This window comes from Brevibacterium sp. FAM 24630, from assembly GCF_049804075.1.
Taxonomy (GTDB): Bacteria; Actinomycetota; Actinomycetes; order Actinomycetales; family Brevibacteriaceae; genus Brevibacterium.
Map to the genome: position 1 here is coordinate 1 of NZ_JBNBZD010000009.1, position 57,671 is coordinate 57,671.

Genomic DNA, 57,671 nt, shown 5'->3' on the forward strand with positions numbered 1-57,671 from the left:
GGCCATGTCGAGGTCTTTCGGATGGACGGTGTAGGAACTTCCATCATCGGAAGACCTCGACGCCTATCTGAGCAGCGACTCGCCGTGTCTGAAAATCCCTGACCCACACTCTCGATTACGAAGAGCCGTGAATGTCCAGTCCGATAAAGGCAGTCCCCGCATGTCGGAACCTCCAAAAGCTCCAATGTAGCTTTACCAGTACACACCTGAATCCGGAATTCCCGGTAGAAGGGTGGCGGTGGCTGGGCAACCCACGGACCCTTTGATGTGCGGAGGCTCCAGCCCCAACATCCTTCCCTCATATTGTTAAAGTTGTGGAACTCAGGTATGACCACCCTGTGGCCGCTCGGGAATCCACTCGGCGCGAACGGCGATCCGTTCAAGTCAGTATGCCCACGGCCCGTTCTATTGCCAATGATGCCATGCGGGCTATATCGCATCGATCTATGTGCAGTCGCCACCATGCAATCTCGTAGTGTCGCCCAGACTTTCCAAATTTGGGATACTGCGCATTCAGACGAGCAGCCATTGCCTCGGCGGCTTGGGTCCTACGACTGACAAGCACTAAAGAGATTCTCGAATTAGCTATTCGTATCTCGAAAGCGAATGGACCTACAGTCTCCGACTCGAACTCCGCTACGTATATATTCTGTTTCCAGAACCAGCTTCTGGTAAAACCGGAGTTCTCCCAGTTCAGAAAGTTGATTTCTAACCCCAGGCCTTCGAGATAGTTCCGAATCCTAGCGCTATCATCTTTGGGGTCAAGTGCATGGGCCTCAACTCCCTCAGGAGCGGAAAACGCCCCTTCCATCAATGAAATCATTTTTCTATCAAGCGCGAAATCGGTAGCTAGTCGATCGGCGTTCCGTGTGCGGTCCCACTTCCAGTTCGTTGTGATTCCCCGGAAATGCCGATGTCGAATCATGGGTAACTTTTCCGCAGACTTTCCTGCTACGCCGTGAGTCTTCCATTGTTCAGCGTCTCGTATATTTTGCGAAAGAGCAGACCACTTGGCGCTGGTTGGGTTGCCGTGGGAGTTAATAAATCCATAGTCAATGAAAGAGGGGCTGCTGGAAACCCTCCGTAGCGGCGCCTCTATCCACACCCCAGTATAGGAAATATAGTCGGAATCGGACTTTCGTAAATGATCTATTAAGCTCGCGTTGTCTTCAATCACCATCAGCTCGTCTATGTCGTGACTAATTAATGCATACGATTCCTTCAGATATTTCTGGCGAGCGTGCTCGAATATCCCGTATTGGCAATAGTCGGAATCCCATGGGCGCTCCTCCGGACCGTTCCACTTTCCCCCCTGAGGACCGAATTTGAATGGCCACTCGACAACAGTTGCTACATCCAGACCCTCAATCTGAAGCGCCTCGCTGATCTCGACGACCGAATAGTCAGTGGATCCATTGTCGTAGAGCAATACTGCGTTTACGCCGTGTATGCGAACATAGTACTGCGCCCAGTCGCGTATCCAATTTAAATCATTATTCTTTGATTTTGTAAAGAGAACTATTTTATCTTCGTATTCATTGGTGAATGACTCTGATATGTCCACGTTGTAGACGCTGTTCCCGAGTTGAAGATTCAGCGAGTTGCCGATGCTGTCAGCATTGGTTATGCAGGTATGGCAGACCCGATCGAGCTCCATGATCTCGATCGCACACTCTGGTGGAACTGCCTTACTGAGGGAGTCTTCAACATCACCGCGAAGATTGCGAAGGGGTGGGCCGGTAAGGATGACATTATTGTCAGATCTGTACGCATCATAAAAAATTGTATCGCTATCGAACTTATCAAGATAAGCGGAATCTTGAAGATGTTTGGGTCGCGGCGGCAGTCGTTTTAACTCGTCATCTTTTGAAATTAGAGGGGATACATTGTGATTGTATACTTCAAAGATTACCTGCGTCATGGATGAAGTCCATTCTGTTGACTTATGAATTATTTCAATTCTATGTCAATTGAGATTATTTGCGTGCAACTGTCTTTATGGTGTCTTAATTCGCTCCCCTAACCGATTCGCCGGGTGCGATTTCCCACCGAGAGTCGGTGACGTTGCCGATCTTCATGGCCGCCCCAGCGCGCGATAAGTCCAGCCCGCTGCGCGCCACAGCTGCGGGGTGAGCACATTCCGACCGTCAACGAGGACCTTGCCGTTTACCGATTCCGCCGTCACGTGCGGGTCGAGGTCCCGGTACTCGTGCCACTCGGTGAGCAGCAGCACCGCATCGGCACCGGTCAGCGCCTCGGTCGTGTCGGTAACGTAGTTAAGCTCGGGGAATGCCGTCGATGCGTTGCCGATCGCTTGCGGGTCGGTCACCGTGACCACCCCGCCCTGCGTGGCGATAAGCCGCGCCACAGCCAGTGCCGGGGAATCCCTGACATCGTCGCTGTTGGGCTTGAAGGCGGCCCCCAGGACAGTGATCTTCTTGCCGATAAAGGATCCGTTCAGAGCGTCGCGGGCGATGTCTACCATGCGGACACGACGGCGCATATTGATCGAGTCGATCTCCTTGAGGAAGGTCACGGCCTGGTCGGCGCCGAGCTCACCCGCACGAGCCATGAATGCCCGGATGTCCTTGGGCAGGCATCCTCCGCCGAACCCAAGCCCGGCGTTGAGGAACTTCCGCCCGATGCGATCGTCTAAGCCGATCGCATCGGCCAGCTGGGTGACATCGGCGCCAGAGGCCTCGCACAGTTCGGCCATCGCGTTGATAAAGGAGATCTTCGTCGCCAGAAACGAATTCGCTGCGGTCTTGACTAGCTCGGCTGTGGCGTAGTCGGTGATAATCCGAGGTGTGTCCTCGGCCAGCATCGAAGCGTATACTTCGTCGAGACGCGTAGCAGCCTCCTGGCCGGCCTCTCCCTCGGCGACACCGTAGACGAGCCGGTTAGGGTGCACGGTGTCCTCGACGGCATGGCCTTCGCGGAGAAACTCAGGGTTCCACACCATGGAGGCACCCGTGCCGGAGATGACCCCAGCCAGTCGCTCGGCCGTGCCGACGGGTACCGTGGACTTACCCACAACCACTGACGTCGAAGTCAGATACGGAAGAAGGGACTCCACAGCCTCGTTGACATAGGTGACATCGGCAGCGAGCTCACCGGGCTTCTGCGGAGTCCCCACGCAGACGAAGTGGAGGATCGAACTCGCGACACGCGTCACTTCGGTGGTGAATTCCAGACTGCCCCTGTCCTGGCCTTTGAGGAGCAGTTCGCTCAGCCCCGGTTCATAGAAGGGCGGGTTGCCGGAGGCCAGCGCATCGACCTTCGCCTCGTCGAGGTCCATGCCGATGACCTCGTGTCCCAATGAGGCCAAGGCCGCCGCATGTACAGCACCCAAATACCCGCATCCGATGACTGAAACCTTCAAACCAAACTCCTTCACTGATGTAAGTATACGAGTGCAACTATATTCCAATCTGTTCCGATAGCGTTTTTCTATGCCACCGGAGTTACGCACTCGGAGATCGCGGAAGTGCTGCGATAGTTTATTCGGAACAGACTACTTAACGCGCATGCAGTGCCCTGCTCCAAGACATTGGCTCCAGCTTGCTGACTCATCGAATGAAAAGTCCGGAAAATCTGCATCTGTCAATGCGGTGGTTGCCTCCCATAGGCAAGTGGAAACAAACACCATCACGCAGCATCGCAAACAACCCGTTGCGACGTCGACGAGCAAGAGTGAACAGAGCTTATTTATGCTTCTTGCTCTGGGCACGCTTAAGGTCGCAATATGACCTTCGAAGGAAGCCTTCAACGCTAAGAAGCCGACGAAACTGTTGCCCGCTTGGGGACCTTCTTTCCTCGATGTGAGGAATGATCGCCATGAATCAAAGTCGCCGATTTCCTCATCACCAGCGCCACCGCAATAGTCAGCGACACTAACACCGCCGGGTACTCATCTATAAGAGTTTTAGACGTTCAGCCGTGACGGGCCGGAACCAAAAGGTGGGTATAATCGGAAAACAGACGATTAGTCGCTTGGCCATCATCGAAAGGGGCGAAGGCATCGACGAATCTTATATATCTCTCCGAATTGTGCCCGCCGGCGTGACCGCCATTTTCGATCCACCGCAATACGGAGGGAGCATCTTTCAAGATCGGCCCGGGTGACACAGTCTCAAAGTCGAAATAAAATCCGCGAATAGAGTCGCGGTATTGTCGCAAATCAGGGGCGATAAATCCTATAGGCTTACCGGTGACAACGTAGTCGAACATTATCGATGAGTAGTCCGTTAACAACATATCGGAGGCCGAGATGAGTTCGTTGACGTCGGGGTGAAGGGACACATCGATTGCTCCCGCCGGAAGTGGCTTCTGATCCGCGAAGACGGAATTAGCGTGCCCACGATACAGAATTGTATAGCTTCCGCCTAGCGCTTTCGCAGTTGAATTAATATCGAGATAGTCAATGCGACTGTACCGCCCAGTATGGTCCTTCAAATTGTCTCGCCACGTTGGGGCGTACAGAATAACAGTTTGGTTTTCATCGATTCCGTAAAGCGACTTAACCCGATGTCGGGCGCTCTCAACTCGGGACGAATCGTTCAGAGAGTCATTTCGAGGGTATCCTTTCGCAAATATAGGGCCGTCGTAACCGAAAGCTTCGGCTAGCTGCTCCGCGGCCCAGGGACTCTGCACCAATAGGAGATCCCATTCGTTTTCGGCTTCCTTCTGCATAAGCGCACGGTAGCGAAGAGAAAGATTAGATCCGGGCACATGGTTGCCAATACGCTTCAAGGGTGTTCCGTGCCATGTTTGAATGTACTTCTGGCCGTTGGCCTTCCTGAAATAATGCGGAAAGTTATTGTTATTTATCAGCACCTCGGATGTGGCTAGACAGCGCATCCATTCTTTCGATCCGACAACCACAGGTCGTGCGCCCTCTGGTACTGGCACTGAAAGGTCGCGAACCGACCAGATTCTTTGTATTGCTGGATAGAGAGACGCTACAGCTCGATCGATCTCCTTGGGGGAACCAGAGATGGTATTACCGCCGAAACTCTCAAAAAACATCGTTCCCGGCGCAATGCTCCGACTGACTTCGCCGAACATCTCGATGGCTGAGCGCCGCACCGAGAGAGCGCTGTTGAACGATCTAGTATTTCCGGCTCCAGTCAAAATAACTTTCAGCGCCCGACTTTTTCCAATACACACTAGTCGAATGCTGTGGACCGACGTCTCTATATCCATTGGCAGGTCGGCTTCAAACTCATTAGCCGCTGACACCCACAACGTTGCAGGCGTGGGCTGCCCGGCCGGAAGAAGGGTCTGCAGAATGAACTCGTCGCTCGCCACCGGCAGTACCTTCGATTCGGTACCCAGAGAGCCCAGATCAAATTCAGCCTCAAACGAGTGGGCCTCTGCGTCCCAAGCGGTTTTCCTTGCGGGGATCGACAATTTCGAGCTCACCAAAGTTAGGGAGGGAGCATGGGTGCGCAGTTGATCTGGGTCTGAATAGTAGTGACCAGCTATCACCAACCTTTCAGTTTCTTTATCCACTCGAACCGTCTTGACTTCAGCGGCAACTCTTCGGATATCTATTTGAAGATATCCATAGCTACTCGAAGAAGGTAACTCCCTGCCGGAATCTCCTGGTTGCTCAAGCCTATTGACGTCAACGGCCAACGGCGCAGAGAATTTTCCTCCACACAGAATGTCCACCCCCAGCGATTCAGTCAGTTTCTTCTTAGAGGGACCGCTCAAATGCGCTATAGAGATTTGCGCCGACACCATATTGCCAACTCGCTGTACAGGCGAAGTTCTGACTACTTTCTGCCCCGACTTCAATCGAATCGTTGCCTGATCAAGGTCGAAGAGTTCGTGTCTAGGAAGGCCATTTCCAATTTGTAGGTGAGCTTCCAGATAGAGGTCATCACCAACTTGCGAGAGTTCGCTGATACGAAAACGTGGTTTTAGGAACTTCAATCCTGTCGAGGTTCCTGGGTCCCCAATAGCGACAAACCGATTGCCACCGGGAGTCAAATCGCCCGGCCTCGGCCAAGCGGCTGCGCCGTCGCCGACGCGCTTGGGATTTCGTATTTCCCAGGTGAATCCGTCGAACTCGACCACTAGGACGATGTCATACTGCTCGCTCTCCGTTGCCGCCAACTCGGCCATCGCATCGTCTATAACACGAGCAGAGAAGGTCAGTTCGAAATGAGAGTTTGAATGCTTGTTATACGGGTCTGCGGTCCGATGTCCAACATTCCCTGGAATATTCCTAGAATCTGAGGCTGTAATGACATGACCCTCTTGAGACTCGAGGTGAGCCCTGCAGGAGATATTTTCGGCGAGGTTGGGAACGTATGCGTACGCGTCGACAATAAGTGCGCCGTCGGGTCCGCTTCGAATTGAAGAGATCAGTGCTTGGGCGCTCAGTTGCCAAGGATATACGGCCTTAAGGGGGTCGGGAATCTTTTCGAATAGAGACTCGAGCCCCGGCACAGTCCCTGTCAATCGTCCGCCATCAGAATATGCAGTGTAATAGGTTCTATAAGAGTCGAAGGCCACCAGGAGATCCGTGAGCTGCTGCCGTGTCCCATAAGCCGCGAAATACGCCAACCACCGCCTCTCGGGAGCAACATCTTCAAGAGCTTGTGCGGGGGAATATTCATAGAATCGCCGGATACCACTTTGCAAAACTTCGAAGAACTGGTTATCTGCTCGGGGAACTTCGCGATAGTAATAGAAGAAGTCCTCACCAAGACACTTCGTATACCAGTAGTCGACGAACGATTGTGGTGCCCTTTCAACGACCTGGCGGACCTTCTCTGCTACGACAAGACGCTGTTCTAGGTCTCGAGTCTCCGCCTTGTTCTGAGTAATGGACTGGCCGTCGTCGCGAAGCCTCCAGTGGTAGACGATATCAGTGAGAATATCGAACCTAGCGCCGCCCACGAATAGTTTCGCTGTGCATTCCTGATCTTCGTAGAGTGTTCCAACTGGGAATTCTCCAACAAGCTCGTTCCAGACTGATCGCTTGAACACCTTGTTGCACGCGAACACGTCCCACATGACCGGGGGGTGTTCAAGCGCTGTAATACCAATACGGTTCTCGTCGTGCACCAAGTCTACCCAGAAAGGGGTCCACCTCCGAGTGGAGTTGAAGCGATCCATCGAACCAATGGCGACGTCAGAGCCCGACGCCTCCAAGGAACTCATCATGTAGGAAAACGCTTCCGGGGGAATGACATCATCAGAGTCAATGAATGTGAGATAAGGAGCAGTTGATTCTCTAATGCCCGTATTGCGTGCGGCTCCTAGCCCCTGGTTTTCCTGGTGGACAACGGTAATTCTCGGGTCCTGGTCAGCTAGAGAGTCTGCGATTTCGCCTGTACGCCCGGGAGACCCATCATCGATGATGAACATTTCCCAGTTCTTGTAGGTTTGCACAATGATCGATTGAACGCACTCTTCGAGAAAGTCGTCTACGTTATACGCAGGAACGATCACCGCGAGTTGAGGATCGTTGGGTTTGCAAGTGAGCTGTCGAGATGTGGCGGGAACGGCTGCTGATTCAGCGGTCTTCGCCGGAAGCCTGCGCTTCCCTACCATTGCAACCGTTGATCGCCTCGCTCGAGCTGCTGCGGAACGAGACTTCCGATAGGCCGACTTTGCCAATGATTCGATGCGGTTCACTTTATCAATCCTCTATCTTTTGCGAAGGCTGTTGAAAACTCAAAAGTACGTTGGTGCATACTTCTACCGTCCAGTTGCATTCAAAAGCCATGCAAGCGGGCACGACGTCATCAGAGCTTCTTTGCTTCGTGTATATTTCGTTGATTGCCTTGGCACATAGCCTGCTCAATTCGTCAACGCTTCGGCAATCTGCATGCGGCGGATACCCCTCGACTTCATCATAGAGTCCACGCTGTTTGGAATAGTCTTCAATATCTGGAGTGAAGAGAATCAGGGGGCGGCCTGTCAGGCGGTAATCGAATGCTAGCGAGGAGTAGTCGGTGACCAAAACATCGGAAATGGCTAATAGATCCTCGATATGTGGCTCTGCAGTAACGTCCAACGTTCCGGCTTTTTGAAAGGGCTGTCCAGACGACACATGATGGGCACGTATAAGTACTATTGCGCCCGTTTTTGCGGCCAGTTCACGGGGGTCGAGGTATTCCAGCCAGTTCAACTTTGATCCCAGGCGATGCCTTTCACGCCATGTCGGAGCGTACAGGATCAGCGGAACATTGGAACTCACCCCTAACCGTTGTCGTATGAGATCCGGCTCGGCGAGACTTTCGATGAGTCTCAGATTCCGCGGGTACTCGCCTACCAGGACTTCGCCCTCGTATCTGAGCCCACTACGCAGATGGTTCGCCGCTTCTTCGGTTTGTGCCAGTAGGAGGTCCCACTGTGGAACCTCCGTTGTCATGATCCTGCGATAGGTCAGAGGGACTTTCCGGCGAGAAATGTCCCATAGCAGCTTCTTGATCGGAGTTCCATGCCAGGTCTGAAGGTAGAACTGACCTGGTCGCTTGCGAATGTAATGCGGGAAGTTGTTGTTGTTGACCCATACCCTGCTAGTTGCAATCACCTTATGCCATGCGGCAGTGCCTTCGACGACGGGAATGCCGCCTTCCGGTACATCGACCCTGCGGTCACGCACCGACCAGTACAGCGGGATATCGTCTCTTTCGTCTCGTATAGCTTCAAATAGCGCCCGGGGATTGTCATTTGCTGATTTTCCGTTGTAGGACTCGAAGACGATCCCGTTCGTGAGAGACCCCCACTCCCGCTCGCGTAATTTGAAACGTCCGTACTTGGTCCTTTCCTGGGCCGACCATGGCGGCGAAGCAGTAACTGCCACGGAACCGGCGTTGCGACCTTCCAGGCGAAGCGTGGTCCACTCCGTGAAGCAGTCCACTGGTCGTATCGCCAGCTTGTCTGCGACTCTCGCCCAGCCGTGTGCGATGTCTGGCGAGTCTCCATACCGCACGTAGTATCCACCGGAGAGTGCAGCGACTCGACCGCCTTCGGGCCCCACTGTCGTCAGGTCATACACCGCGGTGAATGTGCCATCGGCATGGACATCGTTTTCGACCGGCACGATCGTCTGTTCGGATGATTTGAGCACCACAGTGAGCTTCTGCGCGGGATCGACTCTTCCCGTGATCAAGAGGCGGTCTCGGTCGTTTGTCGCGCCTGTGACGGTCACCCGTTGGTATCTCTGGGCCAGCTGAACTTCTCCATTCGGATGTGGTTCAAGTCTCAGACTGGATGTGCTAGGCAATAGATAGTCAACTGCTTCGTGGTAGACAGCTACGTGCCGATTCTCAGCAGTTTTAGCAGACATCGTCCACAGCCGCTCACCTCCCGAACGATACCGATCAGGTAGTTCAGGAAGCGCAGCTGTATAGATCGATCGACCTTGTGCCGCCAAAAGGATCGTTTGACCTGCTGTGTTCAAAGTCAGTTCGCGGACGTCGGATTCACTGTTCAATGTGACGGTGACGTTCCGGCCCTGCAGTTCGACGTGCTTGACGAGAACCGGTGACTCTGGTAGTTCTACGGGGCGGATAGACAGTTCGTCATGGTAGTCAGCAACGACTGTCACTCGTTCGTCGTCTCGTATCGGGCTGGGTGCGATCATTCCGACTGTCGTCGTTGACTTAGCGGGCGAGTGCAGTTGAGTGCCCCGTATTTCGAATGCCCCGACAAGGTCGATGCCTCTTGGGGAGACGTCATCGATTCGAGAGATATCCACACGTGCCCGGAAGCCACCCGCTGCGTAGCTTCGCCATGGGTCTCCGAGTTCCAAGTCAATTCGGTTGTCCTCCCGCGGCTCAACACCCACATCGAATACAGTCGCACCGTCCATGACGCCTTGGATTTTGAACTCTGTATCTTCCGGCTCCACTCCTGGAACATAGGCACAACCGTGGATTTCGATCTCTCGATCGCCGACCCAACGGACGTTTCTCACCACCACAAAGGGATTGAAGTCCACGGCCCGTGCTTTGAGCAGTCGAGGGGGGATCTCCGTCTTCAGACGCTTCAGATAGGTAGGAGCCACATGCCAGCGTCCGTCGACGAGCTCGAGTGGTACGGCTGTTGTCTCTTCGGCCCGTGTGCCGAGTATCTCTTCGATTTCGTCGAGGTCGCCTGTGGCGACGGTCCACATGAACAACCGATCTTGAGCCGGGATAAGTTTCCAGGCATCCCGCGGCATCGATTTTTTGAGTTCCTTCGTCGCCTTGCACAGGGTTTTTCGGAATCGCTTGCGTGCCGTATCCAAGAACTCAGCATGCATGGCAAGATCAGTGCCCATCCAAATTGCACAGGCCTGTCTGAGAACGTGGTCGGAGACGTGCTCCAAGGTGCTCCGGAGGATCTCAATGACCTCAAGCTTGGCGTGCAGATCCGTCAGTTTGGCCTTGCGGCGCGAGCGTGTGTTTCGGCCTTCGGCAAGGCGCCAAGCATAGACGTCAGTGGTGAGAACATCGATCGCTGCAGCCGCCACTAGCGCGCGGTAAACGGGCGGCTGGTCTTCGTAGTTGGCGAATCCATGCATTCGACCGACGTGACGGTTCCAAAAGTCACGTCGGTAGACCTTATTCCACAGGACTGGTTCTTCCAACAGCTCCGGCATGTCGTCAAGGCGGACAGCCAATCGCTGTCGAGCGTGAACGCGAGCAGTGAGTTTCGGCCGTGAGCGCCCGAGCTTGCCAATACGGATATAGGAGCCGGTGGCGATATCAGAGCCTGTGCGCTCCAGGGAGTCAACCAATGTCGAATAGGCGCCCGGAAGCACTTCGTCATCAGCGTCGGCAAAGGTAAGGTATCGGCCCTTGGCGGACTCGACACCTCTGTTGCGAGCGCCTGCGGGGCCCTGATTGGGTCCGGTCAATACCGTCACTCGCTCATCGCCTTTGGCAGCGTCAGCGATGGCCTGTACGGTGTCGTCGTTCGACCCGTCGTCGACGACAAGAACTTCGAGATCAACATCGGTCTGGTCGAGAATGCTGCGCAGGCACCGCTCAATGAAGTCACTTGCGTTGAAGGACGGAACAACAACGCTCAGAGTCGGGTGGTCGACACGATTGATCGAATGCGATGCAGCCTCGGCACCGTTGGCAATATCGGCCGAGGCATCCGATCTGCGACGGAATTCTTTGAATCCTTCGATCCCGCCGTGCCGCAGATGCCACATTGCCTTGCGCCACTGGTGTCTGCTCACGGGGCCTCACCACCGTTTTTCTTCACGCACGACCGAATGCTGTCGACGATCGACCGATAGTCAGCTTCTCGGTAGTGGAAAGGCTGTGGCCCCCACTTATGATCCTTGTCAATTCGGACTTCACTGCTTGCCCTCATCACCGACGACGCCGTCAGCGATCGTGCCTCTTCACGATACCGAATGTAGTCTGCGTTCGCGGACTGGGCGCGATCCGCATAGTCTTCGGCCTCCGTCGGTTTGACCGTGCGCAGGCTCTGCCATGCCTGAGCGATACCATGCCCTTTGGTCAGCCCTCTGCCGGCTTCTCGAGTCCCCCTCTGCAGCCTTCGCCATTGGCGGCCCAGTTTTGAGAGCCCATCGTTCTGAGGATGGCGAGCACCGTCGACGGCGCCTGCCCATTCGATATCGAGCAGGATGGTCCTTTCCCAAATGCCGGCTTCCTTGAGCCCCGCGATGAGCGTGTCGAATCCGGATTTCCACATCCTGAAGTGTTCGTCAGTCCCGAATTCGATCAGACGAGCACCTGAGCGGCGTGCGTTTCGCGCCGCACCACAAGATTCGACCTCGATGGAGTTCGTCATCGTCGTACCGTCAGGGTAGAGCCAGAACCCGCGACGCTCGTCGACGAGGTCGATGAGGACAGCATCGAGCTCGACTGCCTTCTTGACGATTCTGGCGGTCCCGGTACCTTTGAGGTCACTGGTGACCATGCGCTTCTGGAACGCGGAAGTCAGTTCGCTGAGGTCAGTACCTTTGGTCCCGTGGGGCGACTCGAGGCTGACGACTGAATGGCGCGCAACATAGGCCACGACCTCTGCCTCGGGGATGAATTCGGCAGTATCGCGGCTGACGCAGGATCCGAATATCGCAATCTTCATCGCCAGCTGTCCTCGTGAGCGGCAGACGAACTCTCCGCCTGCCGGATCCGCTCGCGATTCTCATATCGTTCATCGGCGATCTTCCGCGCACGAGAGGCGAGTCTACGCCCCGTGAAGTCGTCGGAGGCCGCGACGGAGGACGCCCGATCATCAGGATTGGCCGCACGCAGAACGACTCGGTTCTTGCTCGGGCGCAACCGCAGCGGCGGCGGTTCATCGTGAATGCGGGGAGCACTCACTGCTTGCGACGCGGGTTTCGGCAGGGAGGGGAACTTCGCCTTCGGCAGTTCGGCATCGAAGTCCTTCGGCCATACCTGTGATTCGGCAGCGGCGAGCATCGGCGCTGGAGTCTCTTCGACCTCTTCGATCTCCCTCTGCTGTTTCATATGCCGTGCACCCTTCCTGGTCTCCTTGACCGGACGTGCGGCGTGGCGAGGAATCGGATTCCTGATGAGCTCAGGCTCGAGGATGTTGATCTCCTCTTTGACCGCGTTGCTCACGACATCCTGGAGGAGTTTGTCAGCAATGTCTTCCTTGCCCTTGGCGACGTTCCACGCCCACCAACGGTATTTCTCCGCGACAGCTTCTGCGGGGCCATTCATGAGGATCTCACCCTTGTGCATCCACACCGCTCGGGTGCACAGTTCCTGAATCACTTTTGCTGCGTGGTTAACCAAGAGAACGGTGCCCGCCTCGGCCAACAGTTCGTCCATTGCGCGTTCGCTGCGCTCGGCGAAAGTCGCATCTCCGGTCGACAAGGCTTCGTCGATGAGCATGATCTTCGGTCGTGCAGCCAATGCGATTGCGAACCTCAGCCGCGCGCCCATTCCAGAGGAATAAGTCCCCATCGGGCGATGGATGGCCGCTCCCAGGGCGGAGAGCTCGACGACATAGTCGAACGCTTCGGCCGCCTCTTCGGGCGACAGTCCCATGGCCAAGCACCCCAGGCGGACGTTCTCACTGCCGGACAACGCTGGTTGCAGAGCTGCACTCACACCGAGGAGCAGAGGCTGATAGCGAACGAGAATGCGACCGCGGTCAGGCTGTTCGACTCCCGCGACATTGCGCAGGAATGTCGACTTGCCGGAGCCGTTGGCACCCACGATGCCGACCATTTCTCCTTCTCGAGCGACGAAGTTGACTCCACGCAGTGCACGTACGGTCGTCTGACCTTGGCGCCCGCGCAGGACATGACCGATGCGGCGGAGGCCTATGGCCCGCTGGCTCGGATCGTTCGTAGTGACGGTATAACGAACCTGGACGTTCTCCGCGATGATGTTGGGCTCTTCAAGTTCAAAGTCGGCCATAGCTTTCCTCCCCTCGCCAGAAGAACAGGAACCCGACAATGAGTAGCCCGAAGGCCCAGACGATCGCCATGAACCACAGCCACGGCGCAGAGTCGGCCGCATAGAGCAGGGAATTCCTCACCAGAGTCAAGTACGCATGCATGGGGTTGAACTGCATAGCAGCGAGAATCGCAGGGTGGTCTTCCAAACGATCTTCAATGGAGAAGAAGACGCCTGAACCGTAGAGCCAGAAGCGACTGACAATTGACATGAAGTTCGTCAGGTCCGGAATCTTATGGCCGACTCTGGCTAAGAAGCAGGCGAGGCCGACGTTAAAGATGGTCTGGAGAATGATCACGGGGATCACCAAGACAACTCTCCAAGTGACTACTTCGGGAGGAGTGATGACCGCTATGAGGAGAACCATAACGACGACAGTCGGAATGAAATCGAGGAAGTTCCGCACGACGACGGAGATCGGCAACGCAGCACGCGGGAACTGAAAGCCTTTGATCATCGATGCTCCCGAGCGGATCGCTCCGGTTCCACCTGTCATCGACTTTCCGGTGAACTGGAAGAAGAACACTCCGATAACCAGATATCCGAGGAAGTTGTCGATACCGCGGGAGGACTGGAGGATGAATCCGAAGATGAACCAGAACGCGAGCACCGAAAGCAGCGGATTGAGGAAGAGCCAGCCGTAGCCGAGGAGGTTCTTCCTCGTCGACCCGCTCATCTTGGCCCGTGATTCGGCGATGATGAAGTGCCGGCGGTTCCAAAGCGCGGCGAGGTAACTTCTCAGGCTCGTTCGTCGTCCGACGGGCACAAGGCCTTCGCTCGAGACCGAGGGGATGCTGCTGAGGCCGAGGGGGTTCTTCGTCTCACTCATCGCGCATCAGCCCCCGTGAGTTGAGAGTAGACCTGCCCATATCGTCGACCGATTTCCTTCCACCTGCGTGTTGCCAGGACGTGTGCGCGCCCGTTCTGTCCGTAATTCTCCCTTGCACTGTCATCGTCGGCCAAGTCCGTGAGGAGTTCGGCCAGAGCCTGAGGATCCTCGGGCCTGACACTCAGACCCGCCGTTTCGGGCACGAGCTCACGCAGGGCGGGCAGATCTGAGACGACGACCGGTCGCGCCAGGCCCATCGCCTCGATCGGTTTGATCGGGGTGACCAAGCGGCACACGGGTTCGTCCTTGCGCGGAACGACGATGGCATCCAGTGCCAGCTGGTAGTCGATCGCCTGCGCCTGTGAGACTCGTCCGGTGAAGACCGCGTTCTCGCCGAGCGGAGCCGCTCGTTCGCGCAGTTCGGGCAGAGCGACACCGTCGCCGGCGATGAGCAGGCGCAGATCCGTGCCCTCGGCTCGGGCAAGGATGACGGCATCGATGAGGTCATCGAGGCCTTCGTAGCCGACGATCGAGGCCGCAGTTCCCACCCAGATACCGGCCCCAGGCAGACTGAGCTGAGACCTCACTTCCGCGGGAGTGCGTGAGGTGTCGGCATCGACCACGGATTCGGACACCGAGTTCGGGATGAGGGTGATCGTCTCCGCGGGCACGCCTCCGGCGATGAGGTGCTCACGCATTGTCTCGCCCAGGGTGATGACGGCATCAGCAGCTGTGGCAACCTCGATCTCCTTCGCCCGCATGAGCGCGAAGCGTTGGCTCGCCCGGCGTGCCTGACGGTCGTCCGGGGTAGCACCGGCGGCGGCCCAGGTCTCTTCGAGCACCCCGCGGACCTCATAGACCCAGGGCAGGCCGATGCTGCCGGCGGCGGCACCGGTGGCCAGCCCGTTGACGTAGTGCGTGGTCGTGTGGAGGATCTGGGCCTCACGCTCCTGCGCTCGGGCAGCGATCCAACTCGCCTGGTCGCCCAGCCGAGCCGTCGGTGTCGGCAACGGCCGCAGCGGGATCTGTCGCAGGTAGTCGACTCCGTCGACGGTCTCGACTGGACCTGAGCTCACTCGCCCGATTGTCACGGGATAGGACGGCCGGGTCACCGCGGCCACGCGATGACCGGCGCCCTGCAGCGTCGTGAGAATGGCGTGCGAACGATAGGCGTAACCGGAGCGGGTGTGCGGCAGGGAATTCGTCAACACATGCAGAGCCGCAGGATGCTGGGTCGGTCCCGCAGCGGCCCGGGTCGGGCGGGCCGTGATCCGGTCGGTCACCTGCGGCCACCAGCCCGGTTGCAGGCAGAGGTGCTCATCGTTCAGCCGATTCCGGCGCGCTCCCGCGGGGAGCACGTCGATGGCGCGGTCGAGCTGTCCTCTGGTCCACCAGATGCGTGAACTCAGTCCGGCGGCCTCGGGCACTGCTTCAGCGATGGTCTCGGCCTCATCGAGCAGGCCGAGGTTGAGGGCGATCTCGCCGAGCAGACGCGATGGGTGGACTGAGTTCGCCACGAGGGTCTTCGCCCTCGACTCTCGGCCCAACAACCAGGCCGATGCCGCCTGGGCGGCGTCGCCGCGGGCTCGGCCGAGGGCCCGACCGACGAGTCGTGAGGCAGGAGCGGGCAGGCGCCTGGCCAACTGCATACCGAAGAAGATGCGGTCGTCATTGATATGGGTGGCGGTCGTGGCGACCACATTCGTGATCTGACGAGCGAGGAAGCTCAAGTTCATGACACCACCTGCTCAAGGATTCGCTCGTAGGCATGTCCCATGGCAGCCGCAGAGGCATGACGGATGACCCAGTCGCGGGGTTCCTCTCCCGCAGTGGACTCGAGGCTGAAGGTCTGGCCTCCTTCGACGCGATGGCGCATCGACGTCATCGCTGCTGCCACCGAGTCGATGTCTCCCGGGCTCGCCACATCACCGGCAGAGGTGCTGGAGATGATGTCGGCTGCTTCGCCGGCGACAACCCCGAGGACCGGAATCTGCCTGGCCATGAGCGAGTAGAGCTTCGACGGGACCGTGTACTCGTAGGATTCGAGTGGACTGAGGCTGACCAGGCCCGCATCGGCCCATGCCCAGTGGGCGGCGAGCTCGGCACCGGCATGCTGGGCGAAGAATTCGACGGGGACGTCCTCTTCTGCCGCCACCGCCTTGAGGGCTTCCGTGTCGACGCCGTCGCCGACGATGCGCAGGCGCACCCCCTCGGTGCGGGCCAGGGCACGGATCGAGGTGCTGAGGTCCTGCGACCGGCCCACGGTGCCGACATAGAGCAGGTTGAGTCCATGTCGGTCATCCGCGCTCGTCGCTGATGCAGATTCGTTGAGGTTCTCCACGGACGGGGCGATGACCGGAAGAGCACCGGTGGCCGTCAGCCCGGAGGCGCCTTCGAGTTCTGCCGGGGAGACTCCGCTGCGCACCACCTCGGCGGTCACGCCCCGCTGCTCGAGGCGTCGCCGGAAACCGTCGGTGGTGACGACCACGACTGCGGCGCGACGTTGCGCTCGAGTGAACAAGTCCGGCAGCAGTCGGTGTTCGACTGTGCTCGTCAGCCTATTCGGCAGATACTTGCCCAGCGCACCGGTGACGAGACTCATCTCCGAGATGAGATCGGGCCAAGCGTCGCGCACCTCGGCGACATGGGGCACCTTGAGCAGCCTCGAGAGGGTGTCGCCTGCCAGCAGGAACGGCAGGGCCGGGGTCGTCGAGATGACGACATCGGGGCGCATCCTCCCCCGCAGGCGATCGATGACGGCGGACATGGCTCCGGCCGCAGACACCGCCTGGTCGAGCATCTGCCGTGCCATCGACGAACCACTGTGCAGATAGGGCACTCGCAGGATCCGCTCGCCATCGACTCCGGTGTCCCAGGTGCCGCCGAGCCTGACATCGACCCGTCGCCGGCTGCGGCCGACGCCGGAGGAGAAGAAGCGGTCCCGATCGGGGTACGGGTAGTGCGGGTGTGGTGCGACGGTGATGACCTGATGGCCGGCCGCGCGCAGGTGGTCGACGAGGATCCGCCATCGACGCTGCGGTGCTCCGACCTCCGGGTAGTAATAATGGCTGAGCAGGACGATCCTCATGCCGGCACCGCCTCCTGTTCCGCACGTCGCTTCAGCCACAGCGGGAGAAGCGCATAGAGAGCGACGAGGAGGACCCAGAACACATGAGCGGGGTATGTCGTCGCAGTGTTGCCGCTCAGCAGCGTCGGGATAGCCAGGATGCAGGCGAGGACGCTCAGCGCGGCGTGGAAGAGGGAGACCGAGCTGTGCGGCCAACCGGCCTGCTGGATGCGCTGATAGATGTGTTCCCTGTGCGGCAGGAAGATGTTCTCACCACGGAACAGACGGAGGACCAGGGTGAGGCCGACATCGAAGAAGACGAAGATCATCGGGGCGACGATGACGACGATCGGCACTCCCTGTACGAAGAGCCACACGGCCAGTGCGAAGACGGCCGCGCCGATGCCGTAGCTTCCGGTGTCGCCGAGGAAGGCCCTGGCCCGACCGAGGTTGAAGGGCAGGAACCCGACGGCAGCGCCGGCCAGCGTCAGAGCCAGGAGCGCAACATCCTTCTCCCCGATCCACGCACTGACGAAGGCGAACCAGCCCCCGGTGACGACGGCCCATTCCGTGACATAGCCGTTGAGTCCATCGACGAAATTCACCGCATTGACGGTGGCGACACCGATGACGGCGAAGGCCAGCACGTGCGCGATTCCCTGGGTGGAGAACATCGCAATGGTTGCGCTGAACAGCAGCGCCAGCACAACCTGGCCGATCAACCGTCCGACGGGCCTGAGCGAGTCGAGGTCGTCGCTCATCCCGATCGCCGAATAGCACCAGGTGAGCACCAGGAAGCCGATGGGCAGCACGATGCCGCCGAGTCCGAAGACCCCATGCTCGGCGATGTTCCAGACCATAGCCAGCACGGTTGCAACGGTGATGCCGCAGCCGATGGCGACTCCCCCACCGCGGACTGTCGCCTGCGTATGTGAGGACCGATGCGAGGGGACGTCGACGATCCCCGCTTGGCGTAGCAGCGGGAAGGCGATGAGTGCGCTGAAGGCCGTGACCACAGCGGCCACGACGAGGATCACGAGCAGTTGCACGTCCATCAGTCGTCGACTCCGGCGCCCTGCGGTTCTGAGTCGAGAAGGCTCGTCAGTCGCGCTTCGAGCACCTCGCGGTGGGTGAATACCTGGGGATCACGGGATTCGGCCACGAGGGCCTTGAGCGCCTCGAGATCGATCGGGATGATCGGGACCTGGGTGATCAGCGGGTGGTTGGGGCGATCGTCGACCTCACCCGGCGACAGGAGCGCTTCTGTGAGCTTCTCCCCGGGCCGCAGACCCGTGTAGACGATCTGTGCATCCGATCGGCCGGACAGCACGATGACCCGTCGGGCGAGATCATCGATCCTGATCGGTTCGCCCATGTCGAGGACCAGCGTCTCCCCCGGACCACCGATGGCGGCCGCCTGCAGGACGAGTTCGCAGGCTTCGTCGGCGGTCATGAAGTACCGAGTCACTTCGGGATCAGTGACCGTCACGGGGTCTCCAGCCGCAACTTGTGCCACAAAAGTCTCGAGCACCGAACCGCGTGAGCCCAGTACGTTGCCGAACCGCACGGACATGTACCGGCGCCCGGTCTCTTCGGCCACGGAGGCGATAGCGCGTTCGATCGAGAACTTCGTGCGCCCGAGCACAGAGGTCGCTCCGGCCGCCTTGTCCGTGGAGATGTGGACGAAGGATTCGACGTCGTGGGCCACCGCGGCTTCGAGCAGATCGAGGCTGGCGCCGACATTCGTGCGCACGGCCTGTTCTGGGAAGCGTTCCAAGAAAGTCAGATGTTTGAGCGCAGCAGCATGGAAGATGATGTCCGGCTGAGCTTCGGCCACAAGGGCGTCGATGAACGCGGGATCGCGCAGATCGCCGAGGACGAGGTCGTCGCTGGTCAGCAGCGCGGATCCTTCGAGTCCGAGTTCAGTGGCGTGCAGACCGGATTCGTCCCGGTCGGTCATGACGAGTCGGGCAGGGTCGAAGCGGAAGACCTGGCGGCACAGCTGCGAGCCGATGGATCCGCCGGCGCCGGTGACGAGGACGACCTTTCCCGTGATCGCCGAGGCGATGTCGTCGATATTGGTCGAGATCGGTTGGCGGCCGATGAGGTCTTCGAGGCTGACATCGCGGAAGCCGCGGTGACGCAGGTCGGCGACATCGTGGGAATCGGGTTCGGGCCGAGTGTAGTCGGAATCCGAGAGCTTCGGCATGATCTTGATCTCGACCGGCCGGGATTCGAGGTTCGAGGCGATCCGGGAGAGTTCTTCGGGCCGCAGGTCGGCGATGGCGATGATGACGACACCGGCACCGGTGCGGTCGACCTGGGCCGCGATATCGCTGATCGGCCCGAGCACCCGAGTTCCGTTGTAGCGCAGGTGCCGCTTGGCCGGATCGTCGTCGAGGATGCCGACGGCGACGAACTCGTTGCGGGTGTCCTGGGCGATCATGTCGAGGGCGAGGGTCCCCTGATTGCCGGCGCCGACGATCAGGGTCGGCCGTGATGAGCCCGAGGTTGTGAGTCTGCGTTGGCGCAGATTGCGACGCACCCAGTTCTCCAGGCTCTTGACCACGATCATCAGGGCGCCCGCGGCGATGGGGACGCTGGTCGGGATGAGCAGACGTGTGGAGAAGGCGAATTCGGCGACCCACATGAGGCCGACGCCCAGAGCGACGGTGCCGACGACGGCGGCGAACTGATCGGTCGATCCGCGACGATAGCGTCCGCGATAGATCGCCAGTGGTCCGCCGATGAGGAAGACGAGCAGAGCGATCGCCGAGCAGACGAGCATGCCTGGGGCGTTGACGCGATACGTGTGGAAGTCATATCGCACGAGGGTCATCGCCATGACGAGGAACGCGAAGACGAGGCCATCGATGAGGGAGAGCGCCATGGCTCTGCCGTTGCGCCTCATTGGGGTCCGTGAGGGAATGGGCCCAGAATTGCTTCCCACTGTCCTCATTTCATCCGGTTCCTTGGCCGGGCTCTGCTCCTTCCTCCCCGGTGACATGCACCGTATCGAGGCTCGCGGAGTCCCTGTCGACTTACCGATTGTACTATTGGAGTTAACAGGATTCGTGCAGAATTAACCCTGCGTACATTAAGAATTGGTTGCATTCCACACCTCCTGACACAGGGTCTCTTGCCGTCATCATCGGGGCGGGAACAAGGACTCTTGACTTGATCTGCTTCCCGTTCCGCACTCCCTGGCCGCCGCTGAGAGGACTCACCCCGTGCCCCGAACACCGCTTCGCACTCTGAGAACCGCCCTGTGGCATCTGCGCAAAGGCGGGGTGTCCCAGGTGTCGATGTGGAGACGGCGACGGTCGATCACTCAGGGAGCAGCCGAGGCATCGCCCGAGGTCGCGACCGGAAGCCTTTCCGCCGAGGTGCTCGCCGAGCTGTGTCCCGCATTCCCTCTGCCGCAGAGGTCTCCGGTGTTCCCCGACCTCCGTGTCGGAGTCATCCTCGATGAGTTCTCGGCCGAGAGCTTCGGGTTCGAGTGGTCACTGCACCCGCTCTCGTTCACGAAGTGGTCGGCCGAGCTCGACGGCCTCGACTTCGTCTTCATCGAGTCGGCGTGGAACGGCAACGACGGAGCATGGAAGTTCAAGCTCACGGGCCCGTCCGGGCCGAGCCCCGAAGTCACCGACCTCCTCGCCGAGTGCCGCCGCCTGGGCATTCCGACGGTCTTCTGGAATAAGGAGGATCCGCCTCACTTCGAGGATTTCCTGCCGCTGGCCGGACTCTGCGACTTCGTCTTCACCAGTGATGTCAGGCTGGTGCCCGAGTATCGGTCTCGGCTAGGTCATGAGCGTGTCGCAGTGCTGCCGTTCGCGGCGCAGCCGGCGATCCACAATCCATCCCGGCCGGCCCGCAACGTCGCGGCTCGCGACATCGCCTTCGCCGGTATGTACTTCGCGCACAAGTACCCCGAGCGCAGGGAGCAGATGGATCTGCTGCTCGGAGCCGCCGACGCTGTATCCGGTCGTATGCGGCACGGCTTGGAGATCTTCTCCCGCTTTCTCGGCAACGACGAGCGCTACCAGTTCCCTGGTTCGCTGGCACAGCGGGTGGTCGGTTCACTGCCTTATCGCAACCTGCTCACTGCGTACAAGCACTATAAGGTCTTCCTCAACGTCAATTCCGTCACCGACTCTCCGAGCATGTGCGCTCGGAGGATCTTCGAGATCAGCGCCGCCGGCACGCCCGTGGTCACCACTCCGAGCGCGGCGACCCGCGAGTTCTTCCCCACCGACGAGGTGCCTCAGCCGGAGTCGAAAGAGGACGCCGAATGGACTCTGCGTGCCTATGTGCGCAGTCCTGAGCTGCGCGACCGCAGCGTCCACCTGGCGCAGCGGCGGATCTGGGCCGAGCACACCTACACCCATCGGGCGATGACGGTGATGGATTCCCTCGGGATCGACCACGGGCAGCCGTTTCCCACCTCGGTATCGGCGGTGGTGTCGACGAATCGGCCGGGCCACCTCGGCGAGGTGCTCACCACTCATGCCGCCCAGCTGCACGCGGACAAGGAGCTCGTCCTCGTCGCCCACGGATTTCCTGCTCCTGCCGATCTGCGAACACGCGCTGCGAACCTCGGGATCGACCGCCTGGAGATCGTCGAAGTCAGCGCCGACGAGCCCCTCGGAACGTGCCTCAATCGGGGCGTCGAAGCGGCCTCGGGCGACGTCATCGCGAAAATGGATGACGATGACATCTACGGTGCCCACTACCTCGGCGACCAGCTCGCCGCGCTGCGGTACTCGGATGCCGATCTCGTCGGCAAACAGGCGCACTACCTCCACATGCGCGGTTCCGATATCGTCATCTGCCGCTTCCCCGAACGGGAGCACCGCTTCACCGACCTCGTCATGGGGCCGACCCTGATGACGCGACGCTCGACGCTGCTTGAGATTCCCTTCGCCGAACGCACGCTCGGTGAGGACACCGAACTGCAGCAGCGTCTCGTCACTGCGGGTGCGCGGATCTATTCAGCCGATCGGTTCAACTTCGTCCAGGTGAGAGGCGACCATGCCCACACCTGGACCGTCGAGGACAGCCATCTGCTGGCCAACGGCGACGTCCACGCCTTCGGTTTCGCCCCGGGCCACTACTGCTTCTGAGCGCTGCGCCAAGGCGAGCGCTCGGGGGCGAACTCGTCGATGCGTTCACCGACTCCGAGCAGCTCCTCGATAGCGGCGAGAGATCTCTGTGCCGCTCGACCGTCACCGTAGGGGTTGATCGCTCGGGCCATGGATTCGTAACCTCGAGCATCGTCGAAGAGTCGGGACACCTCGGCGACGATGGTCTTCCGGTCGGTACCGACGAGTGCAACGGAACCGGCGGTGACCGCCTCGGGGCGTTCGGTGTTCTCACGCATGACGAGCACCGGCTTGCCGAGGCTCGGTGCCTCTTCCTGGATTCCTCCGGAGTCCGTGAGGATCACGTCGGAGGCGGCCATGACCGTGGTGAATTCGCCGTAGGACAACGGTTCGGTGACCAGTACGTTCTCAAGTGACTCGACTCTGGGCAGGACGGCTTCGCGGACGAGTGGGTTGCGATGGGCCGGGAGGAGGATGAGGAGGTCCGGGCGGGCGGCAGCGAGTTCTGCCAGCGCGTCGCCGATATTCTCCATCGCCGACCCGAGATTCTCTCGCCGGTGCGTGGTGACCAACAGCTTCGGCCGGTCGGTGGCCAAATAGTCAGCGACCGTGGGATCGACCGGCGTCACCTCCATGGCAACGGCGAGGTGGAGGGCATCGATGACGGTGTTGCCGGTGACGGCCACGTCTGCGGGGCTGATGCCTTCAGCGAGCAGATTGTCACGCGAGCGGGAGGTCGGGGCGAGGTGGAGGGCGGCGACCTGGCTCGTCAGCTTGCGGTTGGCCTCCTCGGGGAAGGGACTGGCGATATCACCCGAGCGCAGCCCCGCCTCGAGGTGAATGACGGGGATGCCGCGGTTGAAGGCGGCGATCGCAGCCCCCATGACCGTGGTGGTATCCCCTTGGACGAGCACGGCGTCGGGGGTCTGATCGGCAAGGACGGAATCGAGTTCGCCGATGACGCGGGAGGCGATGCCGTTGAGCGTCTGTCCCGCGGACATGATGTTGAGATCGACATCGGGCACGATGCCGAAGAGATCGTTGACCTGATCGAGCATCTCCCGGTGCTGGGCCGTGACCAGCGTGCGGGAGGCGAGCGTCCCACTGGATTCGATGGCACGGATGAGCGGGGCCACCTTGATGGCTTCCGGACGCGTGCCGAAAACGGTGAGGACTGTGGGGGTCACGGACGAACTCCTGATCGGGAGAACCCGGCGGCCGCCTCGGCGGTCAGGGCTCTCGCAGTGATGGTTGGCGCTTGAACCAATGGTATGCCTGGTCATCCACTGTTCATGCGCAGTTGGCCTGGCCGTCACTCGGGTAACATCGGAATCTGTTCAGCAGGAGTTTGGAGAACCCCACGCATGCCGCCCATCACCGCCACCCCACGCCCATCGGTCGCCGTCATCGGCCTCGGCTATATCGGACTGCCGACCGCAGCCGTCCTGGCCAGTTCTGGAGCGGAGGTGGTCGGAGTCGACGTCAATGCCGATGCCGTGACCACGATCAACGCCGGCAACGTGCCGTTCGTCGAACCCGATATGGCAACGACGGTCGCCGGTGTCGTCTCTCAGGGATATTTGCGTGCGACGACCGAGACTCCGCACGCGGACAATTACATCGTCGCGGTGCCCACCCCGTTCAAGGACTGCCATAAGCCGGACCTGTCGTACATCGAAACCGCCGGCAAGCAGATCGCTCCGCTGCTCGAGGGCAATGAGCTCATCATCCTCGAATCGACCTCGCCTCCCGGGGCCACGGAGTTCCTCGCCGAGACGGTCATCAAGGCACGCCCCGATCTGACGCTCAAGCCCGGCAGCGCCCAGACGGTCTACTTCGCTCACTGCCCGGAGAGGGTTCTACCCGGTCGGATCATGATCGAGCTGCGCACGAACGACCGCATCATCGGCACGCTCAACGGTGAGGCCGGGGAGCGCGCCCGCGACCTCTACGAGCTGTTCTGCGAAGGTCAGTTCCTCATGACTGATGCGCGCACCGCAGAAATGGCGAAGCTGACCGAGAACGCCTACCGCGACGTCAACATCGCCTTTGCCAACGAGCTGTCAATGATTTCCGACGGCCTCGACATCAACGTGTGGGAGCTCATCAAGCTCGCCAACCATCACCCTCGCGTGAACATCCTGCAACCTGGGCCCGGAGTCGGCGGCCACTGCATCGCCGTCGACCCATGGTTCATCGTTGCCACCGCACCCGAGCGGTCCTCGCTGATCAGGACCGCGCGTGAGGTCAACGATGCCAAGCCCGGGTATGTCCTCGACAAGCTCCTCCCCCAGGCTCGACGCATTCAGGATGTGCGGATCGCCGCCCTCGGGCTGGCGTTCAAACCGAACATCGACGACCTGCGCGAAAGCCCCGCCCGACAGATCGTCAATCGCCTCGCCGACGCACTCCCCCAAGCCAACATCATGGCGGTCGAACCGAACATCGACCGCCTGCCCGACGAGCTCGAAGCGCGCGACAACGTCACTCTCACAGAGGTGAATGAAGCCGTACACGCCGCTGACATCGTGTTGCTACTCGTCGACCACACCGAGTTCACACGGCTCGACCGGACCTTGCTCACGCAGAAAATCGTCCACGATACGCGTGGGGTGTGGGGCTGAGTCTGCACCGCCAGCGAAATCCGGCGGGCGTAAGGTGGACTCAACGTCTCCACTGCAGAATGAGTGAGCCTCGTTCCGGCTGGTGAAGACCGCGTTCGCTGCTGCCCACCGACGTGCTGAACCGAGGAGAAGAATTGACCGCTGAACCGATCTGGCGTCCGAACCCCGACCAGACCCCGCGCTCGCAGATCCTTGATTTCACCGAATTCGCGAACCAGCGTTCTGGGCAGGACATGGTCAGCTACGACGATCTGTGGCGCTGGTCGGTGGACGACCTCGACGGCTTCTGGGGTGCGGTCTGGGACTTCTTCAACGTCATCTCCGATAAGCCCTACACCGAAGCCCTCGCCGATCGGTCCATGCCCGGCGCCACCTGGTTCCCCGGCACCCGCCTCAACTACGCCGAACACGCACTGCGCGCCGCACTCGACGACGACCTCGCCGACGAACCGGCCACCATCACCATCACCGAAGACGGCAACCGAACCGAGGTCACATGGCGTGAGCTGCGCCGCCAGGTCGGCTCCGTCGCCGCATGGCTGCGCGACCGGGGCGTCGGGCAGGGTGACCGAGTTGTCGGCTACCTCCCGAACACCCACCACACCCTCGTCGCTTTCCTCGCTTCCGCCTCGCTCGGTGCCATCTGGTCGGCCTGCGCCCAGGACTATGCCGCCGAGGGAGCCGCGGCGAAACTCGGCCAACTCGAACCGAAGGTTCTCTTCGCCGCCGACGGCTACCTCTGGAACGGCCAGGCCTTCGACCGCCGTGACCAGGTTGCGGACTTGGCGACACGGATCCCGTCGCTGCGGGCAGTCGTCGGGGTCGGCAACCTCGGTGTGGGTGCCATCGATGAGGACAACGAGGTCACGAATCTTGCCGACTGGGACGAGATCTCCTCCGGCGATACTCCGCCGGAGTTCGTTCGCGTCGATTTCGATACCCCGCTGTGGGTGCTCTACTCCTCCGGGACCACAGGCATTCCCAAGGGGATCGTGCACAGCCACGGAGGGGTCGTCATCGACCATCTCCGCCTGTTCGGTCTCCACCTCGATCTGCGACCGGGTGACCGGTTCTTCTGGTACACGAACACAAACTGGATGATGTGGAACCTCGTCGCCTCAGCACTGTTGGCGGGCATCACCACCGTCTGCTTCGACGGCAGCCCCCTCTACCCCGGACCGGGCCGGCTGTGGGAGATCGCAGCGGACACGCACGTCAATGTCCTCGGGGTCAGCCCGGGGATCTTCCTCGCCGGGATGAAAGCCGGACTCGAACCCGGTAAGGAACTGGACCTGAGCTCACTGCGGACCATCGGCGCCACCGGTGCTCCTGTTCCCGCCCACTGCTTCCCCTGGGTCCGCGACGCCGTCGGCGAGCGCGTGCAGCTGGCCTCGACGAGCGGAGGCACGGACGTGGTCAGCGGATTCGCCGGGTCCGCGCCGAACCTCGAGGTATGGGAGGGCGAGCTGTCCGCCCCGCTGCTGGGAGTGGCCCTGGAGTCCTGGGACGATGACGGCAACCCGCTCACCGGCGAGGTCGGGGAGATGGTCATCACCGCCCCGATGCCGTCGATGCCGGTGAAGTTCTGGAATGACCCCGACGGGCAGCGCTACCGCGACACCTACTTCTCGATGTTCCCCGGAGTATGGCGCCACGGCGACTGGATCACGATCACCGAACGCGGCAGCGTCATCATCTCCGGACGCTCGGACGCCACCCTCAACCGGCACGGTGTCCGCCTGGGCAGCGCCGACATCTACGACATCGTCGACGGCATCCCCGAGGTGGCCGAATCCCTGGTCATCGGTGCCGAACAGCCGGGCGGCGGATACTGGATGCCGCTGTTCGTCGTGCTGGCTTCCGGCGTTGTTCTTGATGATGCGCTGCGGTCGCGGATCGCTGGAGATCTGCGAGAGAAGGCCTCGCCGCGGCATGTGCCCGATGACATCATCGCCGTGCCCGCGATCCCCCACACCCGCACGGGCAAGAAGCTCGAGGTGCCGGTCAAACGGCTCATCCAGGGGCATGCCCTCGAGAAGGTGGCGAATCCCGATGCCGTGGATTCGTTCGAAGCGCTGACGTACTTTGTGCGGTTCGCGGAGGGGGCGGAAGACTAAGTCAAAGTAGCGACCATGGCCGGGTCGGCTCGACGGATGCAGTCGGGACGCCTCGGCAAACTCCTGGGCCAGACGCATCCTCGCGCAGATCACGGCGCGGTATCAGCAGAAACCCATCCGCGTGAACTTTTGACGCTTCTCGGTGGCCCGTTCCTGTCTGAGTCTTGTTTAGGATAGGTAGATCAGGGGTGGTTCACAGACGATCGGGTGTAAATGACTGCTGCATGGGAACGATTCCTCTCATCACTGCTGGCTGCGAACACCCTGGCGCAGGCAATGCAGAGCGCGGTCGGCTATGTCAGCGAAGCACTGTGCTGTGACATCTCGTGGACTGGCCTGGTCGAAGCAGACGATCAGCTTCATATGGGTGCCCATCATGGGTTGACGACTCCGGAGATGTCGACCGTCTGGCGTCTTGCTGTCGGCGACGGAATCGGCGGTCGGGCAGTCTCCCTGGCCCGAACGCAGAGGAGCAGCAACTACCTCCACGATTCTCGTCGCGTGCCGGCGAAACGACTCATCGACAACGAGAGGATCGCTACGGTCCTGGTCACTCCGCTCACGGCCGCCGGTCAGCCGACAGGAGTCATCTATGCAGCACACCGAGAGTTGCGAGAGTGGACTCCCCGAGATGTCGACCATCTTGAAACTACAGCCCGCCGGCTATCGATGCGACTGCATCAGCTGACTCTGCTCCGTGAGGCGGAACGAACCGTGCGCAGCCTGCAGAGGAAGGCAATCGGCGCGGAATCCGCTCTGCAATCGTCATCGGAATTCATCGGGGCGCTGACCAATACGGGAGAGATCGACTCCGCTCTCGAGGTCGCTGCTGTCTTCCTCAACGCCAACATCCAGATCAACGATGGTCGCGGACGCACGCTTCATACGGCCGGCCCAGATGAAATCGGCTGTGCCGGAACACGACTTACCTGTGAGCTCGGGAATCGGAGTGACCTGTCGCTTCGCATCCACCAAATAGATATGGATCCCTCCCCCGCAGACACACCGATCAGCCTGGCAATCGGTGCCCTCCGCCTGCAGTTGCTCAGACTGGGCGAAAGAGCCGAGGCGAGGGAGGAGCTGCGTGGCGAGCTTCTCGAAAGCCTGCTCACAGGGAGGTTCAACGACAGCGAACACCTCCGCCGGCGTCTCTCCCTCATCGGCCGCCCGCATCTAGCCGACAGCGCGCGGGTGATCGTCGTCGAATCGCTCGCTGCCTCCAATCGCCTGTCCGCCCGATTCCATACCGACTTGCGTACGACTTTCCCTCAGCTGCTCATCGACCACCGTGATTCCTCTCTCGTCATTGTGGTCGAGGACCATCGCCCGGAAGAGTATCTGATCAGGCAGTTTAAGGAGCTGCTTATTCGCGAGGAGGAACGACACAGACGCCCCGGGACCGATGGTGCAGAACACGGAGGACCGAGATTTGTCGCTGGCGTCGGCCGTCGCTCGCGCCGCCCGCACGAGATCTCAGTTTCTTACGATGAAGCGGCTGCGGCCTGCGCCATCGGCATCTCGGACCCCCGTGCCGCGGACAAAGGGATATTCAGTGCCCGCAAGCTCGGTTTGCAGGGCCTGGCGAGCATGCCCCAGGAGCAGCTCGCTGCGATGGTCAACGACACTTTCGGCCCGATCATCGACCATGATCAGCGTCGCGGTACCGACTTCATGCGCACCGTGCGGACTTATCTGGCCAACGATCGTCACCTCGGGGACACCGCGAGTGAGCTGCACTTGCACTACAACACTGTGCGCAATCGCATCGCCCGGATCGAAGAGCTTCTCGACCTCAAGTTCGACCAGGCGGACGGCCGTTACCGCGCGGAGACAGCGATTCGCATGGTCGCGGTCCTCAGAACGCTTACGGAGCAGAAATTGCTGAGTGTCAGACGCTGACAGCGCCATGGCCGGAAACTGTCAGATCCTCACATAGCCCCAATCGCTCGGATCCGGAAGACTGCCGGAGTGCGTGATCAACATCACTCACGACTCAGCGAAGAGGAAGAGGATTCGAACAATGCCGCTCGCTACCACTCGCGACCTAGTTCTCCCTGCCATTCGGAAGCACGGAAACCGCAGCGCCGTCATCGCGGACGGCAGAACATGGACCTACAGAGAACTTCACGAGGCAGCACTTGTTGTCGCCGATGCGCTCATCGATCGCGGCATCAGACCATCAGATCCTGTTGCGATCCTGCTTCCCAACAGCGCTGAATATCTCATCGCCGACCTGGCGATCATTGCCGTCGGCGCAGCTAAGGTGCCGATCAATCTGATGCTCTCGGAAGCCGAGGTCGAGTTCATTCTCGCCGACTCTGGAGCGGAAGTCGTGCTCACCACCCCGGCTCATCTCCGGGAGGCGACATCGTCTCAGGACGGAAGCGGGCCGGAGGCCATCGTGCTCGAAGCCACCGACGATAAGAAGGTTGAGGCCGCACCTTCCGACATTGATCACGGGCCCTCCGATCGACTGACAACTGCGACCACAGCGGACGATCTTTCGCTCATCATGTACACCGGCGGTACCACGGGGCGACCGAAGGGTGTGGTCCACCTCCAGCGGGGAGTCGTCGCAAATATGCTCGCCCACGTCATCGAAACCGAGATCACCGCCGATGACCATCTGCTCCTGTCCTCTCCGCTGCCCCACAGCGCCGGTGTCCTCGCGATGACTGCTCTGCTCCAGGGGGCGATCGTCGAGGTCATGTCGCAGTTCGACCTCGCCACCACTCTGGAAAAGGTCGAGTCTGCTGGAGTCACCTACCTCTTCTTGGTGCCGACCATGATCAACAGGCTCCTTGATGCCGTCGCAGAGCGCGGCGACTTCAATTCTCGGTCTCTGAGAACAATCCTCTATGGTGCCTCCCCCATCTCAGAAGAACGACTGCGGCAGGGACTGACCATGTTCGGTCCAGTATTCATGCAGCTGTATGGTCAGACAGAAGCTCCCAACTTCCTGACCCGACTGCGGCGCCACGACCACGATGTCGATCGGTTCCCGCATCGGCTGCGCAGCTGCGGACAGAGTGCGCTCATGGCCTCGATGCGCATAGTTCACGAGGACGGCACGGACTGTGAGCCGAATGAGGTCGGTGAGGTCATCGCGGCCGCCCCCTACGTCATGGACCGGTACTGGAACAGACCTGAGGCCACGGACGAGACGCTGCGCGAGGGCTGGCTGCACACCGGCGACCTCGGATATCTGGATCCGGATGGCTACCTTTACCTCGTCGATCGTAAGAAGGACATGATCATCACCGGCGGGCTGAATGTCTATGCCAGCGAGGTCGAACAGGCCCTGTCGACACTTGAGGAGGTCCGAGACGTCGCCGTCGTCGGCATTCCCCACCCGGATTGGGGTGAAGCCGTCACCGCCTACGTCGTCCCTGCCAACGAGGACGCGACCGAGGATGATGTCATCGCAGCTTCACGGGCCGTACTCGCAAGCTATAAGCGACCGAAGTACGTACATTTCACAGATGTTCTTCCGACCACGGCGGTCGGCAAGATCAACAAGAAAGTGCTTCGCTACGAGCACACCATGTCCTCGGACTCACCCCGTATCTGACCCGCTTCACCGTCAGCAAGGAGAAATACCGAAATGACCTCAATGACGAGATTCGACAACAAGCCCCGATTCCTCGACAGATACCTCGCCTGGTTCATTCGCTGGATGCCAGACTCGTTCGTCATCTGCCTGGCTCTCACGCTCATCGTCGGCGCTTTGGCCTTCTTCCTCACCGGAACCCCTCTGTGGTCGTCAGATTCCGACACCGTCACCATCATCTCGTCGTGGACCGATTCGTTCTGGAACCTTCTCGAATTCACCATGCAGATGACTGTGCTGCTGGCGACGGGCAATGCCGTCGCAACCTCTCCCCCTGCCAAACGTCTGCTCACACGGGTGGCACGCCTGCCCAAGACTCGGTCGCAGGTGATCATCCTCGCCGGTGTCGTGGGGGCACTCCTTGGTTTCGTCCACTGGGGCCTGGGGATGATGGGCGGAATCGTTCTGGGCAAAGAACTCCTCGCCGAGGCGAAGAAGCGCGACATCAGAATTCACGCGCCGGTCCTCGTTGCAACACTATTCATGTGCATGGTCCCCGGAGCGGCCGGTATGTCAGGCGCAGCCGTACTCTATGCCGCCACTCCCGACTACCTGCGAGATCTGGTTCCGCAGACCCACCTCGAGGCGACTCCGGTGACGGTACCGCTGACCGACACGGTCGTCCGACTCGACTTCGGCCTTCTGCTTCTCGTGTGCATGATCGTCGGGATCGTCTTCATGCTGCTCATGCACCCCAAGGACCCGGCGAAGATGAAACAGGTCGATGAATCGGTCTTCGACGAGATCGAGTCCGGAGCCTCGGCGACGGTCGTCGAACGTTCGACTCCAGCTCAGAAGGCTAATGCGAGTCGAATCGTCATGGTGGTCATCGGCGGAGTAGGGCTTGTCTACAGCGTGCTCAACATCGCGGCAACCGGGGTCGCCGGCCTCGATCTCAATGCGTACAATTTCCTATTCCTTTCCCTGGGGATCCTGCTCTGTGCCAACCAAGGTCCTGAGTACTACGCAGGTCTGGTCAGGGAAGGCATCGCCGGCACTTGGGGGTTCATCCTGCAGTTTCCGTTCTACGCAGGAATCTTCGGTCTCATCAGCGCCACGGGCCTCGGGGTGGTCATCTCCCAGGCTTTCACAGCGATCTCCTCGGCGACGACCTGGCCGTTCATCGCGTTCATCTACTCGGGAATCCTCAATATCGCGGTGCCCTCGGGCGGTTCCAAATTCGTCATCGAGGCTCCCTATATCGTGCCCACCACTCTCGACTTGCACGCAGACCTCAGCCTCGTGATGCAGGCTTACCAGATGGGCGACGCCGTGTTCAATCTGCTCATTCCTTTCTTCGCCCTGCCTTATCTGGCGAACTTCAAGATGAAATTCGGTGAAGTCGTCGGCTACACGGTGCCGCCGGTACTTATTATGATCGGCGTAGTCAGTGCCTACCTGCTGGCGCTCGCCGCGATCGGCTGAAACCTGTCGCCCCAAGCTCCGGCCGCGCAAGCGGCGGGGCCCCTGAAATACGCGAAGGCGGGAATAGCTTCGGCAAACAACCTCGTATTCAGAGCGAGTCCAGCTCGTTCCTGTGTCCGAATCTTCCGTCCCCTTTGACCCACCGACGCGCTGAACTGAGGAGAAAAATTGACCGCTGAACCGATCTGGCGTCCGAGTCCCGACCAGACCCCGCGCCCGCAGATCCTTGACTTCACCGAATTCGCAAACCAGCGCTCGGGGCAGGACATGGTCAACTACGACGATCTGTGGCGCTGGTCGGTGGACGACCTCGACGGGTTCTGGGGTGCGGTCTGGGACTTCTTCGACGTCATCTCTGACGAACCTTATACCGAAGTCCTCGCCGACAGTTCTATGCCCGGCGCCACCTGGTTCCCCGGCACCCGCCTCAACTACGCCGAACACGCCCTGCGCGCCGCACTCGACGACGACCTCGCCGACGAACCGGCAATCATCACCATCACCGAAGACGGCAACCGGACCGAAATCACATGGCGTGAGCTGCACCGCCAAGTCGGCTCCGTCGCCGCATGGCTGCGAAGCCAAGGAGTCGGACAGGGCGACCGCGTCGTCGGCTACCTGCCGAACACCCACCACACACTCATCGCCTTCCTCGCCTCCGCCTCCATCGGTGCCATCTGGTCGGCCTGCGCCCAGGACTATGCCGCCGAAGGAGCCGCGGCGAAACTCGGTCAACTCGAACCGAAGGTCCTCTTCGCCGCCGACGGCTATCTCTGGAACGGCACGGCCTTCGACCGCCGTGACCAGGTTGTGAACTTGGCGACACGGATCCCGTCGCTGCGGGCAGTCGTCGGGATCGACAACCTCGGTGCTGGCGCGTTGGACGGACAGCATCCGTTGACTGAGCTCGTCGCCTGGGACGACATCGCCTGCGATGATACTGCGCTCGACTTCGTCCGAGTCGAGTTCGATACTCCGCTGTGGGTGCTCTACTCCTCGGGCACCACAGGAATTCCAAAGGGGATCGTGCACAGCCATGGCGGAGTCGTCCTCGATCATCTCCGACTGATGGGGCTGCAGCTGGACCTGCGGCCGGGTGACCGTCTGTTCTGGTACACGAACACGAACTGGGTGATGTGGAATCTGGCGACCTCCGCACTGCTGACCGGCGCGACGACGGTCCTCTATGATGGGAGCCCCCTGTATCCGGGACCACGACGGCTGTGGGAGATCGCCTCTGACACACAGGCAAATGTCCTCGGGCTGAGTCCAGGAATTCTTCTTGCTGGGTTAAAGGCCGATCTGAAACCCGGCGAAGAACTGAACCTCTCGGCGCTCCGGACGATCGGCGCCACCGGTGCACCGGTGCCGGCCCACTGCTTCCCCTGGGTCCGCGATGCCGTCGGCGAGCGCGTGCAGCTGGGCTCCGTGAGCGGGGGCACGGACGTCGTCAGCGGCTTCGCCGGTCCGGCCCCGAACCTCGAAGTGTGGGCGGGCGAACTGTCCGCACCGATCCTCGGAGTGGCGCTGGAGTCCTGGGACGATGACGGCAGCCCACTCATCGGTGAGGTCGGGGAAATGGTCATCACCGCCCCGATGCCGTCGATGCCGGTGAAGTTCTGGAACGACCCGGACGGGCAGCGCTACTACGACTCGTACTTCTCGATGTTTCCTGGAGTATGGCGCCACGGCGATTGGATCACGATCACCGAACGCGGCAGCGTCATCATCTCCGGACGCTCGGACGCCACCCTCAACCGTCGCGGCGTGCGCCTGGGCAGCGCCGACATCTACGACGTCGTCGATGACATCACCGAGGTGGCCGAATCTCTCGTCATCGGAGTCGAGCAGCCGGACGGCGGGTATTGGATGCCGCTTTTCGTCGTCCTGGCTTCGGGCGTTGTTCTTGACGACGCGCTGCGGTCGCGGATCGCTCAGGATCTGCGGTCCAAGGCGTCGCCCCGGCATGTGCCCGATGACATCATCGCGGTCCCCGCGATCCCCCACACCCGCACGGGTAAGAAGCTTGAGGTGCCGGTCAAGCGGCTCGTCCAGGGGCATGCGTTGGAGAAGGTGGCGAACCCGGATGCTGTGGATTCGTTCGAGGCGCTGACGTACTTTGTGCGGTTCGCGAAGGACAGCGACTCCGCCGACTGAGTCCTGACGCAACCGAGTCGAGGGCGGGCCCGGGCTGAGTGCCGGGTTGGCCGGGGGAGCTGCCTCGGCGAGGTGCCTCTCTCCGGAACCGGGCATTTCGCGTACGGTGAGGCTATGACTGCTCTCTTCACCCTCCCACCGGCGGATATTTTGATCGGAGTGGACGGATCGGACAACAGCCGCCAAGCGTTCACGACTGCCGTCACCATCGCACAGGAGCACAACTGTTCGATCCGGGTCGTCGGTGCCTACAGTGTCCCGGTGATCCCACGCCGGCACGCCCCGACGATCTCCGACGATCACCACCGCAGCATCGGGAATTCGACGCAGGAACTGCTCGAAGAATTTGCCGCACAGGCACGGAGCGCAGGCGTCGAGGCATCCGCCCAAGCCATCGAGGGAGACGCGGGAGAAGTCCTCGCCGAAGCCAGCCGCTACTCGCGTTTGGCAGTCGTCGGCAAACGCGGCCGCAACCGGCTGGCGAGCCGACTGCTGGGCACAGTGTCGGGTGCATTCGTTGCGCGTTCGCATTGCCCCGTACTGGTGGTGCCATTCCAGGACTCAGACCTCGCCGACGATGTGCCAGCACGGGAGAACCTTGGTGGATCCGCCTCGGAGGGCCAGCACAATCGGTTGAGTTTCGAAGACGAAGTCGTCGCTGGAGTCGACATGGGTTCGTCTGCTCTTCCGGTCGCAGAGGTTGCCGCACATGCTGCAGAATTGAGCGGCCGTCGGCTCGCTTTCGTATCAGCCGTCCCCGCTGATGCGGGAGCCTCGCGTGGCGCTGGTGCCGAGGACTCTGCTCCGACTGATCGTGCATACGCACACCATCTCGAAGAGTTGGTGGATGCCGTTACGGACCATCACGAAGGACTGACAGTACGCCCCGAGCTGGCAGAGGGCTCGGCAGCGGCCACACTGATTGAAGCAACACGCACAGCAGCACTCGTCGTACTGGGCACCCGAGGTCGAGGAGGGGTGGCCAGCCTGCTTCTGGGGTCGGTCAGCCGGAGTGTGCTCAATCAGGCGAAGTCGCCCGTGCTGATCGTCCCGAACGCGGCCGCGCAATAAGGCGGTCGACACCGCCTTTTCTACATAGTGTAGAAAACTTTGGTATGCTGGAGCCGGACGACGGTGTTTTCGCTTCGGGGTTGTCGCCGTCGCTCCGGATCTGAGCAACCCCGGCAGGAGGTTCATGATGTACGAGGACGTAACAGCCGCTGATCTGCGCACCCGTGATCTTGGAGTTCTGGTCGGATTCGACGGCTCTGACCACGCCAGATCGGCTCTGCAGTTCGGCGCGAGCGAAGCGCTTCGCCGGAAAACGACCCTGACCGTCGTCACCGCCTATGCGGTCCCGGTCCCGATCTACCCCAATATGGCCTCTCTGCCCTCAGAGCCGGAGGATCGCGCACGACGCAAGAACGCCGAAGCCACACTCGATGTGGCCGAGAAGTATCTTGACGACTACGCAGGCGACCTCATCCTCGCCGTCGCCGAGGGCAACCCCACCGGCGTCCTCGCCGACCTCTCCAAGCAAGCCCGACTGGTCGTTGTCGGGGCTCGCGGACGTGGTGGCTTCATCGGGCAGCTTCTCGGTTCGGTTGCCGCGGCGCTTCCTGCTCACGCCCACTGCCCCACGATCGTGATCCCCGGAACCGACTCGACGGAGGCAGACGCGAAGAACGAGAAATTCGTCGAGCAGAAGCCGGGCGGTCCGATCGTCGCCGCGATCGATGGTTCGGCGCCGAGCGCCGAGGTCCTCACGCAGGCAGCGCAGGTGGCAGAGGAGACATCCGCTTCTCTCAGCATCCTCATGATCATGCCGCTGGCGGAGGAATGGCTGTACTGGTACCCCGACGTTCAGCTCCAGAACGAAACGAGCCTGAGGCGCAGGAGCGATCTCGAGAAGACGATCAGAGCCGACCACTCGTGGCTTTTCGAAGATCACCCGAATCTGGAGATCTCCATCGATGTCGAAAGCGGCCAGGTGATCGACGCCATCACTGACCGAACCGCGACAGCGCAGCTGACCGTGGTCGGCAGCAGAGGCCGCGGTGCGGTGCGAAGCGCGCTGCTCGGTTCCGTCTCTCGCGGTGTGCTCAACAGGGCTCAGGGCCCGGTGATGATCGTTCCTCCCCGATCACAACCTTAAGTTCTGGTCATGAACGATCGAGTTCCTTTCGCTTCCTCCGACCGCGACCTCGGTGTCCTGGTCGGCGTCGACGGCTCGGCCCATGCCAGGTGCGCGCTGCATTTCGCCGCTGTCAAAGCGCTGAGCAGCAACACGGCTCTCACGGTCGTGGCCGTCTATCGGCTTCCTCCGATGATGTACACCGGTGAGCCGGCAATTCTGGTCACGCCTGAAGCCCGCGCCGAACGGGATCGTGCCGAAAAGGTCCTCGATGACGCCCGAAAGTATCTGCGCGACTACCCGGGAAAGGTCACGTTCTCGTCGGCAGAAGGCAGCCCGACCGGAGTTCTCACCGAACTCAGCGGGCGTGCGCAGACGGTCGTAGTCGGCTCCCACGGTCGCGGCGGCTTCATCGGCCAGCTCCTCGGTTCGGTCGCCGCGGCGCTTCCCGCCCGGTCGCAGTGCCCCACTGTGGTCGTCCCGAAGGACTATCTGCCGGAAGCCGGGCAGGGCCCTGAACTCTTCGCCCACGCTCGAGACACCGGACCGGTGGTCGCTGGAATCGACCTGTCCGAGCGCAGTCGCATTGTGTTGCTCCTCGCAGCACGGCAGGCGGAGCTTTTCGCGGCTCCGCTGCAGGTCCTGACAGCGATGCCGCTGCTGAGGGAGTGGAAGTACTGGTACCCGGAACTCGAGGAGTTCGAGACCATCACTGAGCGCCGTCAGAGCAATCTGCGGGCATCGGTGGAAAGGGAGATCGCCTGGCTGCGTCAACGTCATTCGCACCTCGAGATTACTGCCGACGTCGAACTCGGCGCCCCGGGCGATCTTCTCGAAGCGAAGACCCGTGCTGCACAGCTGACAGTGGTCGGCACTCGCGGCCATGGCGCGATGAAAAGCACACTGCTCGGTTCGGTCAGCCGCGAGCTGCTCAATCGCGCGCGGGGACCGGTCATGGTGGTGCCGACCGAGACGGCGGCACAGTAGTTCCACCGTTGTTCCTGGTCAGGCGAGGATGAGGTAGGGCCTGAAGTGCCCCGAATCACCGTGCCCGCGATCCCCCCACACCCGCACGGGCAAGAAGCTCGAAGTGCCGGTCAAGCGGCTCATCCAGGGGCATGCGTTGGATCGTGTGGCGAATCCCGATGCTGTGGATTCGTTTGAGGCGCTTGAGTACTTTGTGCGGTTTGCGGAGGGCAGCGAGGGCTGACGCACTGCTCCAGGGTGGGGGCGGCACAGGGTCGGACCGGTCGGCTGCCGACGATCACGAGTGTGAGGTCGGTCTGGTGTGCGTCAGCGGTGAGGTCTATGGTGAAAACAGATCCAGCGCCTCACCATCCGATTCGGATTCTGACGACGCCTTGACGACCAAGGAAATTCACAATGTCGGATTCGCTCTACCCTCAGGCCACTCCCGAGATCGCCGCTCAGCGGAAGAAGCTCGCACCGGGACCCAATGACGCATTCGAAGCCTTCAGCAAGGCCGTCTTCGCAGACGGGGCGCTCGATGGCCAGACGAAACAGCTCATCGCCGTTGCCGTCGCACACGTCACCCAGTGCCCCTACTGCATCAAGGGCCACACACGCGTGGCGTCGAAGGCCGGAGCCACCGACGAACAGATCATGGAAGCGATCTGGGTCGCCGCCGAAATGCGCGCCGGAGGAGCCTATGCGCACTCGACGCTGGCGCTGGACACTCTCAACGGACACAACCACGCACACTGACCCGAGCCTCGAAACCGCGGCCGAGCGGCAGCGGCTCCGTGCCGCTGTCGTGAAGACCATGCGGTCCGTTCCCGCCGGCCGCGTGGCCACCTACGGCGACATCGCCGAGGCTGTCGGCATCGGAGCTCGCCAAGCCGGACGTCTCGTCGCCCAGGAATCCGACTCCGGACCGTGGTGGCGCGTCGTCTACGCCGACGGCACCGCCGCGCACTGCCACGGCGGCACCGCACCAAAGCTGCTTCGCTCAGAGGGCGTCGGTTTCCGCCGGCAGCGGGTGGACATGACGCCATTCCGCATCGGAGCGTGACCTCGGATCGCCTCGGCGCTGGTTGCCGTCGCAGGCTCAGCGGCGCAGCTGGAGCCTGGCCCAGGCGAGGGCGGTGAGACCGGCGAACACGAGGCCGAAGACCGGCACCAGCAACAGCTGCACCCCGGTCACGGTCGGATCCGAGCCTATGGCCCACAGGGCCGGTGCGGCGATCGGCATCCATCCGTCGAGTCCTGCGAGCGCGGAGATCTGGGCGATGACGACGAGCCCGATCGTGCAGCCGATCGCCGCCAGCAGTGATCTCGTCAGGGTCGCCACCCACGCGACGGGAATGACGAGGAGTCCGCTGAGCACCGTCAGCAGCCACAGTCGAAGCAGGCTCTCCCCCACCGCGGAATCGGGCATTCCGTAGCCGAAGACGAGACCCAGGACAGCCACACACACGCTCAGCAGCAGCCCGACGAGCACAGCCCAAGCGAGGAAGACAAGAAGTTTGGCCACGGCGATCGGCGCACGGCCGACCGGCAGGGCGAAGAGCCCGACGATGGTCCCGTCGGCGAATTCGCGGCCGAAGAGCCACGCCACGACGACCCCGCAGGCGAGCAGCGAGGCCACGGACACGACCTGCTCGGCCCCAGCCATCAGTCCTGCCCAGTCCGGCGCGGCGGCAGGCCCGAGCTTGGCCATCAGCTGCGGTTGCCCACTGGACGCACCGAACGTGATGACGATGAGCAGTCCGCACAGTCCCAGCACCAACGTGACGGCGGTGATCGCACCCACCGGGGACCGGAGCATCTTCAGGGCCTCAACCCGCACGGCAGCACTCATCACACGGTCTCCTCGGCGAGTCTCCGATTGTCGTCGTCGATGCGGATGCGGTCGAAGAAGGTGCGTTCGAGGTCCGGACCCGTCGTGTCGAGTTCGCCGATGAGCCGACCGGCGTTGATCAGCAGCACCCGATCGGCGATGCGGGCCACCTCGTCGAGATGATGGCTGCTCACCAGCACGGCCGCGCCGTTTTCCGCCCGATCGAGGAGCTGCTCGCGCAGGAGGATCACGGAGGCGGGGTCGAGGGCGTTGGTCGGCTCGTCGAGGATGATGAGGCTCGGATCGTGCTGCATGGCCGCGGCCAGCCCGACCCTCTGCTTGTTGCCCAGGGACAGCCGACGCACTCGTCGACGGCTGAGGGCGCTCAGCTGCCAGGTCTCCATCGCTTGGTCCGGCTGGCCCGGACTCCCGTGGTGGAGCAGCGAGGCGATGCGGAGGTTCTCGACGACACTGAGTTCCGGGTATGCCAGCGGCGTCTCGATGAGGACCCCGACCCGGGCCCAGGACTCGGTGGGCATCCGGTTGAGCGGGTGGCCGAAGAGCCGCACCTCGCCGTGTTGGGCACGCAGCATGCCGAGGCCGAGGCGCATGAGCGTGGTCTTGCCGGCCCCGTTGAGTCCGATGAGAGCAACGACCTCACCGGGTCGGACAGCGAACGTCAGGTCAGCGACCCCATCCCCGCCGGGGAACCGGTAGCCGACGCGGGAGAATTCGAGCATCTCACTTCGCCTCCAGCACGTTCAGTGCCTCTTCGATGGCCGCGCCGAGCGCCACCGAGTCCGACACCGCCCAGTCGAGCAGGGCCGCACTCAGTCCTGCGATGACCGCAGCCGCGACGACCCTCGCCGAGGCGGCCGCCACGTTCCGTTCCGACAGTGCGGCAGCGATCGCGTCGACGGTGGCGGCGCTACCCCGCTCGAGCGCACCGGTCAGACCGGGAGTCTCTGCGATGAGGCGCAGACGTTGACGCAGGGATGAGACCTCGTCGGCGGCGACTGTGGCCCAGACTTCTCGGATCCCTTCGGTGACAGCGCGCAGGGGCGGCTCGTCAGGCGGGCGGGTCCGCACAGCCTCGGCGATGCGAGGGTCGAAGGGGTCCTCGAGCAGCAGAGCTTCCTTCGTTGGGAAGTGGCGGAAGAGCGTCATCTCGCTCACCCCGGCCCGGTCCGCAATCTGCGCGGTGCCGGTCCCGGCGAACCCCTGATCGAGGAACAGCTGCAGAGCTGCGCCCGCCAGTGTTTCATGTGTCTTCTGCCATCGACTCATCCTTTAATGTTAGTCACTAACATTAGAATGTCAAGGGCTCAGGGACCGCAAGCGTCACGATTCAGAGGACAGTGGGGATCCGGCCGTGCGCCCCCTCCGGCCGCGGGCGTTCGGTGAATCTCGGCAGCCTCGGCGGGGTGGCACCGTCCGGCTGACGCATGCAGAGCCAGCGAACGAGGCCACCGAGATCTTCGAATCAGGGGCCACTCACCAAAGTATCGGCCGGGCCGTAGAACTCATTCAACGACAAATCAGGTTTTCGATACTGCCGCGCATCGATAACCTGATTCGTCGTTGAACGACGGGGCCGCCGAACCAGAACCGACGCCCCTCCCAGTCCCCAGCGGCCGCGGTCTCGGCTCCCTGAGGCCGAGCCCGCGGTCAGGCGGGCACCCCGGCGGTCTGACCGATGAGGATATGCCCGATAGTCGCCAGCACCTTGCCCTACGTATGCCCGATGAGGCCGACGGGACCTTCGTGATCCTTGATGACCTTCTTGGCCTCGTCGAATTCGAAGTCCCTGTGATAGACGATGACGTCAACGTCGGGCCACCTCGGCGAGGGCGAGGAATTGGATCACTCCCCGTCGATATGCTCCGCGCTGGTCTCCTTGGTGTTCTCGACGTTGGCGACGACTTCGTCCGACTTCAGGCGGGTCTTGATGCCGACGTAGAAGACGATGGCGGTGAAAACGGTGCAGACCAGCTCGCCCCATCCGAACGTGAGTACGCCCATGGCACCCTCGCCATAGTTGCTCAGCAGGCTGAGCACGGCCAGACCGCCGAGCCACAGGATCATCCACCAGCCGGATTTGAACTGCAGCGGCGGGATCTTGCTGCGGTCGCTGAAGGCATAGTGCAGACCGAGGACCACGTAACCGAGCACCATCGCCAGGAACAGCTTCCAGTTCGTATCCCAGCCGGTCCAGAAGACAATGAGATTCGCGGCAAGGAACCCGAGAAACGGCAGGAGGTCTCCGCCGGGCAGGCGGAAAGGGCGTTCCTGATTGGGCAGCTGCCGGCGCAGAGCCGCCACCGTGACCGGCCCGGACCCGAAGGAGATGACGGTGCCGGAGGTGATGAAGCCGACCATCTTCGCCCACGACGGGAATGGGAAGAACAGGAAGCAGGCGACGATGAACGTCACCACCAGACCGAACCACGGGATGCCCTTCTTGTTCAGCTTCGTCATTGCACTCGGGGCATTGCCCACGCGTGCCTGCGAGTACGACAGTCGCGGGGTGAGCGCGGTGAAGATCAAGCCGGTGTCGGCCGGGGAGACGACGGCGTCGATATAGAGGATGATCGCCAGCCACATCGCCCCGAGCATGATCGCGATCTCTGCCCACGGTCCTGCCGAATTCGAGAACGACAGTCCGCCCCAGCCGTCCTTGAGCAGATCGGTGGGGATAGCTCCGATGAACGCGATCTGCAGGAGGATGTAGATGATGCCGGTGAGCACGATCGAACCGATGACGGCGAAGGGCACATTCTTCTGGGGGTTCTTCGTCTCGCCGGCAAACTCCACACCCTGGCGGAACCCGAGGTAGGAGAAGACGATGCCCGCCGCGGGCAGGGCTGCGAAGATCGGTGCGATGCCGTTGGGGGCGAAACCGCCGAACTCGGGCATGTGGAAGTGGCCGGGGTTGAAGGCCAGCAACGCGAGGCCGACGAACACGAGGACGATGACGAGCAGCTTCCACCACACGAGCACGTTGTTGAACTGAGCGAAGAACTTCACCCCGAACATGTTGATGATGCAGAAGACCGCGACCATCGCGATGCTCACGAAGATGCCCGGCACAGTGAGGACGAGCACCCCTTCCTTCGTCTCCATCAGCCACGGCATATAGCTCGAGGCGTACTGAACGGCCGCAAGCACCTCGATGCCGACGGTTCCCGCCGCCGACAGCCACGTGATCCACCCGCTGGTGTAGCTGGCGAACGAACCGAAGGCATAGTGCGGGTAGCGCACGACACCGCCGGCGACGGGGAACATGACACCGAGTTCGGAGTAGTTGAGGGCGACGAAGACAATGAGGACCGCGCCCAGGGCCCAGGACAGGATCGCGGCTGGGCCGGCCATGCTCGCGGCGTCGAAGGCACCGAAGAGCCAACCGGAACCGATGATCGACCCGACTCCGGTGAAGAGCAGCCCGGTCTTGCCGATATCGCGTTTGAGTCCTTTGTCGTGGACGACTGTCACGCTCGTGTGCGGACCGGATGACAGTGAACTGCGTGAGGGCACCTTTGCCTCCCAGGGTTGAGGTCAGATTCTCGGCGGCAAGTTTTCTCCTGTCGATTCGTGATGTCAATTACATAGCCGGGTTATCTGCCGAGGTCACAGACGCAAACGACCCCGAGGCCGTCTTTTTCGGCCTCGGGGTCGAATAGTGGAATCTTTCGGGTCACTATGTGAAGTTGTCAGCTGTGCTGGCGCTGTCTTGTCGGTCTTCTGAAGGCACCCGCCGACGAACTGGAAGTCAGAGACCGAAGGAGGGCCCCGGCTTTTATCGGGCCACGGGCGCTGCTCGATGCGTTCTCTGCCCTGGTCGTGACTCGGACAGCGCCGAAGATCTGCTCCGCACGCTCTTTCACCAAAGCATCGGGCGGGCTGTAGAACTCGTTCAACGACGAATCAGGTTTTCGATACTGCCTCGCATCGATAACCTGATTCGTCGTTGAACGACGGAGCCGCCGATCCAGAACGGACGTCTCTCCCAGTCCTCGGCGGTGGCCGCGTCTGGACCAGCCGGGGCCTCAGCTCCCGGCGGCCGAGTCCGCGGTCAGGTGCGCCCGCGACTCGGCGAGCATGGCCTCACGCGTTGCGATCTTCACCCGTTCACGCCCCTCAGCCTCACCGAGGGCCTTCTCCGCAGCCTCGAGCCGGTGATAACCTTCCCAATCCGTGAAGTCCACGCCCTTGGAATCGAGGAGCTCGACGATCGACGACTCGTCCGGGTACACGGGTTCGGTGAGCGCCCCGGCAGCCTGATCGGTCAGGATGTGCCCGATCGTCTCCAAGGCATCACCCTTCGTATGCCCGATGAGTCCGACGGGACCGCGCTTGATCCACCCGGTCGTGTACACGCCTGGAATGACGTCGGCCTCGGCGGCCTGGCCCTGATCATCGGCGTCGACGACACGGCCCTCATGATTGGGAATGACCCCTTTGACCTGGTCGAACGGCAGCTGCGGCAGCTCGGTGCCCGCGTACCCGACCGCGCGGTAGACGGCATCGATGTCCCAGTCGTGGAAGTCCCCAGTCCCGCGCACGCCGCCGGTCCCATCGAGTTCCTGACGTTCCGTGCGCAGTCCGGTCACCCGTTCCTCGCCGAGGATGGCCGTCGGTGCGTGGAGGAAGTGGAGGTGGAGGCGACGCTTCGCGCCCGTCGGCTCCCGCAGCGTGAAGTCCGTGAGCGTCTTCGCGACCTGCTTGACCTGGTTGCTCGACTCGATCGCGTCGAGCGATCCCTGATCGAATTCGAAGTCTTCGGGGTAGACGATGACGTCGACGTCTTTGACCTGACCGAGCTCACGCAGCTCGAGCGGCGTGAACTTCGCCTGAGCCGGTCCGCGACGGCCGAAGACATGGACGTCGGTGACCTGCGAGGCCTTGAGCCCCTCATAGACATGGTCGGGAATCTCGGTGGTGTGGAGATCATCGGCCTGCTTCGCGAGCACCCGGGCGACGTCGAGGGCGACGTTGCCGTTGCCGATGACGGCGACTTTCTCCGCCTCCAACGGCCACGTCTGAGCGACATCGGGGTGCGAGTCGTACCAGTTGACGAAGTCCGCAGCACCATAGGAGCCGGGCAGATCGACGCCAGGCAGTGCCAGCGGTGCATCGGTGAAGCATCCGGTGGAGAAGATCACGGCATCGTAGCGGTCGGTGAGTTCGCCGAGGCTGATGTCAACGCCGTATTCGACATTGCCGAACAGCCGGATGTCACCGCGGTCGAGGACCTTGATGAGCGCATTGATGATGCCTTTGATCCGCGGATGGTCGGGGGCGACGCCGTAGCGGACGAGCCCGAAGGGTGAGGGCAGGCGTTCGAACAGGTCGATGCTCAGGTCGAGGTCGTGGTCGGCTTTCGTCAGCAGGTCGGCGGCATAGATGCCGGCGGGTCCCGCGCCGATGACGGCCACGCGGAATGGGGTGGTGGTCATGGAAATCCTCGTTCAGTCGTCGGTGTTCTGCGGGGGCAGGCCCGCGATGAAGGGGTGGTCTTTGTTGATGACGCCGTGGGCGGCGGCCCCGCCCGGGGAGCCGATGTCGTCGAAGAAGTCGACGTTCGCCGCGTGATAGTCCTCCCACTCCTCGGGCAGATCGTCTTCGTAGAAGATCGCCTCGACGGGGCACACGGGTTCGCAGGCTCCGCAGTCGACGCATTCGTCGGGGTGGATGTAGAGGGAGCGGGTGCCTTCGTAGATGCAGTCCACCGGGCATTCTTCGATGCAGGCCCGGTCTTTCACGTCCACGCAGGGCTGGGCGATGATGTAGGTCATGTGTTCCTCGTCAGTTCGGCTGTGTGCGTGGCAGCAGAGTGATTGGCAGCAGTGTGCGTGGCGGCAACGTTCGTGGCGGCAGTGTGCGTGGCGGCGGGGTCGAGCGCCGAGGTGAACGCCCCGTCGGCGTAGGGACTCAGGGTCACGACGTCGCCGACGACGATGATGGCCGGCGACCTCACACCGCGGCGGGCGGCGTGGAAGGCGATCGTGCCGAGCGTCCCGATCGTCACTCGCTGCCGGTCGCCGAATCCGTCTTCGATGATCGCCACGGGGCAGTCGCTGCCGCGTTCGCCGCGGGCAAGCACCATCGCCGAGTGGACGAGGGTGCCCACACCCATGAGCACGACGACGGTGTGGTCGCGTCCCCCGCCGAGCTCACTGAGCTGGTCGTGCCCGGTCGCGACCGTGTACGAGGTGGCGACGCCTCGGTGGGTGAGCGGGATCCCGGCGAGCGCGGCAACGGAGTTCGCGCTGGTCACACCCGGAACGACGTGCACGTCGATGCCGGCAGCCCGGACATGGGCGATCTCCTCTCCCCCACGTCCGAAAACGAACGGGTCCCCGCCCTTGAGCCGGACGACGCGCAGCCCGCGCTTGGCCTGCTCGACGAGGATCGCGTTGATCTCATCCTGCGGCACCGGGTGATGGCCCGGCTGTTTGCCGACATCGATGATCTCCGCATCCAGGGCGGCACCGCGCTCCTGTTCGAGCTGATCGATGACGGTCCGCGCGCCGAGGCGGTCGGCGACGATGACCTCGGCCCGCTCGAGGGCGCGCAGGCCGGTGACGGTGAGCAGCCCGAGATCCCCGGGCCCGGCCCCGACGAGCAGCACGCTGCCCGGGGCCTGCGGTGGGAAGTGGGTCATGAGTTCTCCTCGGGGGTGTGGATGCCAGCAGCCAGCGTGTTCCCGGTCTGCAGGTCGATGACGACGAACGCACCGGCCGGGCCGTGGACGCGGAAGTCCGGGATCGGCAGCGCCGCGGACAGTCTCACCTGCGCGAGGCCGATGTCGTTGCCGGCCAGCTCCTCGGCGTCTTCGAGCGTCGAGGTCTCAAGATTGCGGCGGGAGGTGATCGTGACGATGCCCTTGACGGTCGTCGTTCCCGTCTTCACGAGCACCCGCTGGCCCGTGCGCAGACCCTCGGCGGTGAAGGGGAACACCTCGGCGCGCAGGTCCCGACGCGGCGGCGGCAGAGTGCCGGCGGCGGCGATGACACTGCCGCGTGCCGTATCGATCTCATCGGCCAACCGCAGCGACACCGACAGGGGTGCGCTCGCGGAATCGAGCGGACCGTCGGCGGTGTCGATGCCGGTCACGGTGGTGCGGATCCCGGCCGGGTGGATCTCGACCTCATCGCCGAGGCGGACCTGCCCGGCCGTGATCTGACCGGCCACGGCCCGGTAGTCCCGGAATTCTTCGGCGTCGAGTCCCGGCGCCAGTCCCCCTTGGGGACGCAGCACCGTCTGCACGTCGAGGCGGAAGGGTTCGCGGTCGGCGGTGTCCGCCTCGGTGCTCGGCAGGGTTTCGAGGAGTTCGAGCAGCGCCGGACCCTCATACCACGGGGTGTTGGTCGAGGTGGTGGCGATGTTGTCCCCGGCCAGAGCGGAGATCGGGATGAGGTGCGGGACCTCGAGGCCGATCTCGGCGGCCAGGGTCCTCACCTCGTCTTCGACCGCTTCGATGGTCTGCCGGTCGAAGTCGAGCAGGTCGATCTTGTTGATTGCGATGATGACGTAGCGGATGCCCAGTCGGGAGACGACGGTGAGGTGGCGTCGAGTCTGTTCGGTCGCGCCCGTGCGGGCGTCGATGAGGACGACGACAGCGTCGGCGGTCGAGGCTCCCGTGACCATGTTGCGGGTGTACTGCACGTGGCCGGGGCAGTCGGCGAGGATGAAGGAGCGCCGATCGGTGGCGAAGTAGCGGTAGGCGACGTCGATGGTGATGCCCTGTTCCCGCTCGGCCCGCAGGCCGTCGGTGAGGAGAGCGAAGTCGAACTCGCCGCCGAGGAATCCGCGTTCCCGGCTCGTGGCGGTGACCGCGGCGAGCTGGTCGGCCAGGATCGCCTTCGCATCGTGGAGGAGCCTGCCGACGAGCGTCGACTTGCCGTCGTCGACGGACCCCGCGGTGGCGAAGCGCAGCAGCGTCTTCGGCTGGGTCGCCGATTGCGGTGCGCTCGCGGGGTTCGGTGCAGGCGTGGTCGGTGTAGTCGTCATCAGAAGTACCCGTCCTTCTTTCGGTCTTCCATGGCCGCGGCCGAGATGCGGTCGTCGGCGCGCGTGGCTCCGCGCTCGGTCACGGTGGTGGCGGCCACCTCGGCGAGGATGGACTCGAGGTCATCGGCGTCCGATTCGACGGCGCCCGTGCAGCTCATGTCCCCGACGGTGCGGTAGCGGACCGTGCGGCGGGTGACGGTTTCGCCCTCACGCGGGGTGGAGAATTCGCCGGTGGCCCACCACATGCCGTCGCGGGAGAAGACCTCGCGGTCGTGGGCGAAGTAGAGCTGCGGCAGGGCGATGCCTTCGCGCGCGATGTAGTTCCACACGTCGAGTTCGGTGAAGTTCGAGATCGGGAACACCCGCACGTGTTCGCCGGGCAGGTGCCGGCCGTTGTAGAGGTTCCACAGCTCTGGTCGTTGGCTGCTGGGGTTCCAGCCGCCGAATTCGTCGCGCAGTGACAGGATGCGCTCCTTCGCACGGGCTTTGTCCTCGTCCCGGCGGGCTCCGCCGAACACGGCGTCGAACCCGCCGTCGGCGATGGCGTCGATGAGCGGTTGGGTCTGCAGGGTGTTGCGGGTGCCGTCGGGGCGTTCGCGCAGACGACCGTCGTCGATGTAGTCCTGGACCTTCGCGACGGTGAGGTCGAGGCCGAAGCGTGCGGCGGTCTCGTCGCGGAAGCGGATGATCTCGGGGAAATTGTGGCCGGTGTCGACGTGGAGGAGGCCGAAGGGGATCTTCGCCGGCCAGAACGCCTTCGCCGCGAGGTGGAGGACGGTCACGGAGTCCTTGCCGCCGGAGAACAGCAGGACCGGCTTCTCGAACTCGGCGGCGACCTCACGGATGATGTGGATCGCTTCGGATTCGAGGACGTCGAGGCTGGTCAGCGTCCGGTCGGGAGTGCCCTCGGTCGCCGAGGCGGGGCCGGTGGGGTTGACGGTTGGGATGGTGTCGATGCTCATGTGTGGAGTCCGCATTCTGTTTTGGTCGTTCCCGCCCAGCGTCCGGCGCGGGGATCCTCCCCCGCGGCGACGGGGCGGGTGCAGGGCTGGCAGCCGATCGACGGGTAGCCCTGCGACAGCAGTGGGTTGACGGGCACGTCGAAGGCACGTGCGTAGTCGAGGAGGTCGTCGTAGGACCAGGCGGCCAAGGGGTTGACCTTGACCAGTCCGTTCTTCTCATCGAAGGTGATCAGCGGGGTGTTCGCCCGGGTCGGGGCTTCGTCGCGGCGAACCCCGGTGAACCAGAGTTCGTAGCCCTCAAGTGATCTCTTCAACGGCGCGACCTTGCGGCGGGCACAACACAGACCGGGGTCGCGGGCGAAGAGCTCGGCCCCGAATTCGGTGTCCTGCTGCTCGACGGTCTGTTCCGGGAGGACGTCGACGATGTGGACATCGACACGGCGGGCCACCTCGTCGCGGGTCGTGTAGGTCTCCGCGAAGTGGTACCCGGTGTCGAGGAAGAGCACGTCGACTCCCGGCTGGTACTGGGCGACATAGTGCGGCAGGGCCGCGTCGGCCATCGAACAGGCCACGGCGCAGGCGGCGGTGTCGAAGTGTCGGGAGACCCAGCGGATGACGTCGGCGGGGTTCGCTTCGGACACCCCGGCCGCGGGGTCACCGGCGAGATCCCGGGCTCCCGCCTCGGCGAGGGCCTGGAGCTCCTCGATGGGGCGGGGCGTGGGGCGACTCCGGTGGGCCGTCGTGGTCGAGCCGCTGGTCGGGTGTGCGGTCGTGGTCGGGTCGGTGGTCGTCGTCGGGTCGGTGGTGCTCATTTCAGCTCCTCTTCGTCGACTCGGTGTGCCCATTGTGAGAAGGTCTCGTCCTCGGACCGTCCGTCGAGGAACCGGCGCACGATCTTCTCGACGTACTCTTCGAGTCCGTCGACGGTGACCTTGAGGCCGCGGACGGTGCGGCCGAGCCCGGCCTCGTCGCGGTCCTTCGACGCCAGTCCTCCACCGACGTGGACCTGGAACCCCGGCACCTGCTCACCGTCGTCGGTGGTCACGATCTGGCCCTTGAGACCGATGTCGGCGGTCTGGATGCGGGCGCAGGAGTTCGGGCAGCCGTTGAGGTGGAGGCTGATGGGATGGGGCAGGTCGATGTCGGCCAGCTTCTCCTCCAGCCGGGTGACGGCGTCGATGGCCGTCTGCTTCGTCTCGACGATGGCGAGCTTGCAGAATTCGATGCCCGTGCAGGCCATCACCGAACGGCGGAAGAGATCCTTGCGGCTGGACAGGCCCAGGGCGTCGAGGCCGGCGACGACCTTTTCGACATCGGCTTCGTCGACGTCGAGGACGAGGATCTTCTGATGCGGGGTCAGGCGGATCCGGTCGAGTCCGTACTGCTCGGCCAGATCGGCGATCTGGTGGAGCAGGGTCCCCGACGCCCGACCGGCGACGAGGGTGGTGCCGATGTAGTACTTGCCGTCCTTCTGCTGGTGGATGCCCACATGGTCGCCGGCAACCGCGGGCTTCGGCGGAGGAGGACCGTCGGCGAGGAGGTAACCGAGGTACTCGGTTTCGAGGACGTCGCGCAGCTTCTCCGGTCCCCAGTCCGCGAGGAGGAACTTCATCCGTGCCTTGTTGCGCAGGCGGCGGTAGCCGTAGTCGCGGAAGATCTCCGTGACACCGAGCCAGACGTCGACGACTTGGTCCGGATGGACCCAGGCACCGAGACGCTCGGCGAAGCGCGGCACCACGGACAGCGCACCGCCGACCCACAGGTCGTAGCCGATGCCGTGCTCCGGGTGGTCGACGGCGACGAATGAGCAGTCGTTGATCTCGTGGACGACGTCCTGACTGGGGTGGCCGGTGATCGCGGTCTTGTACTTGCGCGGCAGGTTCGACAGGCTCGGGTCCCCGATGTAGCGGCGGGTGATCTCCTCGATCGCCGAGGTGGGGTCGATGAGTTCATCGGCGGCGATTCCGGCCACGGGTGAGCCGAGGAACCCACGGGGCACATCGCCGCAGGCCTCCGTGGTCTGCATTCCCACTGACTCGAGGCGGCGCCAGATCTCCGGCACGTTCTCGATCTCCACCCAGTGCAGCTGGATGTTCTGACGGTCCGTGAGGTCGGCGGACCCCCGGGCGAAGTCATTGGAGATCTGGGCGATCGTGCGCAGCTGCTCGAGGCTGAGCTTCCCGCCGTCGGTGCGGATGCGCATCATGAAGTATTCGTCTTCGAGCTCGTGCGGCTCGAGTTTCGCGGTGCGGCCGCCGTCGATGCCCGGCTTGCGCTGTGTGTACAGCCCCCACCAACGGAAGCGTCCGTGGAGGTCGGCCTCGGCGATCGAGGCGAACCCCTCTTTCGAGTAGGTCTCCTCGATGCGTGCGCGAACGTTGAGGCCATTGTCCTCGGCCTTGTCGATCTCGTTTTTGTTCAACGGTTCACGGCCGTCGATCTTCCACTGCCCATTGGGCTTCTTCGGGCGGGCGGGCCGCTTTGCGGCTGGTTTACCTGCTGTTTCCTTGTTCTCTTCCACCTGAGTGGACATTGCTGTCTCCAAACGCTGAGGGGAACCAGTGATGAGTCACGCTACATGAATGCCGGATTGCTCAACAAATACTCGAAGGGTTTGTGTCATGGAGCGACATATGAGGACACAGACCGCCGAGGATGCGGTCAGGCGTTGAGCGCTTGCGAGGCGGCGGTGCGGGCTTGGACCTGGGCCTGGGCGCGATTGCCTTCCCGGACTCGGTCGCGAACAACATCGACGAGCTGGGGTGGCACGGCGGAAGCACTGCCGCCGTAGGCGAGCAGGGGTGGCGCAAGGATGCCGGACGAGTCGCTTCCACCCGCAGCAACGAGCTTGCGTGCGAGGTCGTCAAAGAAGCCCGGGGCGAGCAGATAGTTCGCGAGCACGGGCCGAGAGCCGCGGCCCCGACTCTCCTCGACGAGGTCTTTCAACAGCACTCCCCCACCGGCAAGGAACCCGACCTCAACGGGACGCTCGAGCTCTGCGGCCAGCAGCCTGCCCATCTCACGGCACGACTCGTTCGCCCGCTCGTCGCTCGATCCCGCCGCGGCAAGGATCACTTCGTCGCCTTCGCGCAGCGGCGGGAGGCGGTCGGCGAGAATTCCTGCAAGCCGGGCGTCGGGCCCAAGGGTAGGGGCGAGACGAACGTTGCGACCGGCATCTTCGGCTCGACTGACCGCCTCGGCGAGGTCGACATGGACGTGATACCCCGGCGAAAGCAGCAGCGGCGTGAGGACGACCGGACGATCGCCAGGCAGTCGGGCGATGACCTCGTCGACATCGGGCTTCTGGACATCCACATGACCGAGCATCACCTCGTCTGCGAGCCCACGGATGCGCAGATCAGTGGCGACCTCTGCCGCAAGCACCTCGATGAGGACCTGGCCCGTGGGTGAAGAGGTTCCGTGGGAGATCAGTCCCACCGACGGCAGCCCCGTCACTGGCCACGCTCCTGCGCGCTCCACTGCGCAGACCCCAGCGCCCGCTCTCCCGCAGGCTCCGGAAACAACGAGGCCACCGAACAGGTCGATTGCTCAACGACTGATCGGCCAGAGCGGGCAGTGGTCGTCACGATTGAATGCATTCGCACAGCGTAACCGATCCGCCCCAACACCGCACACAGCCCGTTCATCTGCGAAATTTCGCCATTCTCCGTCATTTTTCGACACATCGCGACCGAGTTCGTAGGATTGCGCCTGACGTTCAGGTCTGCTCAACAATTTCGCTAGTGTGTGTTTTCAACGCACTTCTGCGTCTCTGACACCGCCCGCATCGTCGACGTCATTCACATCGTCGACGTCATTTCTATCGTCTGCGCCTCCCCATCCTTCGCGTCATCCACGAAAGGCAAGCACATGCGTCAGCTCATCATCCTCGGAATAGTCGGCCTCATCGCGCAGCTCATCGACGGTTCCCTCGGCATGGCCTATGGGGTCACCTCAACCACGCTGCTGCTCGCGGCGGGTACGGCACCGGCGGCCGCCTCGGCGGCGGTGCACTTCTCCGAGTTGGGGACGACTCTGGTTTCGGGGATCTCTCACCACCGGTTCGGCAATGTCGATTGGCGCACGGTCGGCATTCTCGCGGGGCCGGGTTTCGTGGGGGCGCTCATCGGGTCGACGGTCCTCGCGAACCTGAACGGGGAGGCCGTCACGCCGTGGGTTTCGGGCATACTGCTCGCACTCGGCATCTATGTCATCTGGCGTTTTCTCGCCTTGGGCGGGAAGCGCCCGCAGTTCCGTTCGCGGCCGAAAGCCGGGATGCTCGTGCCGGTCGGCTTCCTCGGTGGAGCACTCGATGCCATCGGCGGGGGCGGCTGGGGCCCGGTCGGGACGACGACGCTGTTGTCATCCGGGCGATTGGAGCCGCGGAAGGTCATCGGCTCGATCGACACGAGTGAGTTCGTCGTCGCTGTCGGCGGTTCGCTCGGGTTCCTTCTCGCGCTTGGGGCGCAGGGCATCGAGTGGACGATCGTGGCCGCGCTGCTCGTCGGCGGTGTCATCGCCGCACCCTTCGCCGCGTGGCTGGTCAAACTGCTGCCAGCGAAGGTCCTCGCCATCGCCGCCGGCGGCATCATCATCCTCACGAATGTGCGCACCATCCTCCTCACCTTCGGTATCGGCAGCTCGTCGGTGTGGCTCGTCGTCGGCGGACTGGCCATCGTCTGGGTCGCACTGCTGGCCCACGTCGTGCGGCTCGAACGCCAGGCAGCGAAGACCCGCAAGTCGGAAGAGGCCGCGACCGAGGTTCCCGTCGGCGGATGACAGCTCCAGGGCGACGGTGCCGGTCGTCGGTCGCCGTTCGCCGGCCCGAAGCGCCGATCAACAGCACCGACCGCCGGACCGGCACGTCGATCAACAGCACCGACCGCCCGCCCGACACGTCGATCAACAGCGCGCTCGGTTATCGATCCGAGCACGCATCGATAACCGGGCCGAGCGTTGAACGACAGGCCCACGAAGACGTCGCCCCACCTCGGCGAGGCTCAGCGGTCGCGTCGCACCATCCACCTATCTCAGTCAACGCGAAACTCGAAAAACACGTCGCCAGTGACGTGTTTTTCGAGTTTCGCGTTACCCGACGCCGGGTCAGCGCTGGCGTGAGGTCAGCGCAACGCGGGGCCGGCGCAACGTCGGGCCAGCGCTGGCGTGAGGTCAGCGCAACGTCGGGCCGGCGCAACGTGAGGTCCGCGCTGGCGTGAGGTCCGCGCCGCCGTCGGGTCAGCGCTGGTTGTACGCCTTCCGGGCGACGATGACGCCGATGAGGGAGAGCAGGGACAGGGCCGCGTAGTAGAAGCCGGGCACGGTCAGCTCTCCGGTGGCGCTGAGCAGCGCGGTGAGGATGAGCGGGGCGAAGCCGCCGAAGATCGCGACACCGAGGCTGTAGGCGATGGTCATGCCGGAGCTGCGCACCTGGACGGGGAACAGTTCGGACAGCAGCGCCGGCATCGGGCCGAAGTAGAAGACCATGAACAGGCCGACGATCGCCTCGCACACGGTGAGGATCGCGATCGAGGGATGGCTTGTGAGCAGGATGAACATCGGCCACGCGGCGATGATGCCGACGATGGTCGTCGGGATCATCACGGTCGTCGCGCCCACCCTGTCGGCGAGCTTTCCGGCGAACGGTGAGCCGATGAGGGTGATCACGCCGGCGACGACGGCGCCGGGGAAAGCCGCCCAGGCGTCGAGGCCGAGGTTGCCGACGGCGAACTGCGGCAGGAAGGTGATGAGGTAGACCGAGATCGTGGCCATGGCGATGATGAGGAACGCCGAGACCAGGCGGCCGAAGTGATCGCCGAGGAGGGTGCGCAGCGGATTGTCGACCTTCTCGGCGGCTTCGAACTCAGGAGTGTCGTCCATCTTCGAGCGGATGTACCAGCCGACAGGCCCGATGAGCAGACCGATCGCGAATGCCGCACGCCAGCCCCAGGAGTGGAGCGCCTCTTCGCTCAGCGCCGAGCTGAAGATCCAGGAGATGCCGGCGGCGAGGAACATCGAAATGCCCTGCGTGGCCGTCTGGAAGGAGGCGTAGTAGGCCTTGCCGTGTTTGGCGTTCTCGGTGAGGAAGGCGGTGGCCGAACCGAACTCGCCGCCGGCGGAGATGCCCTGGATGATGCGGGCGATGATGAGGCCGATGGCGGCCCACACGCCGAGGACGGACTGGCCGGGAAGAACGACGATGATGAACACGCCGAGCGTCATGAGACCGATCGTCAGCGACAGAGCCGACTTGCGGCCGTGCTTATCGGAGTAGCGGCCGATGATGACCGCGCCGAGGGGCCGGACGACGAACGTGATCGCAAACGTCGCCCAGGTCATCAGCTGCGCCGAGAGTCCATCGCCGGGGTAGAAGACCGCGGTGATGGAAGTGGCCATGAAGCCGAAGAGAATGATGTCGTACCACTCGAGGGCATTGCCCAATCCGGCCGCGAAGACGGCCTTCCTCGCCCGCGACTTCTCCGCACGGGACTCAACAGCCGATGCACTCATCTCTCACCTCTTGTGTCTGTTCGAGGATGCATGCGTCTTCGCTCGCCATCCGGGTTGATGCGGCTCCTGGAGCCGCTGAAGTGTCAGCAGTCGAGTCTAATCCGATGGAACGCGAACGCAATGGCCCGTCTCACTGGATGGCAGCCATTTTCAGGCTCCCGCCGAGGCGGCACCCACGCACAGGACGAGTCCGATGAGTGCGGCCACCGCCATGCCAATCATCGCCGCGGCCATCACCCGCAGGCGGGCCGCTCCCGGTCGAACGGCGAAACGGGCGATGAGCAGGACGAGATAGAGGAAAGCGGCGATGATGATCGTCGTGATCGCAGTGCGGACGGCTTGGCCGCCGGAGGAGATGACAGCGGCCAGGACACCCGAGATGACGACGAGGAAGATCCCGCCGGCAACGATCCAGATGGTGCCGGACGAACTGCGCAGCGAAGGCTGATCGCCGATGTTGCTCGAGTCGATCGGCTCGTGTGAACTGTTGTCCATGTGGCCGAGTCTAGGGACTGTGCACGTGTCTGGCTATGGTACGACGGGCCTCGAGAGCCTCCGTCGCTTCGGCCGAGCCGTCTTCGACCCCTGGGCCGCGTGACCCCGCCGCTTCGGCCGGGTGGCCTTCGAACTCCGGGCTACTTGAGGCCCGCCGCCTCAGAACCAGTCCCGGAGCACGGGCTGCCGGGGGCTCGGCAGAGCATTGGCCCGGTGCCAGTCTCGCAGCCATTCGGGCAACTCGAGTTCCTCCGGCGGCGGTCCGAAGACTTCGATCATGTCCTCTCGTGTGATCCGTCCGGTCTTCGAGGTCAGTCTGGTGGCGACATAGGCGCGGGTGAAGATCTCCTCGCCGACGACGATGCGGTGCTCGAAGAGGACGGTGCGTTCGTCCACGCCGATGACTCTCGTGTCAACGTCATAACGGTGGCCGAGCTTGAGGGACTTCCGGAAGCTGATCGTCTCTGCACTGACGACGCCGCTCCAGCCCCTAGCCCGCAATGTCTTCCAGACCCCGCTGCGCACCATCATGTCGAGTCGGCCGAGGTCCATGATCGAGAAGTACATGCCGTTGTTGACGTGCCGGAAGATGTCGATCTCCGTCGGCAGGACGCGCAGGGTCAAGGAGTAGGTGTCCCACAGCCCCTGAGCCGAGCGGCGACGAGATCGGAGCAGCTGGAGGAGCATTCGCATGAAGTGCATGCCCCCATGTTACTCATAGGTAGGCTCTTAGTCGCCCCGCTCCTTCGCCACCTTGTTGAAGTCCTGATATTCCTTGATGACATCGGCCGTCGGGCCGTCGGCACGCAGTTCGCCCTTCTCGATCCACAGCGTGCGATTGCACGTGTCCTTGATCGACCGCATCGAGTGCGAGACGAGGAAGACGGTACCGGCGTTCTCCCGGATCGACCGGATGCGGCCCTCCGAACGGTCACGGAACTTCTTGTCACCGACGTTGAGCGCCTCATCGACGATGAGGATCTCATGCTGGACCGAGGTGGCGATCGCGAACTTCAGCCGCTGGGACATCCCCGAGGAATACGTGCGCATCGGCAGGTCGATGAAGTCTTCGAGCCCGGTGAACTCGACGATATCGTCGAACTTCTCGTCCACCTCGGCGCGGGTGAGACCCAAGGCCAGGGATCCGAGGATGATATTGCGGGCACCGGAGAGATCCGGGATGAGTGCAGCACCGACACCGAGGAGGTTCGGCCGTGACTTCGCATAGATCGCGCCCCCGGACGTCGGGGTCAGCCCGGTGATCGAGCGCATGAGCGTGGACTTGCCCGAGCCGTTCGTGCCGATGATGCCGATCGATTCGTTCTTATGCGCCACGAAGCTCACGCCCTTGAGCGCATGGACCTCCTGCAGTCCGCGCTGGCGCTTGAGCATTCCGCCCCCGCCGCCGAGCTTGAGCTTCTTGCCGGTGGCCAGAGTCTTGTAGCGGACGTGGACGTTGTCGCAGACGACGACGGGCTCGTTGTCTTCGGTGGCCTCGGCGACGCCGCTCGTCTCATGTTCGGTGTTCTCACTCATCGCGACCGTACCTTTCCTCGGCCTGCCAGAAGAAGATGAAGCCGAAGATGAAGATGCCGAAGGCCCAGATGGCCAAGTGCCAGAAGTAGTCATAGGGAATGACCCCGTCCTTCATGAGGATGCCGCGGGCGATGGCGAGCACGTTGTTGATCGGCTGCCAATCGGCGAACGGCTGCAGGTCGGGGTTGATCTTGTCGACCATGACCTTGAGGTCGAAGAAGACGCCCGAGGTGTAGAAGATCATCCGCGAGATGAACGGGGTGACCTGGGACAGGTCGCGGAAGTGCACGGTGACGCGAGCGAAGATGAATGCCACGCCCTGGTTGAAGATCCAGAACATAAAGACCAAGGGGATGAAGAGGAACCAGTCCCAATCGGGTCGGGCGCCCCACAGCATGACGAGCACCGCCATGAAGATGAAGGTGGGGATGAAGTCGAGCAGGTTCTGGAACACCTTGGCGATCGGCAGCACGATGCGCGGGAACGGCAGGGATTGGACCAAAGAGGCGTTGCCGATGATCGACTTCGCACCGCCGTTCATCGAGGTGTTGAAGAACTCGAGGACGAAGACGCCGATGATGACGAACGGGGCGAAGTCGTCCGGGCGCGCGGTCGCACCCTTCATGATGTAGCCGAAGACCGTGCCGTAGATGAGTGCGGAGAAACCGGGGCGCAGCAGCACCCACAGCATGCCGAGCCTGTTGCGCTCGTTCTCGGACTGCATCCGATACTTCGCGAGCGTGTACGTGAAGTCGCTGCGACTGATCAGCTGTTTGATGTATTGGGGCAAAGACGGCCGTCCACCCACTCTGTCGAGTCCGTGCTCGGCAGCAAGCTTGGCCATATCCATGAACAGGAGATTCTCTCGTCGG

The 57,671-nt window shown here is 62.4% G+C and carries 42 protein-coding genes and 1 pseudogene; 14 read left to right on the top strand and 29 right to left on the bottom strand.

The window, feature by feature from the left end:
* Positions 1-379 precede the first annotated feature (379 nt).
* The 11 genes from ACPUD7_RS08570 to ACPUD7_RS08620 form a co-directional block, all read right to left on the bottom strand.
* Positions 380-1,921: a hypothetical protein gene (locus ACPUD7_RS08570; RefSeq protein ID WP_425119633.1), complete on the bottom strand. Its 1,542-nt coding sequence runs from the start codon at positions 1,919-1,921 to the stop codon at positions 380-382.
* Between the two features lie 153 nt (positions 1,922-2,074).
* Positions 2,075-3,382, bottom strand: coding sequence for a UDP-glucose dehydrogenase family protein (locus ACPUD7_RS08575; protein WP_425119728.1), 1,308 nt, complete (start codon positions 3,380-3,382; stop codon positions 2,075-2,077).
* A gap of 551 nt (positions 3,383-3,933) precedes the next feature.
* The gene (locus tag ACPUD7_RS08580; protein WP_425119634.1) at positions 3,934-7,653 is read right to left on the bottom strand and encodes a bifunctional glycosyltransferase/CDP-glycerol:glycerophosphate glycerophosphotransferase; all 3,720 of its coding nucleotides are present in this window, start codon (positions 7,651-7,653) and stop codon (positions 3,934-3,936) included.
* A 4-nt stretch (positions 7,654-7,657) separates the two neighbouring features.
* Positions 7,658-11,197: a bifunctional glycosyltransferase/CDP-glycerol:glycerophosphate glycerophosphotransferase gene (locus ACPUD7_RS08585; RefSeq protein ID WP_425119635.1), complete on the bottom strand. Its 3,540-nt coding sequence runs from the start codon at positions 11,195-11,197 to the stop codon at positions 7,658-7,660.
* Entirely contained in the window at positions 11,194-12,075 is an 882-nt protein-coding gene (locus ACPUD7_RS08590; protein WP_425119637.1) for a DUF6270 domain-containing protein, read from the bottom strand. The genes ACPUD7_RS08585 and ACPUD7_RS08590 overlap by 4 nt, the downstream gene beginning before the upstream one ends.
* Positions 12,072-13,382, bottom strand: a complete 1,311-nt coding sequence (locus ACPUD7_RS08595; RefSeq protein WP_425119638.1) for an ABC transporter ATP-binding protein — start codon at positions 13,380-13,382, stop codon at positions 12,072-12,074. The genes ACPUD7_RS08590 and ACPUD7_RS08595 overlap by 4 nt, the downstream gene beginning before the upstream one ends.
* Complete coding sequence (locus ACPUD7_RS08600) at positions 13,369-14,250, bottom strand: ABC transporter permease (RefSeq protein WP_425119639.1); 882 nt, start codon at positions 14,248-14,250, stop codon at positions 13,369-13,371. The genes ACPUD7_RS08595 and ACPUD7_RS08600 overlap by 14 nt, the downstream gene beginning before the upstream one ends.
* Entirely contained in the window at positions 14,247-15,986 is a 1,740-nt protein-coding gene (locus ACPUD7_RS08605; protein ID WP_425119640.1) for a glycosyltransferase family 4 protein, read from the bottom strand. Before ACPUD7_RS08605 ends, ACPUD7_RS08600 begins: the two co-directional genes overlap by 4 nt.
* The gene (locus ACPUD7_RS08610) at positions 15,983-17,338 is read right to left on the bottom strand and encodes a glycosyltransferase family 4 protein (protein WP_425119641.1); all 1,356 of its coding nucleotides are present in this window, start codon (positions 17,336-17,338) and stop codon (positions 15,983-15,985) included. Before ACPUD7_RS08610 ends, ACPUD7_RS08605 begins: the two co-directional genes overlap by 4 nt.
* The gene (locus ACPUD7_RS08615) at positions 17,335-18,372 is read right to left on the bottom strand and encodes an MraY family glycosyltransferase (RefSeq protein ID WP_425119642.1); all 1,038 of its coding nucleotides are present in this window, start codon (positions 18,370-18,372) and stop codon (positions 17,335-17,337) included. Before ACPUD7_RS08615 ends, ACPUD7_RS08610 begins: the two co-directional genes overlap by 4 nt.
* On the bottom strand, positions 18,372-20,228 hold the full coding sequence (locus ACPUD7_RS08620) for a polysaccharide biosynthesis protein (protein ID WP_425119643.1): 1,857 nt from the start codon (positions 20,226-20,228) through the stop codon (positions 18,372-18,374). Before ACPUD7_RS08620 ends, ACPUD7_RS08615 begins: the two co-directional genes overlap by 1 nt.
* A gap of 319 nt (positions 20,229-20,547) precedes the next feature.
* Between ACPUD7_RS08620 and ACPUD7_RS08625 the strand changes: the two genes are divergently transcribed.
* Positions 20,548-22,440, top strand: coding sequence for a glycosyltransferase family protein (locus ACPUD7_RS08625; RefSeq protein WP_425119644.1), 1,893 nt, complete (start codon positions 20,548-20,550; stop codon positions 22,438-22,440).
* Here the strand turns inward: ACPUD7_RS08625 and wecB are convergent.
* Positions 22,428-23,606 (bottom strand): non-hydrolyzing UDP-N-acetylglucosamine 2-epimerase, encoded by a 1,179-nt coding sequence (gene wecB, locus ACPUD7_RS08630; RefSeq protein WP_425119645.1) that lies wholly within the window; start codon positions 23,604-23,606, stop codon positions 22,428-22,430. The genes ACPUD7_RS08625 and wecB overlap by 13 nt on opposite strands.
* A 177-nt stretch (positions 23,607-23,783) precedes the next feature.
* On the opposite strand from wecB, the gene wecC reads away from it, so the two are divergent.
* The 12 genes and pseudogenes from wecC to ACPUD7_RS08690 all read left to right on the top strand — a co-directional run bounded on the left by wecC (position 23,784) and on the right by ACPUD7_RS08690 (position 38,518).
* A complete protein-coding gene (wecC, locus tag ACPUD7_RS08635; protein WP_425119646.1) occupies positions 23,784-25,043 on the top strand; it encodes a UDP-N-acetyl-D-mannosamine dehydrogenase in 1,260 nt (419 codons plus the stop codon).
* A 134-nt stretch (positions 25,044-25,177) separates the two neighbouring features.
* Positions 25,178-27,160, top strand: a complete 1,983-nt coding sequence (locus tag ACPUD7_RS08640) for an acetoacetate--CoA ligase (RefSeq protein WP_425119647.1) — start codon at positions 25,178-25,180, stop codon at positions 27,158-27,160.
* Positions 27,161-27,373: 213 nt separating this feature from the next.
* A pseudogene (locus ACPUD7_RS08645) lies at positions 27,374-27,826 on the top strand (GAF domain-containing protein); the annotation flags it as partial.
* Between the two features lie 48 nt (positions 27,827-27,874).
* The gene (locus ACPUD7_RS08650; protein ID WP_425119729.1) at positions 27,875-29,059 is read left to right on the top strand and encodes a PucR family transcriptional regulator; all 1,185 of its coding nucleotides are present in this window, start codon (positions 27,875-27,877) and stop codon (positions 29,057-29,059) included.
* 121 nt (positions 29,060-29,180) lie between these two features.
* Entirely contained in the window at positions 29,181-30,731 is a 1,551-nt protein-coding gene (locus ACPUD7_RS08655; RefSeq protein WP_425119648.1) for a class I adenylate-forming enzyme family protein, read from the top strand.
* Positions 30,732-30,764: 33 nt separating this feature from the next.
* Positions 30,765-32,195 (top strand): TIGR00366 family protein, encoded by a 1,431-nt coding sequence (locus ACPUD7_RS08660; protein ID WP_425119649.1) that lies wholly within the window; start codon positions 30,765-30,767, stop codon positions 32,193-32,195.
* Between the two features lie 168 nt (positions 32,196-32,363).
* Entirely contained in the window at positions 32,364-34,352 is a 1,989-nt protein-coding gene (locus ACPUD7_RS08665) for an acetoacetate--CoA ligase (RefSeq protein WP_425119651.1), read from the top strand.
* A 114-nt stretch (positions 34,353-34,466) separates the two neighbouring features.
* Complete coding sequence (locus ACPUD7_RS08670; RefSeq protein WP_425119653.1) at positions 34,467-35,423, top strand: universal stress protein; 957 nt, start codon at positions 34,467-34,469, stop codon at positions 35,421-35,423.
* Between the two features lie 127 nt (positions 35,424-35,550).
* The gene (locus ACPUD7_RS08675) at positions 35,551-36,507 is read left to right on the top strand and encodes a universal stress protein (RefSeq protein WP_425119654.1); all 957 of its coding nucleotides are present in this window, start codon (positions 35,551-35,553) and stop codon (positions 36,505-36,507) included.
* Between the two features lie 9 nt (positions 36,508-36,516).
* Entirely contained in the window at positions 36,517-37,473 is a 957-nt protein-coding gene (locus ACPUD7_RS08680; RefSeq protein ID WP_425119655.1) for a universal stress protein, read from the top strand.
* Between the two features lie 396 nt (positions 37,474-37,869).
* Entirely contained in the window at positions 37,870-38,211 is a 342-nt protein-coding gene (locus tag ACPUD7_RS08685) for a carboxymuconolactone decarboxylase family protein (protein ID WP_425119656.1), read from the top strand.
* A complete protein-coding gene (locus ACPUD7_RS08690) occupies positions 38,156-38,518 on the top strand; it encodes an MGMT family protein (RefSeq protein WP_425119657.1) in 363 nt (120 codons plus the stop codon). The genes ACPUD7_RS08685 and ACPUD7_RS08690 overlap by 56 nt, the downstream gene beginning before the upstream one ends.
* 36 nt (positions 38,519-38,554) lie before the next feature.
* On the opposite strand, the gene ACPUD7_RS08695 is transcribed toward ACPUD7_RS08690, so the two are convergent.
* The 12 genes from ACPUD7_RS08695 to ACPUD7_RS08750 form a co-directional block, all read right to left on the bottom strand.
* Positions 38,555-39,307 carry an ABC transporter permease gene (locus ACPUD7_RS08695; RefSeq protein ID WP_425119658.1) on the bottom strand — a complete coding sequence of 251 codons (753 nt, stop codon included), beginning with the start codon at positions 39,305-39,307 and terminating at the stop codon, positions 38,555-38,557.
* Positions 39,307-40,026, bottom strand: a complete 720-nt coding sequence (locus tag ACPUD7_RS08700; RefSeq protein WP_425119659.1) for an ABC transporter ATP-binding protein — start codon at positions 40,024-40,026, stop codon at positions 39,307-39,309. The genes ACPUD7_RS08695 and ACPUD7_RS08700 overlap by 1 nt, the downstream gene beginning before the upstream one ends.
* 1 nt (position 40,027) lies before the next feature.
* Positions 40,028-40,573 carry a TetR/AcrR family transcriptional regulator gene (locus ACPUD7_RS08705; RefSeq protein WP_135542567.1) on the bottom strand — a complete coding sequence of 182 codons (546 nt, stop codon included), beginning with the start codon at positions 40,571-40,573 and terminating at the stop codon, positions 40,028-40,030.
* A gap of 576 nt (positions 40,574-41,149) precedes the next feature.
* Entirely contained in the window at positions 41,150-42,820 is a 1,671-nt protein-coding gene (locus tag ACPUD7_RS08710; RefSeq protein ID WP_425119660.1) for an APC family permease, read from the bottom strand.
* A gap of 512 nt (positions 42,821-43,332) precedes the next feature.
* Entirely contained in the window at positions 43,333-44,742 is a 1,410-nt protein-coding gene (locus ACPUD7_RS08715) for an FAD-dependent oxidoreductase (RefSeq protein WP_205683405.1), read from the bottom strand.
* A gap of 12 nt (positions 44,743-44,754) precedes the next feature.
* Positions 44,755-45,081 (bottom strand): ferredoxin, encoded by a 327-nt coding sequence (fdxA, locus tag ACPUD7_RS08720; RefSeq protein WP_135542562.1) that lies wholly within the window; start codon positions 45,079-45,081, stop codon positions 44,755-44,757.
* Positions 45,078-45,950 (bottom strand): uroporphyrinogen-III C-methyltransferase, encoded by an 873-nt coding sequence (gene cobA, locus ACPUD7_RS08725; RefSeq protein WP_135542561.1) that lies wholly within the window; start codon positions 45,948-45,950, stop codon positions 45,078-45,080. Before cobA ends, fdxA begins: the two co-directional genes overlap by 4 nt.
* Positions 45,947-47,299, bottom strand: coding sequence for a sulfate adenylyltransferase subunit 1 (locus ACPUD7_RS08730; RefSeq protein ID WP_425119662.1), 1,353 nt, complete (start codon positions 47,297-47,299; stop codon positions 45,947-45,949). The genes cobA and ACPUD7_RS08730 overlap by 4 nt, the downstream gene beginning before the upstream one ends.
* Entirely contained in the window at positions 47,299-48,261 is a 963-nt protein-coding gene (gene cysD, locus ACPUD7_RS08735) for a sulfate adenylyltransferase subunit CysD (protein ID WP_425119663.1), read from the bottom strand. Before cysD ends, ACPUD7_RS08730 begins: the two co-directional genes overlap by 1 nt.
* On the bottom strand, positions 48,258-49,073 hold the full coding sequence (locus ACPUD7_RS08740; RefSeq protein ID WP_425119664.1) for a phosphoadenylyl-sulfate reductase: 816 nt from the start codon (positions 49,071-49,073) through the stop codon (positions 48,258-48,260). Before ACPUD7_RS08740 ends, cysD begins: the two co-directional genes overlap by 4 nt.
* Positions 49,070-50,794, bottom strand: a complete 1,725-nt coding sequence (locus tag ACPUD7_RS08745; RefSeq protein WP_425119665.1) for a nitrite/sulfite reductase — start codon at positions 50,792-50,794, stop codon at positions 49,070-49,072. The genes ACPUD7_RS08740 and ACPUD7_RS08745 overlap by 4 nt, the downstream gene beginning before the upstream one ends.
* A 128-nt stretch (positions 50,795-50,922) precedes the next feature.
* Complete coding sequence (locus ACPUD7_RS08750; protein ID WP_425119666.1) at positions 50,923-51,717, bottom strand: sirohydrochlorin chelatase; 795 nt, start codon at positions 51,715-51,717, stop codon at positions 50,923-50,925.
* A gap of 414 nt (positions 51,718-52,131) precedes the next feature.
* Between ACPUD7_RS08750 and ACPUD7_RS08755 the strand changes: the two genes are divergently transcribed.
* Positions 52,132-53,040: a sulfite exporter TauE/SafE family protein gene (locus ACPUD7_RS08755; RefSeq protein WP_425119730.1), complete on the top strand. Its 909-nt coding sequence runs from the start codon at positions 52,132-52,134 to the stop codon at positions 53,038-53,040.
* Positions 53,041-53,496: 456 nt separating this feature from the next.
* Here the strand turns inward: ACPUD7_RS08755 and ACPUD7_RS08760 are convergent, their stop codons facing one another.
* The 5 genes from ACPUD7_RS08760 to ACPUD7_RS08780 form a co-directional block, all read right to left on the bottom strand.
* The gene (locus tag ACPUD7_RS08760; protein WP_135542552.1) at positions 53,497-54,768 is read right to left on the bottom strand and encodes an MFS transporter; all 1,272 of its coding nucleotides are present in this window, start codon (positions 54,766-54,768) and stop codon (positions 53,497-53,499) included.
* Positions 54,769-54,918: 150 nt separating this feature from the next.
* Positions 54,919-55,263: a hypothetical protein gene (locus tag ACPUD7_RS08765; RefSeq protein ID WP_135542550.1), complete on the bottom strand. Its 345-nt coding sequence runs from the start codon at positions 55,261-55,263 to the stop codon at positions 54,919-54,921.
* A 159-nt stretch (positions 55,264-55,422) separates the two neighbouring features.
* Entirely contained in the window at positions 55,423-55,965 is a 543-nt protein-coding gene (locus tag ACPUD7_RS08770; RefSeq protein ID WP_135542548.1) for an acyl-CoA thioesterase, read from the bottom strand.
* A gap of 27 nt (positions 55,966-55,992) precedes the next feature.
* On the bottom strand, positions 55,993-56,799 hold the full coding sequence (locus ACPUD7_RS08775; protein WP_425119667.1) for an ABC transporter ATP-binding protein: 807 nt from the start codon (positions 56,797-56,799) through the stop codon (positions 55,993-55,995).
* On the bottom strand, positions 56,792-57,649 hold the full coding sequence (locus ACPUD7_RS08780; protein WP_135542544.1) for an ABC transporter permease: 858 nt from the start codon (positions 57,647-57,649) through the stop codon (positions 56,792-56,794). Before ACPUD7_RS08780 ends, ACPUD7_RS08775 begins: the two co-directional genes overlap by 8 nt.
* Positions 57,650-57,671: the final 22 nt, after the last annotated feature.

Coding starts and splice junctions, on each gene's coding strand:
- ACPUD7_RS08570 (WP_425119633.1), bottom strand. CDS start 1,921: ATGACGCAGGTAATCTTTGAAGTATACAATCACAATGTATCCCCTCTA.
- ACPUD7_RS08590 (WP_425119637.1), bottom strand. CDS start 12,075: ATGAAGATTGCGATATTCGGATCCTGCGTCAGCCGCGATACTGCCGAA.
- ACPUD7_RS08595 (WP_425119638.1), bottom strand. CDS start 13,382: ATGGCCGACTTTGAACTTGAAGAGCCCAACATCATCGCGGAGAACGTC.
- ACPUD7_RS08600 (WP_425119639.1), bottom strand. CDS start 14,250: ATGAGTGAGACGAAGAACCCCCTCGGCCTCAGCAGCATCCCCTCGGTC.
- ACPUD7_RS08605 (WP_425119640.1), bottom strand. CDS start 15,986: ATGAACTTGAGCTTCCTCGCTCGTCAGATCACGAATGTGGTCGCCACG.
- ACPUD7_RS08610 (WP_425119641.1), bottom strand. CDS start 17,338: ATGAGGATCGTCCTGCTCAGCCATTATTACTACCCGGAGGTCGGAGCA.
- ACPUD7_RS08615 (WP_425119642.1), bottom strand. CDS start 18,372: ATGGACGTGCAACTGCTCGTGATCCTCGTCGTGGCCGCTGTGGTCACG.
- ACPUD7_RS08620 (WP_425119643.1), bottom strand. CDS start 20,228: ATGAGGCGCAACGGCAGAGCCATGGCGCTCTCCCTCATCGATGGCCTC.
- wecC (WP_425119646.1), top strand. CDS start 23,784: ATGCCGCCCATCACCGCCACCCCACGCCCATCGGTCGCCGTCATCGGC.
- ACPUD7_RS08655 (WP_425119648.1), top strand. CDS start 29,181: ATGCCGCTCGCTACCACTCGCGACCTAGTTCTCCCTGCCATTCGGAAG.
- ACPUD7_RS08660 (WP_425119649.1), top strand. CDS start 30,765: ATGACCTCAATGACGAGATTCGACAACAAGCCCCGATTCCTCGACAGA.
- ACPUD7_RS08670 (WP_425119653.1), top strand. CDS start 34,467: ATGACTGCTCTCTTCACCCTCCCACCGGCGGATATTTTGATCGGAGTG.
- ACPUD7_RS08675 (WP_425119654.1), top strand. CDS start 35,551: ATGTACGAGGACGTAACAGCCGCTGATCTGCGCACCCGTGATCTTGGA.
- ACPUD7_RS08680 (WP_425119655.1), top strand. CDS start 36,517: ATGAACGATCGAGTTCCTTTCGCTTCCTCCGACCGCGACCTCGGTGTC.
- ACPUD7_RS08685 (WP_425119656.1), top strand. CDS start 37,870: ATGTCGGATTCGCTCTACCCTCAGGCCACTCCCGAGATCGCCGCTCAG.
- ACPUD7_RS08690 (WP_425119657.1), top strand. CDS start 38,156: ATGCGCACTCGACGCTGGCGCTGGACACTCTCAACGGACACAACCACG.
- ACPUD7_RS08695 (WP_425119658.1), bottom strand. CDS start 39,307: ATGAGTGCTGCCGTGCGGGTTGAGGCCCTGAAGATGCTCCGGTCCCCG.
- ACPUD7_RS08700 (WP_425119659.1), bottom strand. CDS start 40,026: ATGCTCGAATTCTCCCGCGTCGGCTACCGGTTCCCCGGCGGGGATGGG.
- ACPUD7_RS08705 (WP_135542567.1), bottom strand. CDS start 40,573: ATGAGTCGATGGCAGAAGACACATGAAACACTGGCGGGCGCAGCTCTG.
- ACPUD7_RS08715 (WP_205683405.1), bottom strand. CDS start 44,742: ATGACCACCACCCCATTCCGCGTGGCCGTCATCGGCGCGGGACCCGCC.
- fdxA (WP_135542562.1), bottom strand. CDS start 45,081: ATGACCTACATCATCGCCCAGCCCTGCGTGGACGTGAAAGACCGGGCC.
- cobA (WP_135542561.1), bottom strand. CDS start 45,950: ATGACCCACTTCCCACCGCAGGCCCCGGGCAGCGTGCTGCTCGTCGGG.
- ACPUD7_RS08730 (WP_425119662.1), bottom strand. CDS start 47,299: ATGACGACTACACCGACCACGCCTGCACCGAACCCCGCGAGCGCACCG.
- cysD (WP_425119663.1), bottom strand. CDS start 48,261: ATGAGCATCGACACCATCCCAACCGTCAACCCCACCGGCCCCGCCTCG.
- ACPUD7_RS08740 (WP_425119664.1), bottom strand. CDS start 49,073: ATGAGCACCACCGACCCGACGACGACCACCGACCCGACCACGACCGCA.
- ACPUD7_RS08745 (WP_425119665.1), bottom strand. CDS start 50,794: ATGTCCACTCAGGTGGAAGAGAACAAGGAAACAGCAGGTAAACCAGCC.
- ACPUD7_RS08755 (WP_425119730.1), top strand. CDS start 52,132: ATGCGTCAGCTCATCATCCTCGGAATAGTCGGCCTCATCGCGCAGCTC.
- ACPUD7_RS08760 (WP_135542552.1), bottom strand. CDS start 54,768: ATGAGTGCATCGGCTGTTGAGTCCCGTGCGGAGAAGTCGCGGGCGAGG.
- ACPUD7_RS08765 (WP_135542550.1), bottom strand. CDS start 55,263: ATGGACAACAGTTCACACGAGCCGATCGACTCGAGCAACATCGGCGAT.
- ACPUD7_RS08770 (WP_135542548.1), bottom strand. CDS start 55,965: ATGCACTTCATGCGAATGCTCCTCCAGCTGCTCCGATCTCGTCGCCGC.
- ACPUD7_RS08775 (WP_425119667.1), bottom strand. CDS start 56,799: ATGAGTGAGAACACCGAACATGAGACGAGCGGCGTCGCCGAGGCCACC.
- ACPUD7_RS08780 (WP_135542544.1), bottom strand. CDS start 57,649: ATGGATATGGCCAAGCTTGCTGCCGAGCACGGACTCGACAGAGTGGGT.